The organism is Vibrio sp. 2092, from assembly GCF_033339635.1.
GTDB classification, from domain to species: domain Bacteria; phylum Pseudomonadota; class Gammaproteobacteria; order Enterobacterales; family Vibrionaceae; genus Vibrio; species Vibrio alginolyticus.
In genome coordinates, this window is sequence record NZ_JAWOUY010000003.1 from 288,356 (window position 1) to 344,477 (window position 56,122).

A 56,122-nucleotide genomic window follows, 5' to 3' on the forward strand; every position below is an offset into this window, starting at 1 on the left:
GATTTGATAGTTGCTTATTATTCGGGTTCTTGTTCAGAGGATTATAAAAACTATGCGCTATTTAGCTCTCTTACTGATAGGTTGGTTGTCCCTACCAGTATATGCATTAACTCAGGTGGATATCTATCGTGCCGAAGTGGTTATCGACAGTGAGCAGAACGACGGTGAGTCTTTGGCTCGTCAACAAGGTATGCAGGATGTGATTGTTCGAGCGACCGGTTCTCAATCCTCTTTAAGCAATCCAGTGATTAAAAAGGCACTTAGCTCAAGTGCGCGTTACATTTCTCAACTAAGCTATGGGCAGGTTGATGGAAAAGCGAGCTTAAAAATGTTGTTTAACAACGACCAAATCAGCTCTCTTTTAACACAAGCACAATTGCCATCTTGGTCGCCAAATCGTGCCAATATTTTAGTTTGGATGGTTGAAGAACAGGGTTACGATCGTAACATTGCGTGGGAACATTCTGAATCTTCAAATGTTGCAGCACTTCGTAGCGCAGCGAAATTAAGAGGCCTACCAATCACTATCCCGGTTGGGGATTTTGATGATGTGACCGGTGTTAATGTCTCTGATCTTTGGGGCGGCTTTATTGAGCCAATTGGTCAAGCCAGCCAGCGCTACCCAGCTGACGCCGTTTTGGTTGTACGAGCTCAAGGTGAACAAATTCGTTGGACACTCTACGACCAGTCGCCAACGAGAATTGTAGAAGCGCAACGTTCTCCGCGTAGCGGGTCTGCATCAGGTGCTAATGCTATTGCAGAAATGGTGGATGGCATCGCAGACTACTATGCAAGTAAGAGTGCAGTTGTGGTTTCAGGAAAGTCTTCAAAAGCGCTAGCAGTGAAAGTCCTTAATGTAACCTCTGCAACGGACTTCTTCCGTTTAGAGAATGCGTTAAAACAACTTAATTCGGTTGCGGGTACAGAGATTAAGCGTGTTCAAGGGGACGAGTTAACGCTCAACATCCACCTTTTGGCATCACAACAAGCTTTTGAGAAAGAAGCTTCTTCTATTTCTCAATTAATGGTTTTTGAAGATCCTTTAGGTGAAGTTGATGCCCCAGCTTCAACTCAAGAAGAAGAGCCATTGGTTCAGAGTAATGAAGCAAAAGACGCCGCGACGCCAAAAGAAGCGCAGCCTGAAGTACCAGTAAATGTTGTGGCAGAAGCAAGTGACGAAACACAACCAACTCAGCCGATGATTGTGGAGCCTGTCCGAGAACAGTATGACTTGATCTACGAGTGGCGCTCGGCATCGTAATCTCCTTGGTAGCGTTCCAGGCGTGAAACGCAAGGATCAAACACCAATGTGGTAAGCATAAAAAAGAGTCGCAATAGCGACTCTTTTTGTTTTCTAAATTCGTATTCGAACCAATGATCAGTGATTGACTGCGATTGGCGTTATTTATTGAATTTCGCTTTTTCTTCTTTTTCTACTTGAGAGAGGCGTTTCAACTTAAGGCCTAGCTCTTTGCCTCTCGCTCTAGCAAACAAAATATTGCCAGCGAAACCGAGTGAAGTCAGTATCAGTTCCACTGCCGCAAGCCAGCGTTCACCCCCATCCACATAGAGGATGGTCAGCGCATGCAAGAAATACAGCATAAGAACAAAGTTAGCCCAAGCATGAGTGTAAGGCTTACCAGCTAAAATACCAGGCAACGGAAGTAGTAGCGGAATACACCAAGCAATAGCAAGTGTTGTGCTGCTGAGGTGAGGGTGAGGGGATAACGCAAGCTGCCAAATAGCGACCCAGGCTAATAAGGCTAAGTTGCCAAATAAAGCCAGGTAACGATAGGTTTTAGCCTGTGTACCGAGTGGTGTTTGGTCTAAAGAGTCAGACATCGATTAACTATCCTTGATTTTACTAACAGACTTTTAGTTTTAACGCTGCAGTTGCCAGCCTTTTGCCTAATTGTTGTGCCAGGCGAATCTCTTCACTGCTTAGGGTTGCCTCATGGCCTACACTGCTGGCGCCATACGGAGTGCCTCCGGACTGCGTAGTGTGTAACTCTGGCTCGGAATAAGGAATGCCCAAAACCATCATCCCATGATGTAATAAAGGGGTCATCATGCTTTGTAACGTTGTTTCTTGACCACCATGCATTGAGGACGAAGAGGTAAAGACACAAGCAGGCTTATCGATTAAGTCACCACTGACCCATAAAGATGTAGTCTGATCCCAGAAGTGCTTTAAAGGCGCAGCCATGTTGCCAAACCAGACGGGACTGCCAAACGCTAGACCGTCGCACGTTTTTAGTTCCTCTAGAGTAACAATTGGATCAGAAGGGGAGTGTGAGTGAGGTGACAATTCTTCAACTGTACGCAAAATTGCTTGGCATTGAGGAGTCGATTCGACTCCTCTTGCTATTTGTCTTGCCAGTTGTTTTGTCGAGCCATGACGGCTGAAATACAAAATAAGGATCTGGCAATCCATTTATAAAATATCCAACACTTGCTCTGGTGGGCGACCAATTTTTGCTTTGCCGTTAGCAACGACAACCGGACGCTCAAACAACTTTGGATTCTTCGCCATTGCTTCGAATAATTGCTCATCGCTGACGGAGTCTTCGCCTAAGCCAAGCTCTTTATATTCACTTTCTTTAGTGCGCATCATTTCACGTACAGATGAAAAGCCAAGCTGGGCGTACAGCGCTTTTAGTTCATCCACGTTAAGTGGTGTGTCTAGGTATTTGACGACTTCCGGTGTAACACCATTTTGCTCAAGCAGTTCAAGTGTTTGACGGCTCTTTGAGCAACGAGGGTTGTGATAAATCACGACTGACATGGTTTTCTCCATTTCGTTATTGTAATGCCATGAATCGATCTCTTTGGATCATGAGTTGGTCGATACGGGCATCGTATCGTGCTTGCTCTAAGCTGCCCAACTTGGCCATTTTACTTGCTTCACTATAATATTGAATCGCTTTATTCCAATTTGCTCGCAATGCCAAAATTTCTGCTCGAGTAGCCAACTCTTCATCGCTACGCCCCAGCGCGTGGTAGCTCTTCGATATTAGGTGCCAGCCATTTGTATCTTCAGGATAGTCATGAGTGTATCTTTGAAGAACTCGCGTGGCTTGATCGTTTTTATTGTCCTCAAGTAGCGCATTGGCGTAGTTAATGGTCAATACTTTATTTTGAGGGTTACGAGATAACGCTTTGCGGAGCATCTCGGTTGCTTTTTCTGGCTGCTTCTTCTCGATGTATAAATCCGTCATAGCGTCCAAGTAAAACGGGTTACTTGGGTCTTGTTCCAGTAACTTTTTCAAAATTGGTTCCGCTTGAGATAAGCGTTTATTGTCTAAATGCACGAGTGCTCGACCATAATCAAAAGCAGGTGTAATGTCCGCAGAGGCTTTCTTTTGGGTTCTCTCAAACCAGCTCAGGGCGGCTTGTCCATCAATGCCAGCGTAACGAGCCACAATGCGCGCGCGAGCTAGATGATAGTCTATTGAAGGCACAACACGCATTGGAGGATAGGTTCTTGCTCGCGCACGGCTATCGGTAATTCGATCTTCAGGCAGAGGGTGAGTCAGGAGCATTGGTGGCGGTTTACTCGCGTAACGATACTCATCAGCAAGACGGCCAAAAAACCTTGGCATTGCTTGAACATCAAAACCGGCTTTTGCTAGTGTCGAAATACCAAAGCGATCCGCTTCTTTTTCGTTTGCACGAGTGTAGTTGATTTGACTTTGCATGTTGCCCGCGGTTGCTGCTGTAATTGCAGCCATCCCCGCTTCGGGTGAGGCAATTGAAAGCAGTAGTGCCCCCGCAAGTGCGGCTAATGTGGCCGGAGAGCGGCGTGCTTGTTCTTCCATACTCCGAGCAAGATGACGTTGTGTGACGTGCGCTATCTCGTGAGCGACAACAGAGGCCAGCTCACTTTCTGAACGAGCATGAAGAAACAACCCAGAATGCAGCGCTACATAGCCACCAAAAAACGCGAACGCGTTGATATTACGGTCGCGAATCATAAAGAAGTGGAACGGCGTTTTTACATCATTCGCATTGGCCACTAATTTGTGCCCAAGAGAGTCAATATATTCATTGATGACAGGGTCATTAACGATAGGTTTACTGGCTCTGAGCATACGCATATAGGCGTCGCCATAAATCAACTCTTGGTCTATTGAAAGCGTGCCACCAGCAGCTGTGCCAATGTCTGGCAAGTCAATGCTATTGGCATAAGTTGTCGGCGAACTGATGGCAGCAGCAAGACATAAGCAAACTAGCGAGCGAGTGCGTTTTAACATACGTTTAAAAGGTTCTCCAAAATACATAAGCATGTGGTTACAGGTCGAGAGCCTATTAACAGCGCCACATACGTTTTGGTTATCCGTGAGGATATAAGCTAACAGTAAGACCGGAAATAAATGAATTGGTTTCGTAAATTATTTTATATCCGAGCTATTTCAGCATGTGGTTAAATCATGTCAGAAGTGCTAGCACCAGCTCAAAAAGCCGTTACAATACAACCCTATCATAAGTGCAGAGCAATACAATGGAATCCATGTTACTTGATTTGCGTGAGCAACGTTGTCCTATGGCACTGTTACTTGCAAAGCGTCATGCTGCTGAGGTCTTTCAAGGAGAAGCAAAGCAGTATCATCAACTTGTCATTCAAGTGGTGGACAACAGCTCTAAACGAGACATTGTGAACTATCTTAGTGCCCAAGGGTACTCGGTTGATTGCCAATCTACATCAGAGCACTACACATTGACTGTCTTCAATAAGGAATCCGCATAAGATGTTTGAAATGGTTAGTCGTTGGTATAAACGACGTTTCTCTGACCCTCACGCAGTAAGTCTCGTCGCGATCTTGCTGTTTGGCTTTATCACCATTTACTTCTTTGGACACTTGATTGCGCCATTACTTGTCGCGATCGTTTTGGCTTATCTACTTGAATGGCCAGTTGTCAAAATGTGTCGTATAGGCGTGCCGCGCACCTTGTCGGTTATTATCGTGATCTTGGTCTTTGTCGGGTTGATGTTAATTGCTTTGTTTGGCTTGGTTCCGACGATTTGGACTCAGGTCGGTAATCTAATTAACGATATTCCGAACATGTACAACGGGCTACAAAAGTTTATTGTCACATTGCCAGAGCGCCACCCTGAACTAGCCAATTTAGAAATAGTAGAAACCGTGGTGACGAACGCCAAAAACCAAGCATTGGGGCTGGGTGAAAGTGTCGTCAAAGGGTCGCTTGCTTCATTAGTTAGCATTGCAACGCTAGCGGTATATTTGATCTTAGTGCCACTTCTGATCTTCTTTTTGCTTAAAGACAAAGAAGAAATGCTGCGAATCGCAAGCGGTATTCTGCCGAAAAACCGTAAATTGGCGAATAAAGTTTGGCATGAGATGAACGAGCAGATATCAAATTACATTCGCGGTAAAGTGTTAGAGATTTTAATCGTGGGCGGTGTGAGCTACGTGACTTTTGCCCTTCTAGACCTTCGTTACTCGGCGTTGCTTGCCGTAGCCGTTGGTCTGTCGGTTTTGATTCCTTATATCGGTGCGGCGGCTGTTACTGTACCTGTTGCTATCGTTGGTTTGTTCCAATGGGGTTTAACGCCTCCGTTTTATTGGTTGTTGCTTGCTTACGGTATTATCCAGGCGCTTGATGGTAATGTCTTGGTTCCTGTTCTGTTTTCCGAGGCAGTAAACTTACACCCAGTTGCTATCATTGTGGCTGTATTAGTCTTTGGTGGGCTGTGGGGTTTTTGGGGGGTGTTCTTCGCCATTCCTTTAGCGACATTAGTCAAAGCCGTATGGCATGCATTACCAAGCACGGAAGAAAACGAACCTGTCGAACAAGAGTAGTTGTTACCAAAGGTACGATGGTTAAAAGAAAGCCCAGCAGTTTGCTGGGCTTTTTGTTTGTAGAAAAACAATAGCGTTTAAGCGTTTTCGTTTAAGTAGTTTAATACGACTTCGTGGTGATCTTTGGTTTTGAACTTGTTAAACACGTGTTCGATCACGCCTTCTTCATTGATCAGAAAGCTAATGCGGTGAAGACCGTCGTATACTTTGCCCATGAATTTCTTTTCGCCCCAAACGCCGAACTGGTCTGCAACGGCATGATCTTCATCTGAAAGCAGAGTGAAGTTTAAATCATCGCGCTCGATGAACTTGCCTAGGCGCTTTACAGGGTCGATGCTTACGCCGAGTACTACCACGTTATGTGCATCGAGTTCAGCTTTGATGTCACGAAGGCCTTTTGCTTGTGTAGTACAACCCGGCGTCATCGCCTTAGGGTAAAAGTAGAAAAGTACTTTCTTGCCTTTAAAGTCTTCAAGAGAAACGGTATTTCCGTCTTGGTCGAGCAAAGAGAAGGCTGGCGCTGGCGAGCCTGCTGTCAGCGTATTCATTTTGATTTCCTTTACTTTATAGTGTGTTTTTAATGAAATTCAGAGAACCTTGTACGTTGAGCGACTTACAAAGTTCATCGAAGTCTTCTTGTAACTGCATCAAATTAAAATCCGCGCTTACAGATGCAGTAATCGCAATATGAAACTGGTCAGAATCGAGTTGAATTTTCGACTTGCTGATGGTTTGCGCGCTAAGAGAGTCTAAACCAATCTGCTGATCAGCGAAGAACTTAGTAAATTTTTCAGTTAGCCCAGGGCGGTCTTCAGACTCAATAAACACTTCCATGGTGTAGCTGTTATCGAGCAGTTCGTGCGCCGCTGTGCGTTTCATGATCGTAATAAGGTCATGTTCTTGGCCAAGCAGGGGCAATTGCGTTTCAACTCGAGTCACGCTGCTGGCGTTCCCAGTCAGGAGCATGATCAGCGTAAATTCGCTGCCAAAGATAGCGATACGGCTATCGACTATGTTACAACCAGCTTGAGTAACGAGCTGTACGACTTGGTTACAAATGCCTGGACGGTCCGTTCCAACTGCTGTAAGTACCAGATGTTGCTTCATAAATGAGCTTCTTGTCCTTTCTTCAATAGAGAGATGTTAGCACAGATATTGCGAAGAAATATCGAGCCAGTTCTTTTTTAGTCTATAAAAAGCAGGAGGATGTTGAGGGGAGCGGTGGGGAAATAAACAGTAAATGCAGGCTACAGGATAAACAAAACGTTTGCATGATGTGCTTGCCTATTGTCTGGCCGTTTTATTCACTTAGATCTGACTTGGCTAACAAGACCAAAGAGTATATTTTCCTTGCTTGTGCTCTTCAGTATTTTCCAAATCACTGATAGATTCTAAAGTCACTCGAAAGCCCAACACGATTATCAATATTGCCGTTAATCAAACCAAATAGAGCAATTAAGTTGCTAGACCTCTAACAACTGGTAATTATTCATTCATTTGTACTTTGTAAGCGAGTTTACGCTCTTGTGTTTTTCAATCGCATTACAGTACCATGCAGAAAGAGTTAAATGAGGGAGATAAACATGTTTTCAGGAAGTATCGTAGCGCTGATTACGCCATTCAAAGCAGATGGCGAAGTAGACTTTGACGGTCTGCAAAAGCTAGTAGAGTACCACGTTGAAGCGGGTACAGACGGTATTGTGGCAGTAGGCACAACAGGTGAGTCAGCGACACTGACCATTGAAGAGCATGTAAAGGTCGTTAATAAAACTGTTGAGTTTGCCGACGGTCGCATCCCTGTGATTGCTGGCACGGGTGCAAATGCAACCCATGAGGCAGTAACATTTAGCAAATTACTGGCTGATTCTGGTATTGCTGGCTTCCTGAGTGTGACACCGTATTACAACAAACCAACTCAAGAGGGTTTGTTTCTACATTACAAGGCAATTGCCGAAGCGAGTGATGTGCCTCTAATTTTGTACAACGTACCAGGCCGTACTGCTGTTGATATGCAGCCAGAAACAGTGGCACGCTTGTCAAAGCTTGATAATATCGTAGCTCTAAAAGATGCAACGGGCGATTTGGAACGAATTGCAATTCATCGTGAACTTTGTGGCGAAGATTTTATCTTACTAAGTGGCGATGATGCGACAGGGCTGGATTTTGTGAAACTTGGCGGCAATGGTGTTATCTCGGTAACGAACAATATTGCAGCTAAAGACATGGCAGACATGTTCCATTTGGCAAGTGAAGGTAAGTACGAAGAAGCAGAAGCGATTAACCAACGCTTGATGACTCTACACAAAAACCTTTTCATCGAAGCAAGCCCTATCCCAGTAAAATGGGCAGCGCAAAAGCTTGGTTTGATTGAAGAAGGTGGTTTGCGTCTTCCTTTAACTACGCTTTCTGAAAAATCGCAGCCGATCGTCGAGCAGGCGCTAACAGACGCCCATATTTATTAAGATTGAGCTATTAAGATTGAGTTACTAGGATTGAAGTTCATACTGGGGGCCAAAGCGCCCTCGGTGTTTTAGGAGTATAGATGAAGCTTTCAAGCCAGTTAGTGTTAAGTTCATTAGCTGTATTCGTATTGACTGCCTGTTCAGGTGGTGCCAATCAACGTCGTCAAGCAAAAGATGACTTCGAGTATTTGAACTCCCCAAATTTGGGTGAGTGGAATGTCCCACAGGGTGCACAGCCTCAGTTTTACCCTAACTACGAGATCCCTCAGGGTAACTACGCTGGTGGTGTCGGTAAAGATGTCGACATTCGTCCACCTCAACAAGTCCTAGAGCTTATTCCCGGTGCACGTCTAGACCGCAGTAGTGATGGTGAAGTGACACTTTGGCTACTTCGTAAAGATGAACTAGATAAAGTTTGGCAAACGGTGCAAAACATGGTCGCGGCTAACGAGATTCCAGTTGAAAGCCAAACAGACTCTCGCATCGAGACAGGATGGGTGACTTGGGATTCGCCAGATGAAGAGCTAGAAATTGGCAGCCGATATGAAATCGTACGCGCTGAAGCAAATGGTCGACACGGCTTTAAGGTGAGCCTTATTGACTGGCGTGAAGGCAATCAAGTGAAAGAAGTAACGGCGACCAACCGTGAGCGCTACAATGTGTTCATGACGAACTTGGTCACCGCTCGCTACGATCAAGAAGTGCGTGAAGAAGCACAGCGTAAAGCGCAAGAGTTGGTTAAACAGATCCCAATCACAATGGGTAAAGACCGCAGCGGACTTCCAGTGATTATCGCGCGTGCGCAATACAACATGCTTTGGCAACGTCTGCCTAATATTCTACCTAAGATGGGCTTTAAGATTGAAGAGCGTAGCCAGTCTCAGGGCACAATCACTGCGAAATATGCATCTCCGGATGATGAATTCTGGAACGATATCGGCGTTAAACCAGTGGAGTTAGCCGCTGGTAAGTACACATTCTTACTTGGTGATTTAGGCAACCGTACGTCTATCAATATCACCGACTCCTCTGGCAAGCCAGTAGAAGAAGAGTTTTTGAAATCACTAGCGCCTGTATTGGCTGCAACAGTGAAGCAGTAAACAAAGCGAGCTTAACGCGGCGTGTTTACTTAATGATAGAAAAGGGACCTAGTGGTCCCTTTTTTGATGTTTAGATTAAATGTGTCGAGATGAAGCTGGTGAGTAACTAACGAGGCTCGTTTTTGTTTTTATCTTCTTCAGCGTAGCGCTGTTTATCCAATGTGTTCAGCTTATCTAAATCGTTCTTACGGCTTTTATCCATCTGACCAAACTTCATTTTTGCGGTATATTTGAGTGCGGCAATATTACCAATGACCACGCTCAACACTACAATAATAATGACCCAAGGATTGGTTAGTATTTCTATCATAGAGCCTCCGGCGGCGTGATATTGTGAATAAATTTGGCAACGACGTTATCCAAATTATTCAGTATGACGTCAATCCCTGCAATGTTGTCGGTCTGATTTTGTTTAATCAACTGGCTTCTGAGTACATCAAGCGTCAACTGCTCGAGGCATTGCTGCCCGACAGCGCGGTGACTAATGTGCCAAGGCTCAATCGAAACGCCACCTAAATCATGCTGATAAGGAAAGAAGAAACCGAACCGACCAAGGTTGGCTTTTAACCATTGGTAGAACGCCTGCTGGTGGCCTTCAAGATACTCCCAAGGTTCCAACTTGAGTTTTGTGTCAGCAGGCAATAAATTGCGCGCATAGACATCAAAATCACAACCCCAATGATGACGACTTCCTCCGGGCAATGCCGACCAGCGCAAAATGGCCATCAATTTCTCTTTGTCATTTAACTCTGTTTTATTCAAAGGGCGGGAGTTGATGTCGAGAATTGGCAACTCACCAGAAAACTTCCCGTTCCAGATGGCTTTTTGGCGATTAAAGTCACGAAAACCACTGGCGATTTCCATTTTGAAACCTGCTTCTGTTGCCGCTTCAATCATCTTTAGCAGATCGTCAGCCACTTCAGGGTGGAGTAGAAACGCTTTTTGATCCACTAAAGTGGATTGAAGATGGGAATCAGTGATTCCGGTGAGTTGCTCTGGTGTCATTGTGTTCTCGCTGATTACTTCGCCAATAGGTGCTTCAACGTGTTTTCGTACATGTCCGTCAACTTTTCAAGATCGTCGACTTTCACACACTCGTTCACTTTATGAATCGTAGCGTTAACAGGGCCTAACTCTACGACTTGACCTCCCATTCGAGCAATAAAACGACCATCAGAAGTACCGCCAGTTGTAAGTAGCGCTGGCTTCGTATCATTGACTTCGGCCACAGCAGCTACAACTGCGTCTAGCAGTGCGCCCGTATCGGTCAGGAATGGGTCACCGTTGAATGTCCATTTTAGGTCGTAGTCCAGCTCATGCTTGTCCAATGTTTCGGTAACACGCTGAACAATTGCGTCATTGTTAAGCTCAGTACTAAAACGTAGGTTGAACTGAACATGGAACTCGCCAGGAATAACATTAGACGCACCAGTGCCAGCCGATACATTCGGGATCTGAAAACTAGTCGGTGGGAAGTAATCATTCCCTTTGTCCCATTCTGTCGTCGCGAGTTCATGAATCGCGAGTAGAGACTCGTGCACTGGATTGCTGGCTAGGTGAGGGTAGGCCACGTGACCTTGTGTTCCTTTTACCGTTAAATCACCAGTGATGGATCCACGGCGTCCATTTTTCACTACATCGCCAACCACGTCGGTGCTGGATGGTTCACCAACAATACACATATCGATGTTCTCACCACGTTCCATCAACGTTTCTACAACGCGAACGGTACCATTGATAAATGGCCCTTCTTCATCTGACGTAATCAAAAAGCCAATTGAGCCTTTGTGGTCTGGGTTTTCTTCAATGAAGCGTTCGACAGCAACGACCATAGCAGCTAGCGACCCTTTCATGTCAGCTGCGCCGCGGCCATGCAAGTAACCATCAATAATGGTCGGTTCAAACGGATGTGTATTCCAGTGTTCCAATTTGCCAGCTGGTACCACATCGGTGTGGCCAGCAAACGCAAATAGCGGCGCTTCTGAACCACGTCGAGCCCAGAAGTTCGTGGTGTCTTCAAATACCATCACTTCAATTTCAAACCCGAGTGCTTTTAAGCGCTCGATCATCAAATCCTGACAACCTGCGTCTTCCGGCGTTACGGACTGTCTACTGATCAGATCTTTAGCAAGTGCCAATACTGGACTGTCTGTCATCCTTGAGTATTCCTTTATTTAAGAGTTGAAAATGCTAGCGTATTGATCAGCTTTAAAACCGATATGAAGTTGATCATTCACTTTTAAAATTGGGCGTTTAATCATCGCAGGGTTTTCTACCAAAAGAGCGATGGCGTTTTCCTCGTTAAGTGTGTCTTTCTGCTCTTGCGCTAATTGGCGGTAGGTTGTGCCACGTTTATTGAGCACCTGTTCCCAACCTAAAGCGCGACAAAATTCACTTACCATTTCTGCATCAATGCCTTGCTTACGGTAGTCATGGAAGTCGTAAGCAATATCCTCGGCTTCTAACCATTTCTTGGCTTTTTTGATCGTATCGCAGTTGGGAATACCAAACATGGTAATCGACATAGTCTTTCCTTTTTCTTTGTTCTATTTTTCACTGGCGCGGTTAAGACGCACTTAAGTGATTTGGGCTGTTAAAGCATCCTATCAAGAAGCAATCAAACTGACAAAATGCGGTGGAAAATATTTTCAGATAGATTGAGATAACTAATGTCACGCAACTTATTTACGATGAATGCGCTATAAATCGAATAAAAATTCGTCTAAATCAAATGGAAAAGTCGAGTTATTGATCAAACGCAACACCTCGCTGAGCAAAAACGAAATAATGAATCAGCACAATTTTAGGAGGTGTCAATGGAATTGAGTCCTGTTTTTGCAAGGCGGCTATATTTGGCCTTGTTGGTGGAAAACCTAGAAAGGCCGAATGTGCCAAAGTTGATCGAAAAAACGGGGTGGCCTCGTCGTACTATTCAAGATGTACTCAAGGCGTTACCTGGGATCGGCATTGAACTCATATTCGTTCAAGATGGCCGACGTCATAATGACGGCTATTATCAACTTTCAGATTGGGGGCCTTTTGATAGCCAATGGGTTCTAGAGCGGGAGAGAGATATCGCTAGCAGTCTTGGATTTCGTGCATAAGCCAGCAATTGCTGGCTTTTTTCATATTCAGGCCTCATCCATTGCAGCGGTAGGCGGAACCCAGTACGCTAAATGAAGTGATAAAATCTTGTGGGGAAACCATAAAAACGGTGTCCGCATCGATAGCCGCTGCATTGTTTTTTAAATCGTTCATCGCGCCTTGCATCATCGCGTCATTAGTCATGAAAATGTAGTTATACCAATGGCCTTCACTTCCGGTGACTTCGCCTTTGTATTCGCATCGCTCAGGGTCGAATTGCGCGTCAATGCGAATATGAACATCTTGACTTTGAGCATGAGTAAGGTGAGAAGGCATCGTGCAACCCGTTAGAAGCACGACAAAAAGTCCAAGTAACAGGCGTTTCATTAGCTATTTCCCCAATACTATGTAAGCAGCAAAGCCAATCCAGCTCAGAACAAGTAGTGTCCAAGGCAGTTTGCTTGATGAATGGTTTGGCGCATCGTCGGTGATATTGTCTTGTTCGATAATCTCTTCATGCTGACGTTGTTTTTCACGTTGCTGTTTTTTCTTCGCTTTATCGGCTTGGCGGTTGCGCTCTTTTTGTTGTTTCTTATATTGCGCGATGCCTTTTTCGATACCTTGAGCGATGAGTTTGGTTTGCTCTTTGGTTTGCCCCGGTTTCTGCGTGGATTTGGCAATTCTCATCGCTTCGGCTTGAGTTTCTTGAGAAGGCACAGGGGTGGCAGGAGTTCTTTTTTTCATGTTTCTCATCAACGTCGCTGTAAATCTTTGTTTAGTTTACCTGTGTAAGGTGCTGAAATGAACTTCAGTTCTCATCTTTGTTGGCTTGCAACTCTGAAACGATAGGTTAAAGTGACGTTTTTATCACATAAAGAAGAAGATGTTGTGCGCTATTCGTTTGACCAATATGACGCCCATGGATTTTTAAAGGCGCCGATCATTTTATGGGTGGGATGGATGTTTCTTGTGCGTTCATGGGTGGTGTTTGCCATGGCTGGTGTAAGTCGTGATAGTGGCAGTAAGCTACTCGCTATTGTTTACCCATATTCAAGTACGTTGTATTTAGGTTTGGCGATGGGCATTCCAAGTTTGCTTCTTATGTGGTTAATGGGGCTTCGTCATCCCGACAGAGGATGGGTAAACAGAATTACTCGCTATGGTCGCGAGATCACTTTGATCTTGTGCGGTATTCAACTTGCTCAGACCATGTATCATGTGTACCTAGAACATGGAGTGTTTAATTGGGCAAACGCCCTTACCATTACCTTATTAGCTTGGTTTATGATCTATCTTCTAAATGGAAGATGGGTAAAAGACTGTTTTCAAGTGCCACAATTGGCGCACGATGAACAGCAGCATTCAAAGAATTAAAAACAATAACTTCCCACTCTGGGGCAAAGTAATAGAGGAAACCTCAATGTCACAAGCTCAAACGGCGATCGTGCCAGAAGCCGGGCCATTTGCACTGTACACTCAACTCAAAGTGAACCAAAACCGTGAAAACGTATTAGAAAAACTGAAAGCACTACCAAAGTTGGTGGAAGAGTTAAACATTACCCAGCCGGGTGCAGCGCTGACGCTTTCTATCGCATTCACAAAATCGTTTTGGGAACACCTTAATGTAGACGCGCCAGAAGAGCTTATTGATTTTACTCAACTTGGCGAAGGTGACATCGTTGCTCCAGCAACAGACGTAGATGTACTGATTCACTGTCACTCGACTCGTCACGACTTGCATTTTTACGTGTTGCGTAAGTTCCTAGAAGAGACGGCACAAGATGTCACCATTGTGGACGAAACATATGGGTACCGTTACCTTGATGCTCGTGATATGACAGACTTCATTGATGGCACAGAAAACCCGAAAGGGGAGGCTCGCGCTGATGTGGCTCTAGTAAAAGAGGGCCCATTTGCTGGAGGCAGTTATGTTATGGCTCAGCGCTTTGAACATAACCTTGCCGCTTGGAATCGATTGAATGTCAAAGCGCAAGAAAAAGTGATTGGTCGTACCAAGTCAGACTCTATCGAGCTAGAAGACGTTCCTGCTGCATCACACGTTGGTCGCGTTGATATCAAAGAAGAAGGTAAAGGTTTGAAGATTGTTCGCCACAGCTTACCATACGGGACGGTGACAGGGCCTCATGGCCTGCTGTTTATTTCTTACTGCAATACACTTCATAACATTAAAGTGATGCTAGAAAGTATGTACGGCGTGACAGATGGTAAAACAGACCAAATGCTTCGTTTCACAACAGCGGTAACTGGTGCGTACTTCTTCGCTCCTTCGCAAGAAATGCTCGCGGAGCTAGCCATCAAGTAAGTTCTCAGACTTCATTTCTTAAGCCCTCCAATGGAGGGCTTTTGTTTTCTATTTCTATTCCAATCTCTTTTCAAAAAACACTAAACTTTTCTGTTACTTGGTCGATAAGTACTCAAAGCCTTAATTTTAGGACTCTTTATTCGTGGCGATCACCGTTAATACCAATGTTGCAGCACTTGTCGCACAGCGTCACTTGACCAGTGCAACGGATATGCTGAATCAATCCATGGAGCGTTTGTCTTCAGGGAAGCGTATTAATAGCGCAAAGGATGACGCTGCGGGTCTGCAAATTTCCAACCGCTTGCAATCACAAATGCGTGGTTTAGATGTTGCGGTTCGCAACGCGAATGACGGCATTTCCATCATGCAAACTGCGGAAGGCGCGATGAATGAGGTGACCAATATCATGCAACGTATGCGTGATTTGTCGCTACAGTCAGCCAATGGTTCAAACAGCAAAGCGGAGCGCACTGCACTGCAAGAAGAAGTCTCTGCTTTAAATGATGAGTTAAGTCGTATTGCAGAAACCACATCTTTTGGTGGACGTAAATTGCTGAATGGCACATTCGGTACATCGTCTTTTCAAATCGGTGCAACGGCTGGTGAAGCGGTACAAATTGGCCTGCGGACCATGCAGCCGGAATCTTTAGGTAGCTTTTCAATGAGCTCATATCAAAGAGTCAGTTCAGATTGGACGGTTCAAAACGGAAATAATGAAATTGTTATCAGCTACCGTGATAACAATTTTGAAGAGCAGGAGATCCGTATTGAAGCTAAAGCTGGCGACGATATAGAAGAACTCGCGACTTACATTAACGGGCAGACCGATAAAGTGAAAGCGTCTGTTAATGAAGAGGGGCAACTGCAGTTACTCATGTCCCACAAGGACGCCATAAAATACCCTGGACCAACCTTCAGTGGTGGCCTGGCTGATGAGTTAGAACTTGGCAAGTATGTCACCGTAAATAGAACGGTAGATAGTATTGATATTAGCACGGTCGGTGGCGCTCAGATGGCGGTCGGCATTTTAGATGATGCTTTGAAAACGGTAGATGGCAGTCGTGCGGAGTTAGGCGCGTATCAAAACCGCTTTAATCATGCGATCAATAATCTCGATAATATCCACGAAAACTTAGCCGCTTCCAACAGTCGTATCCAAGACACTGACTATGCCAAAGAAACTACGCAAATGGTGAAGCAACAGATTTTACAACAGGTCAGTACCTCTATTCTGGCGCAAGCAAAACAAGCGCCAAACCTAGCATTGACCTTGCTTGGCTGATGAACGGCCTTGCCCGAATTTAACGTAAAACCTGCCTGTATCGACAATTCGAAAAGAAGCTTTAGCGAAAAATGAAAGTTTTTTTGCTTTTTTATCCGCTTTGTCACGATTACCCCTCCAAACGAATTATTTTCAAAAAAATCCAAAATTTTCTCTAAAGAAAACAGGGCATGCGCCGTTAATAAAAGTAACTTTGAGAGAACTACTTGGTTTTCCGAGACGTCGGAAACCGCTACACCGGAAAATCAATTGGAGAAATCACCATGGCAGTGAATGTAAACACTAACGTATCAGCGATGACCGCTCAGCGTTACCTAAACAACGCAAACTCAGCTCAACAAACTTCTATGGAGCGTTTGTCTTCGGGTTTCAAAATCAACAGCGCAAAAGATGACGCTGCGGGTCTACAAATCTCGAACCGTTTGAACGTACAAAGCCGTGGTTTGGATGTAGCGGTTCGCAACGCGAACGACGGTATCTCGATTGCACAAACTGCTGAAGGTGCAATGAACGAGACCACTAACATTCTTCAACGTATGCGTGATTTGTCTCTGCAATCAGCAAACGGTTCAAACTCGAAAGCAGAACGTGTTGCGATTCAAGAAGAAGTGACCGCACTCAACGACGAACTAAACCGCATCGCAGAAACAACCTCTTTCGGTGGTAACAAGCTGCTAAACGGTACCCACGGCGCGAAATCGTTCCAAATCGGTGCGGATAACGGCGAAGCGGTAATGCTTGAGCTAAAAGACATGCGCTCAGACAACAAAATGATGGGCGGTGTAAGCTACCAAGCAGAAAGCGGTAAAGGTAAAGATTGGAACGTTGCCCAAGGCAAGAATGACCTAAAAATCAACCTAACGGACAGCTACGGCCAAGAGCAAGAAATCAACATCAGCGCAAAAGCGGGTGACGATATCGAAGAGCTTGCGACTTACATTAACGGCCAAACTGACCTAGTGAAAGCCTCAGTAGACCAAGACGGTAAACTGCAAATCTTCGCTGGCAACAACAAAGTTGAGGGCGAGGTCGAGTTTTCAGGCGGTCTATCTGGTGAACTAGGTCTGGGCGAAGGCAAAAAAGTAACGGTAGATACTATCGACGTAACCTCAGTTGGTGGCGCACAAGAATCTGTTGCTATCATCGATGCGGCACTGAAATACGTAGATAGCCACCGCGCAGAGCTGGGTGCATTCCAGAACCGTTTCAACCACGCAATCAGCAATTTGGACAACATTAACGAGAACGTGAATGCGTCGAAGAGCCGTATCAAAGATACTGACTTCGCGAAAGAAACGACGGCAATGACCAAGTCACAAATTCTATCGCAAGCGTCAAGCTCAATCCTTGCGCAAGCGAAACAAGCGCCAAACTCAGCGCTAAGTCTGCTAGGTTAATTTCAAACCTAAGACGAGAACCTCATTGGCTCGTGGTGAGAGATGAGCGAGTAAACCCAGCTTCGGCTGGGTTTTTTTCTGTCTTTTGGGGCCCCAGGGTTTCTGCGAATCACGACATTAGAGCTTCATCACATTTCAGTAAGCCAAAGAAAATAATCGCAAAAAATTGAAAATTTCTTCTAAAGGATATTCATCGGTCGCCGTTAAAGGGACTGAGAGAAATGAGATGTACCTAAGTGAGGTGAGAGACACGACGGTACATTCACTAAAGCCTTAAGGAGATCAATTATGGCGATTAACGTTAATACTAACGTTTCTGCAATGACTGCACAGCGTTACCTAAACCAGGCAGCTGACGGTCAACAAAAATCAATGGAGCGTTTGTCTTCGGGTTATAAAATCAATAGCGCGAAAGACGATGCTGCAGGTCTACAGATTTCAAACCGCTTGAATGCACAGAGCCGTGGCCTAGACATGGCAGTGAAAAACGCAAACGACGGTATTTCTATTGCACAGGTTGCTGAAGGTGCAATGAATGAATCTACCAACATCCTACAACGTATGCGTGATCTTTCGCTTCAATCTGCGAACGGTTCTAACTCAAAAGCAGAACGTGTAGCGATCCAAGAAGAAGTAACAGCGCTAAACGACGAGCTAAACCGTATTGCTGAAACTACCTCTTTCGGTGGTAACAAGCTTCTAAACGGTACTTACGGTACTCAATCTTTCCAAATCGGTGCGGACTCAGGTGAAGCAGTGATGCTTTCTATGGGTAACCTACGCTCAGACACTTCAGCAATGGGTGGTAAGAGCTACGCAGCAGAAGAGGGTAAAGACGCATCTTGGACTGTTGGTGAGAAAACAGAGTTCAAAATGAGCTACACCAACAAGCAGGGTGAAGAGAAAGAGCTATCAATCAGCGCTAAGCAAGGCGATGATATTGAACAGCTAGCGACATACATCAACGGTCAAAACGATGATGTAAAAGCCTCTGTTGGCGAAGATGGCAAACTACAAGTATTTGCTTCTTCTCAAAAAGTTGAAGGTGATGTTGAGTTTTCTGGCAACCTAGCAGACGAGATCGGCTTTGGTGGTCCGAAAGACGTAACAGTGAAAGACATCGACGTAACCACAGTAGCTGGCTCTCAAGAAGCAGTAGCGGTTATCGACGGCGCTCTTAAGTCCGTAGACAGCCAACGAGCTTCACTCGGTGCTTTCCAAAACCGCTTCAACCACGCAATCAGCAACCTAGACAACATTAACGAGAACGTTAACGCGTCTAAAAGCCGTATTAAAGATACTGATTACGCGAAGGAAACCACTGCGATGACTAAGTCGCAAATTCTTCAGCAAGCAAGTACTTCAATCCTGGCTCAAGCGAAGCAGTCTCCATCTGCAGCGCTAAGCTTGTTGGGCTAAGTGGTAAACCCAGCCTGAGGTCAACACCTTAGTGGTGGGGCACCAAAGCGATAGATTCTATCGTTAGCCCATAAGGTGGAAGGGAGATTGTAATGGATATATCCTCCTACGCATCGAACATCCAGCCTTACGGCACGCCAAATGGCACAAAGTTTGCAAATAAAAATGGCAATGATATAGGCACGTCTAGCCCTGCAAATTCAAATGGTGAGATTTCGCCGCAAAAAGCGAAAAACACCGAATACGACTTCTCTGTTCAAGCTGCGATCGAGATGGCTGAAAGCCGTCAAGAACTGAACAAAGAAGAACGTGAAAAATTGGTCGCACAAATGAATGAATTTGTAACGTCCATAAACAAAGGAGTCGCATTTCGAGTGGATGAAGAATCCGGACGAGATGTGGTGACGATTTATGAAGCCAATACCGGTGACGTGATTCGTCAAATTCCTGATGAAGAAATGCTAGTGGTATTGCGTCGCCTAGCTGAGCACACAGCCAACAGCGGGTTGTTGACTGAAAAAGTGTAAGTCGTTTTTAGAGGTGATTTGATGAGTTTAGGCCCTTTGGGGATGTCTGGCGGCATGGATATTAATTCCATGGTCAGCAAAATTGTGGATGCCGAACGCGTACCAAAGCAGCAACGCATCGACAACGAACGCACGACAATTAATGCCAGTATCAGTGCTTACGGACGACTCAGAGAATCATTGGATACGATGAAAAATCTCATGGCGAACTTTCGTCAGGAGAAAGCATTTGCCGTTCGCACTGTCGAAACGACCGATGACAATATCGTATCTGCCACGGCAACCACAGATGCTATCGCTGGCAAATATGCTATCGATGTGTTGCAGCTTGCTCAGAGCCATAAAGTCGCTTCTGACGTATTGCCAGAAGACGCAAAATTTGGCCCTGGTAAGCTGCAGATTTCGCTTGGTGATGAGCGTTTTAATATCGATGTTCGTTCCCGATCTAAGCTCATCGATGTCGTACGTGGCATCAATGGCGCTAAAGATAACCCTGGCGTTCGTGCATCTCTTATTAACGACGTCGAAGGTCCACGCCTTATCCTTGCTTCTAACCTCTCTGGTAAGGATCATCAAATCAGAGTCAGTGTGGAGGCAGAAAAAGGCAACCCTCTTAAATATTTCGAATACCAAACACTTGAAGACCGCGTCAACGCGCTTGAAGAAGCTCGTTCAGCGGCGGAAGATGTCTTAGGTCCTCTTAAATTTCCGGAACAACCAGCAGAAGAGCTGGATGCAAACGGCAATCCTCTACCTCCAGAAGAGCAAAAAGCGGCAGACGATGTACAAGATGATGCATCGCAAGCGCCAATCTCTGCGGCGGGTGCAGAAGCAGCCAAAGCTGGTCAAGAAGCCATTGATGAAGCCAACCGACGCGCGAGTTTACGCCCTGAAGACAGAATTCCAGGGTGGACAGAAACTGCGTCAGGTACTTTGTTGGACTCTTATGAAGAACCAGAGCTCGAACTCGACGAAAAGGCAATAGAGAAGGCACCAGATGTACCAGGCTGGAATAATGCCGCATCGGGCACCCTAACCGATTCTTACGTTACGACGAAAGAGGCTAAGCAGCTTCTTGAGCAAGAAAAAGCGGAAATCGAGCAAAAAATTGCGAGTGAAAAGAAAGCGTTAGACGAAAAAGTGGCACGTGGTGAACTTTCCGAAGCGCAAGCTAAGCAAATTCATCGCGCTAAACTTGATCCTCAAGAACGTGAGCGTCTGGAAAAAATTGATGAAGCAGAAGCGAAAATCGCAAAGGCACAATCTGCTTTTGAAGAATACCTTGGAATGACAGAAGTACAAGCAGGGCAAGATTCAGAAGTTCTGCTTGATGGCGTGGCAAAGCTATCTAGCCACAACAATGTGATTGAAGATGCGATCGAAGGTGTTGATTTAACACTAAAAGGCAAATCAGAACCGAATAAACCGCCTGCTGAAATTGGTGTCGAGTACGACCGTCAAAGTGTACGCAACGATATCGAAAACTTTGTGGCAGCGTATAACTCGTTTTATCAAACCTCCCAAGCGTTGGCGAGTGTGGATCCGGTAACTGGTCAAAAAGGGCCGTTGTCAGGTGACAGCACCGTACGCAGTGCAGATTCACGATTAAAATCGGTTTTTTCTACTCGAATCGATAAAGCACCTGAAAACCTAAAGTCCTTAACAGAATTTGGCATTACGACCACACGTCAAGGCACACTAGAAATCAACTATGACATGCTAGACCGCCAGTTGAACAATAACTTCAACGAGTTAGAAAAGTTCTTCGGTGGCAACACAGGTTTTGCTAAACGAGTAGAAGATGCGATTCACGGTATCACAGGTATTACAGGCAGTATTCGTACTCGAGAAAAAAGTCTCACAGAACAAAATTACCGTTTGAGTGACGATCAAGCGGCATTAGATCGCCGCATGGAAAGCCTAGAGAAGCGTACTCATGCGAAGTTTACCGCGATGCAAGATGCGACCGGTAAAATGCAGGGCCAGTTGGGCGCTTTGATGAGTGCGTTGGGTTAATAAATGCAAAAAGAACTCATGGAAATTAGTGATATAGATCAACTAATTACGCAAGAATTAGAAAAAATTGATTTTAATGCTGAAGAAATTCTTCGCTTGGTCGATATCAGGGAACGGTTATTGCAAAACCTGTTACCAATTATTCATCAAAATCCTTTGGTTAAGCAGGATGCAGAGTGGCAAGCATTGCTAACTCGTACCAAAAGAATTGTCGAGCTGATGCAATCGGAAACGTCAAAGGTCGGAAAAGAGCTCCATAAGTTTCGTTATGGCCAGCGTTCACTTCAGCAGTACAAAAAATTTATTTAAAAGAGGATTACTATGCGCGGTTCTTTGCAAGCATACAAAAAGGTATCAGTCGACAGCCAGCTTAGCGCGGCTTCTCCGCACAAAGTCATTCAAATGCTTATGGCTGGTGCGATTGAGCGCCTTATTCAAGGTAAAGCAGCCATGCAAGCAGGCAATATTCCAGCAAAAGGTGAGCGCTTAGGTAAAGCGTTAGACATCATTATCGCGCTACGCAGCTGTCTATCTATGGATGACGGTGGTGATATTGCTTCAAACTTAGATTCACTGTATGAGTTTATGATCACGCAAATTTCTGCTGCTAACCATCAAAATGAGCCTCAGCTGATCGACGACGTTATCGATATTATCCGTGAGATCAAGTCCGCTTGGGACCAAATCCCAACAGAGTTTCATAATCTTACCGCTGCTGAAGTTGGTATTTAATAGTCAAAACAATGCGTTAAGATACTAGACGAATATATTTGTCAATTGCGCAACGAGTTGTGTAGCAAAGTTTCTATCAAGCTCACACCTCTCCATTGCTTGGTTGCCTTATTTTTATATTCAAATAAAATAGAAGCCATTAGTAGCCCTAATGGCTTTTTTGTTGCTGATTTTCCTATTTTGTCTATCGTAAATTGAGTGTGGTGGTTCTGCCTTCTTTAGCACCCAATTGCGCAAATCAAGGTTTGGCCGCAACGCACCTAAAATAAAGGCAATCATTCTTACTTATGCATGGTTTGGCAAAGCTGCTTGTAATTGATGATGACGCATCAAGTCGTTTAAATTTAAGCAATATATTGGAATTTGTTGGAGAAAATTGCGAAGCGGTCAGTTCTGATCAGCTCAGCGATGTTGATTGGTCTAGCGTATGGTCGTGCTGTATTGTTGGTAATATTCCAGCAGGTCAAGCGGCGAGTACGGTTATCTCTCATTTAAACAGCGCTTACCACATCCCTCTTCTAGTCATGGGCCGTTTTCCTTTGCCTGTTGATGATCTTCCAAATTTTGTTGGTGAACTAGAGCTGCCGCTTAATTACCCACAGCTTAGTGAAGCGTTACGCCACTGCAAAGATTTTCTGGGGCGAAAAGGAGTGAATGTTGTTGCTAGTGCACGCAAAAACACGCTTTTTCGCAGCTTAGTTGGTCAAAGTAGAGGTATTCAAGAAGTTCGACACCTGATTGAGCAAGTATCAAACACAGAAGCAAACGTGTTGATCTTAGGTGAGTCCGGTACGGGTAAAGAAGTTGTTGCGCGTAACATCCACTATCATTCTTCATACCGCGATGGCGCATTTGTACCTATTAACTGTGGTGCAATACCGCCTGAGCTCCTAGAAAGCGAATTGTTTGGTCACGAAAAAGGCGCGTTTACTGGTGCGTTAACTGCCCGTAAAGGTCGATTTGAGCTCGCAGACGGTGGCACGATCTTTCTTGATGAGATTGGCGATATGCCAATGTCGATGCAAGTAAAGTTGCTTCGTGTATTGCAAGAACGCTGCTTTGAACGTGTAGGTGGCAATAGTACCATCAAGGTAAATGTTCGAGTGGTGGCGGCGACACACCGTAATCTAGAAAATATGATTGAAGAAGGCACGTTCCGAGAAGACTTGTTCTATCGTCTGAACGTGTTTCCAATTGAGATGCCAGCGCTGAAAGAGCGCAAACAAGATATACCATTGCTGCTGCAAGAACTGATGACACGTTTAGAGGCGGAAGGCGGACAACCTATCTGCTTTACACCTCGTGCAATCAACTCACTGATGGAGCATAACTGGCCGGGCAACGTACGCGAGTTGGCTAATCTTGTTGAGCGAATGATTATTTTGTATCCAAATAGCTTGGTGGATGTAAACCATCTACCAACCAAATATCGCTACAGTGACATCCCAGAGTTCCAACCAGAGAGCAATCCATTTGTTTCGGTGGAAGAGCAAGAGCGTGATGTATTCCAAGATATCTTCTCTGAAGATTTTAGCTTTGAAGATCAAGACGACCTTGATCACAGCATGAACGCCCCGCAAGCGCTGCCACCGGAAGGGGTTAATTTGAAAGAGCTGCTGGCTGATTTAGAAGTTAATATGATCAGCCAAGCATTAGAAGCGCAGGGTGGTGTTGTAGCAAGAGCGGCCGACATGCTGGGTATGCGACGTACTACGCTGGTGGAAAAAATGCGTAAGTACAACTTACAGCGCTAGGTAAAGTGAAGTTTTAAGACGATATCTGAATTATCACTTGTGCTAGTTAACATCGTTTTTCTGGCATCCAAAACCGTCACCTCTGAGTGTCAACTTATTGTCGATAGCTTAACGTCCTGATAAATATATAAAATAGCTTGGTACGCTAATTGCTTACCAAGCTATTTTAGTTTTAGCGGCGATATTTCGACAGGCAGTAATGGATAACAACACCAATCAATCCCATTTAGATTCCGTAGAGAATCAGGTTGAGCGCTACAAACAGGTGCTCGATGTGATGCCTGCTGGAGTGATTTTGCTCGATACGTACGGAGTAGTGCGTGAAGCAAATCCAGAAGCGCACCGAATTCTTGAGATTCCACTGGTTAACGAAAAATGGTTCAACGTTATCCAGGCGGTGTTTGACCCACGTGAAGATGATGGCCACGAAGTTTCATTACGTAATGGCCGTAAAGTTCGACTCGCCATCTCGGCGTCCACAACAGGTCAATTGATCCTGATTACCGATTTAACCGAAACCCGTTTACTTCAAGCTCGTGTCAGTGATTTACAGCGCTTATCGTCGTTAGGACGTATGGTTGCGTCGCTTGCTCACCAAGTAAGAACGCCGCTGTCGAGCGCTATGTTATATGCATCCAATTTGGGAGCGCCAAATCTTCCTCCAGCGACAAAAGATCGCTTCCAAACCAAATTAATGGATCGACTGCACGATTTGGAAAAGCAGGTTAATGATATGCTGCTTTTTGCTAAAGGTGGTGATAATAAGGTCATTAAGCCATTTACGATTGCCCAGTTGGTAGCGGAATATCAGCCGATGGTCGAAACCGCGCTAAAAAACAACAGTATTGATTACTGCCTAGAAGTGGAAGAAGAACAAACTGAGCTACTAGGCAATGCGAACGCCATTGCATCCGCATTAAGTAATCTGGTCATGAATGCGATTCAAATGTCTGGTAAAGAATCGCAAGTCGATATTTTTTTCCGCCCGGTAAATGGTGAGTTACGCATTTCTGTGCAAGACAGCGGACCGGGAGTGCCCGAAGAACTGCAAGCCAAAATTATGGAGCCATTTTTTACCACACGTTCTCAAGGAACTGGATTAGGGTTGGCAGTTGTTCAAATGGTTTGCCGTGCCCATGACGGTCGATTGGAACTTATTTCAGAGCAGGGTGATGGAGCCTGCTTCACCATGTGCATTCCGCTAGAGCGAGTGCAAACAGAAGCGCAATAAGCGGCTTTTGGTAATAACAATTTCTGGAGAATCATAATGGCGCAAAGCAAAGTGCTGATCGTAGAAGACGATGAAGGTCTTCGTGAAGCCCTAGTCGATACTCTGGCTCTGGCAGGGTATGAGTGGTTGGAAGCGGACTGTGCTGAAGATGCACTGTTAAAGCTGAAATCGAATACGGTTGATATCGTCGTTTCTGATGTGCAAATGGCGGGTATGGGTGGCTTAGCTCTGCTCAAAAGCATCAAGCAGAATTGGCCTAACTTACCAGTATTGCTAATGACGGCGTACGCCAACATTGAAGATGCCGTGTCTGCAATGAAAGATGGCGCGATTGACTACATGGCGAAACCATTTGCACCAGAAGTATTGCTGAACATGGTCAGTCGATATGCACCGATCAAAAGCGATGACAATGGTGACGCGGTCGTGGCAGATGAAAAAAGTCTGCGTCTACTTGCGTTGGCCGATAAAGTGGCACGTACAGATGCGAATGTTATGGTGCTAGGTCCTAGTGGCTCAGGTAAAGAAGTCATGTCGCGCTATATTCACAACGCGTCAAATCGTAAAAATGGTCCTTTTGTCGCAATTAACTGTGCCGCGATTCCTGACAATATGCTCGAAGCAACACTGTTTGGCTATGAAAAGGGCGCATTTACTGGTGCTGTTCAGGCATGCCCAGGAAAGTTTGAACAAGCACAAGGTGGCACAATCTTACTTGATGAAATCAGTGAGATGGACTTGAACCTGCAAGCGAAGTTGTTGCGTGTTTTGCAAGAGCGAGAAGTAGAGCGCCTAGGTAGTCGCAAAAGCATCAAGTTAGATGTTCGTGTGTTAGCGACGAGTAACCGTGATCTTAAGCAATACGTGTCAGAAGGAAACTTCAGAGAGGACTTATATTACCGCCTGAATGTATTCCCAATTGCGTGGCCTGCACTTAAAGAACGTAAAGGCGATATTGCACCGCTTGCCAAGCATCTTGCTGAGCGTCATTGCAGCAAAATGGGCATGCCAGTGCCTCAATTCTCGACCGTTGCGTTAGAAAAACTATTGCAATACCCTTGGCCGGGTAATGTTCGTGAATTGGATAACGTGGTTCAACGAGCGCTGATATTAAGTGAAAATGGCGACATCGATGCTGAGCACATTTTGCTTGAGGGCGTAGATTGGCAAGATGCCAATAGCTTACAACACGTGGTGCAAAATGCAGATATGGTCGTGCCCAATGTTAAGCCAGTTGCGCAAGCTGAGAATGTCAGCCGCCCCGTAACTGGTGGAGAAGGCTTAGGCAGCGAGCTGCGCGATCAAGAATACGCCATTATTTTAGAGACTTTGGTTGAGTGTAATGGTCGACGCAAAGAAATGGCGGAGAAACTGGGTATAAGCCCTCGAACCTTGCGCTATAAGCTTGCCAAAATGCGTGATGCTGGTATAGATATCCCGAATTAACACAGACAACGGCCATAAGACAAAAAGTGTAAGTAAATTGATTGCTAATGTCTTATGGCACGTTAATTGCTGTGTCAATAATCAGTTTTGTTAATAGTCAATCTTTTGGCTTAGAGGTGCTAATGAAAATTGATGGTATTCAGGCAGAAATGCGCGCCATGATGGTAGAAGCAACCAATACGGCTCCTACTGCAAGTGGGGCGAAAGTTGGAGCGGATTTTAACGATCTCCTAACTAAAGCCATCAATAACGTGAACACACTTCAAAAAGCATCTGGTGATTTACAAACCCGTTTTGATCGTGGTGATGCCGATGTATCCCTTTCTGACGTTATGATCGCTCGTAACAAGTCTAGTGTCGCTTTTGATGCGACGGTTCAAATTCGCAATAAACTCGTTGAGGCATATAAAGACCTCATGAACATGCCAGTGTAATTTAGGTAATAAGTGTGGCAGACAAGTCTACAGATTTAACCGTCACTGAAGGCGGCTCAGATGGTGCACTGGTAGCAAGTTCCGATGTGGATGTGGAGAGTCAAAATCCAGATCTAGAGGAGCGCAGTGCGTCAAAATTCGATATGGCAGTGGGCGACCTCGATTTACTTCGTCAGGTTGTGCTTGTGCTGTCGATATCCATCTGTGTTGCATTGATCGTGATGCTGTTCTTTTGGGTCAAAGAACCGGAGATGCGCCCACTTGGTGCGTATGAGACCGAAGAATTGATCCCCGTTCTGGATTATCTGGACCAGCAGAAAATCAATTATAAGCTTGATGGCAATACTGTTTCTGTTGAATCGAGTGAGTACAACTCGATCAAACTTGGCATGGTTCGTTCCGGCGTTAACCAAGCTACAGAAGCAGGCGATGATATTTTGCTGCAAGACATGGGTTTTGGTGTTTCACAACGTCTCGAGCAAGAGCGTCTCAAACTCAGTCGAGAGCGCCAATTGGCTCAAGCAATTGAAGAAATGAAGCAAGTTCGCAAAGCACGAGTGTTATTGGCACTGCCAAAGCACAGCGTATTTGTGCGTCATAACCAAGAAGCGTCTGCGTCGGTATTTTTGACATTGTCGACAGGCACGAACCTTAAGCAGCAAGAAGTGGATTCTATTGTCGACATGGTAGCGAGTGCCGTGCCGGGAATGAAAACTTCTCGAATTACCGTCACAGATCAGCATGGCCGCTTACTCAGCTCAGGCTCCCAAGATCCTGCTTCTGCGGCGCGACGCAAAGAACAAGAATTAGAACGCAACCAAGAACAAGCGCTGCGCGAAAAAATTGATTCCGTACTATTACCGATTTTAGGTTATGGCAACTATACGGCGCAGGTTGACATCCAAATGGATTTCAGTGCGGTTGAACAAACTCGCAAACGCTTTGATCCGAACACCCCTGCGACCCGCAGTGAGTACGCACTCGAAGATTACAATAACGGTAACATGGTAGCGGGTATTCCGGGTGCGTTGAGTAATCAGCCTCCAGCGGATGCCTCAATTCCGCAAGATGTGGCTCAAATGAAAGATGGTTCTGTCATGGGGCAGGGGTCAGTTCGTAAAGAGTCCACGCGTAACTTTGAGCTAGATACCACCATCAGCCACGAGCGAAAGCAGACCGGGACGGTGGCTCGTCAGACCGTTTCTGTTGCGATTAAAGACCGTCGTCAAGTTAACCCTGATACGGGTGAAGTGACTTATACCCCAATGTCCGAATCTGAAATCAATGCCATTCGCCAAGTATTAATTGGCACTGTTGGCTTTGATCAAGGCCGTGGCGATTTGCTGAATGTATTGAGTGTAAAGTTTGCTGAGCCAGAGGCTGAGCAGCTAGAAGAACCACCAATTTGGGAGCACCCTAACTTCAGTGATTGGGTTCGTTGGTTCGCAAGTGCATTAGTGATTATTGTGGTTGTGTTGGTTCTGGTTCGCCCAGCAATGAAGAAATTGCTTAACCCTACCAGCGATGATGAAGACGAAATGTACGGACCAGACGGCTTGCCGATTGGTGCGGATGGTGAAACTAGCTTGATTGGCAGTGACATCGAAAGCAGCGAACTGTTCGAGTTTGGCTCAAGTATTGATTTGCCAAACCTTCATAAAGATGAAGATGTATTGAAAGCGGTTCGCGCTCTGGTTGCGAATGAACCTGAACTGGCTGCTCAAGTAGTGAAAAACTGGATGAATGACAATGGCTAACGATATCGTACCTCAAGATGACAACGCCGCGGGAATGCCAGTAGAGCTGGATGTTTCAACCATTACTGGCGAAGAAAAAGCGGCAATTTTGCTACTGAGCCTTAATGAACAAGATGCAGCTGGCATTATCCGTCACCTAGAACCAAAACAGGTTCAGCGTGTTGGTAGTGCGATGGCTCGCGCGAAGGATCTCAGCCAAGACAAGGTATCTGCTGTTCATCGTGCGTTTTTGGAGGATATCCAGAAATACACCAACATTGGTATGGGCAGCGAAGACTTTATGCGTAATGCACTGGTTGCCGCTCTTGGTGAAGACAAAGCCAACAACTTAGTTGACCAGATCCTACTTGGTACGGGCTCAAAAGGTTTGGATTCTTTGAAATGGATGGACCCACGCCAAGTGGCGAGCATTATTGTCAATGAACACCCACAGATTCAAACTATCGTATTGTCTTATTTAGAAGCAGACCAATCTGCAGAGATTTTGTCTCAGTTCCCTGAGCGCGTGCGTTTGGATCTGATGATGCGTATTGCCAACCTTGAAGAAGTTCAGCCATCAGCATTGGCAGAGCTGAACGAAATCATGGAGAAACAGTTCGCGGGTCAAGCGGGTGCACAAGCAGCCAAAATTGGCGGCCTGAAAGCAGCAGCGGAGATCATGAACTACCTAGACAACAACGTCGAAGGTTTGTTGATGGAACAAATTCGCGATCAGGACGAAGACATGGCGACGCAAATCCAAGACCTAATGTTTGTCTTCGAAAACTTAGTCGAAGTGGACGACCAAGGTATTCAGAAGTTGCTGCGTGACGTACCACAAGACGTGTTGCAAAAAGCACTCAAAGGTGCAGATGACTCGTTACGTGAGAAAGTCTTCAAGAACATGTCTAAACGTGCTGCTGATATGATGCGTGATGACATAGAAGCGATGCCGCCAGTACGAGTGGCAGATGTAGAAGCCGCTCAGAAAGAAATCTTAGCAATTGCCCGTCGAATGGCGGATGCTGGTGAGCTCATGTTGTCTGGCGGTGCTGACGAATTCTTATAATTTCTATTGCTTCGCAATTATCCTATTGCGGAGCACCCTCACTTCTTAATCGAACACACAATAGGTAACCCATGGCTGGCGATAGAAAACGTGGATTTATCCGTCCTGATGAAGATGATTCGATGATCGAACCTCAACGTTGGGGGCTGCCTGATTATGGCGAGCCTAAAGCCAAACAAGCAAAACAAACCGCGTTCAACTATGACCCGGGATGGGTGCCGAATTTTGATGAGCCTGAAGAAGAGCAGCCACTTGCGCTAACCGAAGAGCAAATTGAACTGATTAAGCAAGGTGCTTATCAAGAAGGCTTACATCAAGGTCAGGAAGCTGGCTTTAAGCAAGGTTACGACAAAGGTAAAGAAGAAGGGTTGCAAGCCGGCCATGCTGAAGGTCTCGAGCTCGGAAAAGCTGAAGGGGTAACTGCAGGGCAAGAATACATTCAGCAGCAAGTTGAAACTTTTATGAACTTGGCCAATCAGTTTGCTCAACCTTTGGAGTTGATGAATGCTCAGGTTGAAAAGCAGCTGGTGGATATGGTGCTCTGCTTAGTTAAAGAAGTGGTGCACGTTGAAGTACAAACCAACCCTCAAATTATTTTAGATACAGTGAAGCAGTCGGTTGAAGTGCTACCAATATCAGGCCACCCTATTACCTTGCACCTGAATCCAGAAGATGTCGCGATTATTCGTTCAGCTTATGGTGAAGAAGACCTTGATTGTCGCAACTGGACGTTAGTTGCTGAACCATCGCTCAATCGAGGTGACGTCCAGATTGAAGCCGGTGAATCAAGCATTAATTATCGCATGGAAGAACGCGTCAAAAGCGTATTGCACAGCTTTTGTGGCGCAAACCGTCATCAAGAGGGTGAGTAATCCATGCAAGCACTCGCTGACCGCTTAAAAAGCTACAAAGTTGAAGGCCTTACGACGCGCCCTGTCGCCTCTGGCAAACTGGTGCGTGTGGTTGGGTTAACGTTGGAAGCGACTGGCTGTCGCGCACCAATTGGCAGTTTATGCTTAGTGGAAACCATGTCAGGTCAGATGGAAGCCGAGGTTGTCGGCTTTTCAGGTGACAACCTATTTTTAATGCCAAGCGAACAAATTACGGGCATTTTACCTGGCGCGAGAGTCACCCCTTTAACCAGTGACGCTGGTTTACCCGTCGGCATGGAGTTACTTGGGCGCGTGATAGACGGGGTTGGGAATCCACTTGATGGACTTGGCCCTTTGTATACCGATCACCGTGCCTCTTTTAATGCCGAACCAATCAACCCGTTGGCTCGAAAGCCAATTTCTGAACCGCTCGATGTTGGCCTAAAAGCCATCAATGGTTTGTTGACGGTTGGTAAAGGTCAGCGTATCGGTCTGTTTGCAGGTTCTGGTGTGGGTAAATCGGTCACGCTTGGCATGATGACGCGAGGCACCACCGCACAGGTTGTGGTCGTCGGCCTGATAGGTGAGCGTGGACGTGAAGTTAAAGAGTTCATCGAAGAGATCTTGGGTGAGGACGGTCGTCGCCGCTCAGTGGTGGTCGCGGCGCCTGCCGATGCTTCACCTCTAATGCGCTTAAAGGGGTGCCAAACGGCATTAACGATTGCTGAATACTTCAGGGACCAAGGGTTAGATGTTCTGCTATTGATGGACTCGTTGACTCGTTTTGCACAAGCACAGCGTGAAATCGCACTTTCTGTTGGTGAGCCGCCAGCGACGAAAGGTTACCCGCCTTCTGTATTTGCCAAGCTGCCAGCGCTGGTCGAGCGAGCGGGTAATGGAAGTGCCGAACAAGGCTCGATTACGGCGTTCTTTACCGTGTTGACCGAAGGGGATGATTTGCAAGATCCGATAGCGGATGCATCGCGAGCCATTCTTGATGGCCATATTGTACTTTCTCGTGAAATGGCGGATGCAGGCCATTATCCGGCGATTGATGTCGAGAAGTCGGTGAGCCGTGTTATGCCGCAAATCACGACTGAAGAGCACGTTTTGATGTCAAAAGCGGTGCGACAGGTCTTGTCTATTTGTCGCAAGAATCAAGATTTGGTCTCGATTGGAGCGTACAAACCGGGTACCGATCCTGCTATTGATGGCGCATTTACTTTGAAACCGAAGTTAGATGAATACTTGCAGCAGAGCATGAAAGAATCGGTGCCATACGATATGTGCGTCAATATGCTTAGAAACATTTTGGGTGGGTGATAGCGCATGAATAATGCGATGGAGTTTCTACTTGAGCAAACTAAGGATCGTGAAGACCAAGCTGTGCTTGCACTGAACAAAGCGCGTTCTGAACTCGAAGATTATTACCGTCAGGTTGAACAAATTGAAAAGTATCGGCTTGATTATTGCCAGCAACTCGTCGACCGTGGTCAGGCGGGCCTAACGGCAAGTCAATATGGACACTTAAATCGATTCCTTACCCAGCTAGATGAAACTTTATCTAAGCAAAAGCAAGCAGAAAGTCATTTCAAAGAGCAGGTTGAAAACTGTAAAGAATATTGGTTAACCGTGCGTAAAGAACGCAAATCCTATGAGTGGATGATAGACAAACGCGAAAAAGAGAAACAACTTGCTGAAGCTAAGCGCGAACAAAAGCAAATGGACGAGTTTTCCACCTTACTTTACAGTCGAAAACCACATCGTTTCTAAACGTTATCGGTTCGATATTGCATTACGGTGTTGCAGCTGACTACATCTCTACCGATTCAAGTAAGGTAACTTTGATTGAGTCTTGTTCAATTAACTCAAACACCTTCGGTCGAATCTCGCGAACCCACCACTCGTTGTATGTTTTTTCGTAGAGAGCCTGGCGTGCTTGTTCATTGTCGAACTCTCTAAGCCAAACAAAATAGTCATGTCCATCATCACCAGTGTGGACGTAAGTATTCAGTACACGCATGCCTTGTGAACGTTGATAGGGCAACAGTTCTTCCTTCATCCAACTTAGCCACTGTTCTGTTTTGCCTGCTCTGATTCTATATTGGCGTAATTCTGTGATCTTCAAAGTGATTCCTTAATTGTTAAGTCAAATGTCTGTTTACGCTTATCGTTTTTCAAAGTCAATCAAGTAGCTGTACATCATGTTAGGAACCAGGTTCTCGGATAGTACTGTTGATGTTTGTTCCATAAACATGCCATCTATTAGCTTACCGAGAATTGGCTCAATATTGTGGTGTGATTTTTGCATTTTAGCTGTCAGTGTCGGGTCTTTTTGACCTTTGTTTGCCGCCAGTATTGCTGTCTGTCAGCGATACGCTCAGAGCCACGAGAACGAGAGTTTCTAAATGAGTGTGAATTTGTCCCATGTATCTGCGACTACCAAGACGCCAGTTTCTGATGTGTCCGCTAAAGCGTCCGCAGAGAGCACTGAAAGCAAGGGATTTTTAGAAACGTTAACCGATGCGTTTGCTGGTAAACAAAAGCCCGAAAAAGTAGCAACAGAATCGACAGTGGTTGAAGAAAAAGAAAGAGCGGATGTAGGCAGTACTTCTTCTGCTAACGTCTCGGACGAATTGTTGGCGCAAGAAAGCCAAGGATCCGTCAGTGACGGGACCCATGATTTTGATGAAATATCAGCAAACAAACCGAATGCAACCTTAAGTGAAGAAGTAAGTTTACAAAAGGCGAGTAACAGCACACCTTTGGAGCATGATGTTGAAGCTATTGAAAAAGTGAAATCAACATCAATTGATACGAGTAACCCATCAAATACAATGGACGTAAAAAGCACGATGGGCGAAGGACAACAGCTTCTTGGTCGAATTGAACAAGCGAATCAAACCCTGAATGCGAGTAATGCATCCATCGATAGTGGCAAAGTTTTGCCTCAGAGCGCGAATTTAGTGCATTCGTTCCACGAGCAAGCAACCGTTTCGACACACCTTGATGAGCTTGCTTTGAATGAAACGCCATCAGTTCATTCGCTTGAACAAGCACAGATGATCCCAGGACAAGACTTAGAGCCAATTTTAGATAAGAATGGTCAACCTATCGATGTCGACAAACTTTCGCCTGAGTTTGCTGCTTGGCAAGAGCTAGCGAAACAAGCCAGCCATCCGACGGCTAAGAGCGCAGTCAGTGGTGAAGTAGCTAATGATCTGTCGCCGTTGTTAACAGACGTTGATGGTTCCAACATCGACGCGCTTCCACGAGTATCCTTGGATGAACTTGAAGTTATAGATACTAAGTTGGCGCAAGGAAAACCACTGACTCAGCAAGAAGCTCAGATCATTGAAGGGTTGAAACAAGGAAGGATCACGGCGGATATTCCTGATCAAGACCTTGCCCAATTTGTTGCGCTCCCTAATGACATTAAACAGATTCTCGCAGAGCAACAAGTACAACATAATTTAACTCGCCAGGCTGGACCTATGGCAGTGTCTCAGCAAATCCAGCATACAGCGGCTCAAGTACCCCAGCCACAAACTGCTCATAGTGGAGAAAAAGTCGCATTATCTCCAACGCCTGATACGTTGATAGCCGCGCAAGTGCCGACGTCGCTTCAAGGTGTGAAAGACGGAGAGATTAGCCAGAAAGTGATGAACGCAGCATTGGAGACTGGTGCGCTAAAGGCGACTGCGGATAAACAAGATAAGCCGGACCTCCAACATGGCTTCGCTGGACAACTTCAGGCTATGGCAGGTCAGCAAGGAATTAATGTGCAGCAACAAGCGCGTATTGATGCTGCACAACAAGCTCAGCTTCCGTTGCAACTAACTAAAGAGCTAGCCAACGAGCAAGTTGCGGAAAAAGTGCAAATGATGATGTCGAAGAATCTGAAAAATCTCGATATTCGTCTTGATCCACCAGAGTTAGGTCGTATGCAAATTCGTATGACCATGAATAACGACGTTGCCAATGTACATTTTACAGTGAACAACCCGCAAGCTCGTGACATTATTGAACAGACGCTCCCTCGTTTGAGAGAAATGCTAGCGCAACAAGGTATGCAGCTGGCTGATTCTTCCGTCCAGCAACAAAACAGCGGGCAACAGCAAGGTAGGTATACTGCTGAACAACATGGTCAAAGCGCGCAAAGTGGCGGTTTTTCTGGACAGTCCGAAGAGGGTTTTGAATCTGATGTCAATCTGGATTTGAATGTCGCTTCAAAGCGTGATGGAATTAGTTTTTACGCATAAAAGGCCGTTTAACGGCAATGGCATACGGTTACCAAGCAACTCACTAAAACGTCTTGGTAACTCAAAAGAACAATAAGAGACAAGAATGGCAGAAGAACAGTTACAAGGGGCCGATGCGCCGAAAGGAAAAAGCAAGTTACTTATCATCATCATCGCTGTTGTAGTATTACTACTTGGTGGCGGGGCAGCGGCATTTTTTCTAATGGGCTCTGATGAACCTGCTCAGGCTGAATCGTCTCAACAGGCTCAAGTGAAGGCATCGGATGCTGCGCCCATCGCGTATGTGAATCTTCCTCAGGCATTTGTATTTAACGTTACTGGGGATAGCCGCGATAGGTTGGTTCAAATTAAAGCGCAGTTAATGGTTCGCGGTGCAGAAAATGAAGAGTTGGCGCGGTATCATTCGCCACTGATTGAAAGCTCTATGCTATCAACGTTTGCTTCCGCGACGGTTGATCAATTGCGCTCTCCTACAGGACGAGTGGAATTGCGCGATCGTGCTTCCGAAGATATCAAAGCAGCGCTGAATGCTGCGGTCGGTAAGCCAGTGATTGAAAAAGTACTGTTTACAGATTTTGTTATTCAATAGGTAAAACGTGACCGATCTATTAAGCCAAGACGAAATTGATGCGCTATTGCATGGGGTTGACGATGTTGATGACGTCGATGAACCGATAGAAAACGACACTGAGGGCGCCGTCAATTTTGATTTCTCGTCGCAAGACAGAATCGTACGTGGTCGAATGCCGACGCTCGAACTTATCAACGAGCGCTTCGCACGGCACATGCGTATTAGTCTGTTTAATATGCTGCGTAAAACGGCAGAGGTGTCGATCAATGGCGTGCAGATGATGAAGTTTGGTGAATACCAGAACACATTGTACGTGCCAACCAGTTTGAACATGGTGCGTTTTCGTCCGTTAAAAGGCACTGCGTTGATCACCATGGAGGCTCGTTTAGTCTTTATTCTGGTAGAAAACTTCTTTGGCGGTGATGGTCGATTCCACGCCAAAATAGAAGGCCGTGAATTTACCCCAACGGAACGCCGCATCATTCAGTTGTTACTGAAAATTGTATTTGAAGATTATAAAGAAGCGTGGTCGCCAGTGATGGGGGTAGAGTTCGAATATCTCGACTCTGAAGTAAACCCAAGTATGGCAAACATTGTCAGCCCGACAGAAGTGATTGTCGTGAGTTCCTTCCATATAGAAGTTGACGGCGGTGGCGGCGATTTTCATGTCGTTATGCCTTACTCCATGGTTGAGCCTATCCGTGAACTATTGGATGCAGGTGTTCAGTCCGACAAGATGGAAACGGACGTTCGCTGGAGCTCAGCACTACGTGAAGAGATCATGGATTGTCCGGTTAACTTCCGCGTGAACTTGCTCGAAAAAGACATTTCTTTGCGTGATCTCATGGAGCTGCAACCGGGCGATATCATCCCGATTGAAATGCCAGAACATGCGACGATGTTTGTAGAAGACCTACCGACCTATCGCGTAAAAATGGGTCGTTCGGAAGACAAATTAGCGGTGCAAATTTCTGAGGAAATTGAGCGCCCACATGTCGTCAAAACAGATTTAGCTTTCTTAGGTAAAGACATCATGTCCGAGCTTGAGAGTGAAGACGATATAGACCATTAAGATACCTTATTAAACAGACATGCTATGGCATGAGTTAGGCGTAACACAGGATAGAAAAATGGAACCAAGTGACGATCAAAAGCTAGCAGACGAATGGGCAGCCGCTCTTGGCGAAGACCCGTCTGCCCCTTCTGTAGACGTAGATGAAGTATTGGCTGCGCCACTGGAAGAGCTAAAAGACACTTCAAGCCCAATTAGCGAAGATGAGCGTCGTAAACTCGACACTATTATGGATATCCCGGTGACGATTTCGATGGAAGTCGGTCGTTCTCAAATTAGCATTCGGAACCTGTTGCAGCTTAACCAAGGTTCGGTTGTTGAGTTGGATCGTCTAGCCGGTGAGTCGCTCGACGTATTGGTTAACGGTACTTTGATTGCTCACGGCGAAGTCGTGGTCGTCAACGATAAGTTTGGTATCCGTTTGACGGATGTGATCAGCCAAACTGAACGAATTAAGAAGCTGCGTTAAGATGAGTCGTTCAATCAAAATGCGATTGAAGCAAATCACTGGAGCACTGAGCTTAATGCTAAGTGCTCCTTATGCATTCGCTGCCGCACCAAATAATCTGGATCTTGCGACGACACTTGGCTCGCTTGTGCTTGTAATCGGCGTGATTCTTTTGCTGGCTTGGTTGCTGAAACGTATGCAAGTGCCAGCGATGGGACAACAAAAGGGCTTGCGTATAGTGAGTCAGTTGCCAGTGGGTACAAAAGAAAGAATCGCAGTAGTTCAAGTGGGTGAAGAACAGTTTTTGGTTGGGATTACTAGCCAATCGATCCAAACTTTAGCCAAGTTAGATAAGCCACTGAAAGAGGAAGAGTTGGCGACCAATGCTTTTGCGACTCAATTTAGCCAGCTGATCAAAAAACATGACAAAGGGTAATCCAATTCGTTTGCTCCTGAGTACGTCGTTACTTTTTGTCGGCGTGCTGTTTTCTTCATTTACCTTTGCTGAAGCAGAGGAGTCAGCGCTGCCAGATAACTTAGCCGATGGAAGTGGTGTTACAGTTCAGGCTATGCAAAGTGATACTGGTGCTAGCCGTGCTATGTCCGTTTCTAGTGGCGGTGGTATTCCAGCATTCACCATGACCACGAACCCTGATGGCAGTGAAGACTACTCGGTTACACTACAAATTTTAGCGTTAATGACCATGCTTGGCTTCTTGCCTGCCATGGTGATTCTGATGACCTCGTTCACTCGAATTGTGGTGGTGATGTCGATATTGCGTCAGGCAATGGGTTTGCAACAAACGCCTTCTAATCAGGTCATTATTGGTATTGCGCTGTTTTTGACCTTTTTTGTTATGTCTCCTGTCCTGAACGAAATCAACGACAAAGCTGTTCAGCCTTATTTGAACGAGCAAGTTACGGCGCGAGAAGCGTTTGATGCTGCACAAGCGCCAATGAAAGCATTTATGCTTAAGCAGACCCGAATCAAAGATTTGGAGACGTTCGTAACCATGTCAGGAGAGCAAGTCGAGAATCCAGAAGATGTGTCGATGGCGGTGTTGATTCCGGCTTTTATCACCTCAGAGCTAAAAACTGCATTCCAAATTGGCTTTATGCTCTTCTTGCCGTTTTTGATTATTGACCTTGTAGTCGCTTCGGTACTGATGGCAATGGGTATGATGATGTTGTCACCAATGATTGTTTCGTTGCCGTTCAAGTTGATGTTGTTCGTATTGGTCGATGGTTGGAACTTGATACTCTCGACACTTGCGGGCAGCTTTGCCCTTTAGATAAGCGCAGATAGAGGATAAGACATGACACCAGAAATGTTTGTCGAGCTTTTCCGTGAAGCACTTTGGATGGTGCTTATCATGGTCTGCGCTATTATCATCCCAAGCTTGCTGATCGGCCTTGTAGTTGCGATTTTTCAAGCTGCGACATCCATCAACGAACAAACATTGAGCTTCTTACCGCGTTTGATTGTCACGCTTTTGGCCCTGATGCTGTTTGGGCATTGGATGACGCAAATGTTGATGGAATATTTCTATGGCTTGATTGAACGCTTACCTCAGGTGCTTTATTAGAGGCGCCTATGGAGTACCCCACTAGCGTTGTCTTAGATTGGATCGCAAACTACTTCTGGCCCTATGTTCGTATCTCATCCATGTTGATGGTGATGACAGTAACCGGGGCCCGATTTGTTTCGCCAAGAATCCGCCTTTACCTCGGTTTAGCCATCACTTTCGCTGTCATGCCAGCTATCCCCGCCGTACCTCAAGACATTGAGCTACTCTCGTTTCGTGGCTTCATGACCATTGCCGAGCAAATGATCATCGGCATAGCGATGGGTATGGTTACTCAATTTATGATTCAAACCTTTGTCCTGCTGGGTCAAATATTGGGTATGCAATCAAGTTTGGGCTTTGCTTCTATGGTCGATCCCGCAAATGGTCAGAACACGCCATTGCTTGGTCAGTTATTCATGTTCTTAACGACAATGTTTTTCCTTGCCACCGATGGACACTTAAAAATGCTGCAATTGGTGGTGTTCAGTTTTAAAACTTTGCCGATTGGCTCCGGCTCGCTCAACGCGGTTGATTTCCGTGAAATGGCAGGCTGGCTTGGTATTATGTTCCAAACTGCATTGAGTATGTCTCTATCCGGCATTATTGCACTACTGACCATTAACTTGTCGTTTGGTGTAATGACCCGTGCCGCACCACAGCTGAATATCTTCTCGCTTGGTTTTGCTTTTGCTTTGATGGTGGGTCTATTACTTTGTTGGTACATACTGGCTGGTCTATACAGTCATTATGAAATGTTCTGGACAGTGGGTGAGGCGCAGATTTGTCGGCTCATTCGCTTGGAGTGCTAAGATTTGGCAGAATCAGACGGTCAGGAACGCACCGAAGAAGCCACGCCCCGACGGTTACAACAAGCCAGAGAAAAGGGGCAGGTCGCTCGATCTAAAGAGCTTGCATCAGCATCTGTGCTGATCGTTGGCGCCATTTCATTGATGTGGTTTGGCGAGGCGTTAGCACGTTCATTGTTTTCCATCATGAGCCGTTTATTTGATCTTCAACGAGAAGAGATTTTCGATACTGCAAAACTGTTTGATATCGCTTTGGGCGCGATGAGTGATTTGTTGTTCCCACTATTTTTGGTGTTAGCGACATTGTTTACCGCCGCCATGATTGGAGCAGCAGGTGTGGGAGGAATCAGTTTTTCTGCCCAAGCGGCCATGCCCAAGCTGTCGAAAATGAATCCGCTTAGCGGCTTAAAGCGAATGGTTGGCATGCAAAGCTGGGTAGAGTTGATCAAATCAATCCTTAAAGTGGTTCTGGTCACTGGTGTCGCCATCTATTTGATCCAAGCATCGCAGGCCGATCTGATTCAATTGAGCATGGATGTGTATCCGCAAAACATCTTCCATGCTTTAGATATTTTGCTGAACTTTATTTTGCTGATCAGTTGCTCGCTATTGATTGTGGTTGCCATCGATATTCCATTTCAAATTTGGCAGCACGCCGATCAGTTAAAAATGACCAAGCAAGAAGTCAAAGACGAATACAAAGAGACTGAAGGTAAGCCGGAAGTGAAAGGCCGTATTCGTATGTTGCAAAGGGAAGCGGCTCAACGTCGAATGATGGCGGATGTTCCTCAAGCTGATGTTATTGTTACTAACCCTGAGCACTTCTCGGTAGCGCTTCGTTATAAGCAGAAGACAGACCGTGCGCCAGTCGTGATCGCTAAAGGTACTGACCACATGGCGATGAAGATTCGAGAAGTCGCCCGCGAACATGACATTACGATTGTGCCCGCACCACCTTTGGCTCGTGCGTTGTACCACACGACAGAGCTCGAGCAAGAGATCCCCGATGGGTTATTTACTGCCGTCGCTCAGGTTTTGGCATTTGTATTCCAATTGAAGCAATACCGAAAACGAGGTGGACAGCGCCCGAAAATTCAAGATTATGATTTGCCAATCCCGCCCGAGCACCGCCATTGATACGAAAAGCGGTAAAGCCTTAAAAAAGCTCGTTTGATCAAAAGCTAAGCTCTATTTGAGTGTTTAGTCATTATTTTGGCGCTAATTATGGTACATAGATTGCTTAAAACGCTTTAATTATCAACCCTACCTAAACTTTTAGGCTAAAGCGGTCGCGTATTAATAGTAAGAGCTTACGTGACGCTTCAATCGATTGAGATCTCTCGCAGTATGAAGTTAAGCCTGCCGTTTGCAGATAAATTGCCACGAATCCCTCAACGTGAAATGCCAGCTATTGGTGCTCCGGTGATGGTTTTGGCCACCCTAGCGATGGTGGTACTGCCGATTCCAGCATTTTTGCTGGATATGTTCTTCACCTTTAACATCGCGCTGTCGATGGTGGTGTTGTTAGTGACCGTTTACACACGTCGCCCTTTGGACTTCGCTGCTTTTCCAACGGTATTGCTGATCGCCACGTTGCTCCGCTTGGCTTTGAACGTTGCCTCGACTCGTGTCGTCTTACTGCATGGTCATGAAGGCGGTAATGCGGCAGGTAACGTAATTGAGGCGTTCGGTAACGTCGTTATTGGTGGTAACTACGCGGTCGGCCTAGTGGTTTTCCTCATCTTAATGATCATCAACTTTATGGTGGTGACCAAAGGTGCGGGTCGTATCTCTGAGGTAAGTGCTCGCTTTACGCTTGATGCGTTGCCGGGTAAGCAAATGGCGATTGATGCCGACTTGAATGCCGGATTGATAGACCAAGAGCAGGCAAGAGTTCGTCGTTTTGAAGTGACCAAAGAAGCGGATTTCTATGGCTCGATGGATGGTGCCTCGAAGTTCGTAAAAGGTGACGCGATTGCCGGTATTTTGATTCTGTTTATCAACATCGTCGGCGGTCTGTCTATCGGTATGGCGCAGTATGGATTGGGTTTCGGTGAAGCGATTGAAATCTATACCTTACTGACAATCGGTGATGGTTTGGTCGCACAAATCCCATCGCTATTGCTGTCGATTGCAGCGGCAATGATGGTGACGCGCCAAAACACCGATGAAGACATGGGGGAACAACTGGTCTTCCAGATGTTCGACAACCCAAAAGCGCTGATGATTACTGCGGCTATTCTTGGTGTGATGGGCATCGTACCGGGCATGCCACACTTTGCGTTTTTGAGCCTTGCAGTCGCGGCCGGTGCAGCGGCATATTTCATCGACAAACGGCAGAAGCAGAAAGCGAAAGAGCCCGCTTTACCAGCAACAGCAGACGAAGGTGCAGAACCTTCCTCACAGCGCGAACTGTCTTGGGATGACGTCCAGCCAGTCGATATTATTGGCTTGGAAGTCGGTTATCGCTTAATCCCTTTGGTGGACAGAGACCAAGGTGGGGAACTGTTAGAGCGCGTAAAAGGCGTGCGTAAAAAGTTATCGCAAGATTTTGGGTTCCTAATTCCAGCGGTTCATATTCGTGACAATCTTGAGCTGACCCCAAACAGTTACCGAATTACATTGATGGGAGTTGCGGTGGGCGAAGCAGAGATTCGTCCGGATCAAGAGCTAGCGATTAACCCAGGTCAGGTGTATGGCATGATTGATGGTGAGCCAACCATTGACCCTGCTTTTGGACTGGAAGCCGTATGGATCCGAGAAGATCAGCGAGAGCACGCGCAGGCTCTGGGTTATACGGTTGTTGATTCATCAACGGTATTAGCGACGCACCTAAGCCAGCTATTGACCAACAACGCATCACAGCTAATTGGCCATGAAGAAGTAGAGAATTTATTAGAAATGTTGGGACGCAGCGCGCCTAAGTTGGTCGAGAACTTTGTTCCTGACCAATTACCATTAGGTGTGGTGGTGAAAGTCCTACAAAACTTGTTAAACGAGGCCATTCCAATCCGCGATATTCGCACGATTGTTCAAACTTTGGCTGAGTACTCAAGTAAGAGTCAAGAAGCTGACATATTGACGGCAGCAGTTCGAATTAGTCTTAAACGCCTAATTGTTCAAGAAATCAATGGTATAGAGCCTGAGCTACCAGTGATTACTTTGATACCCGAACTGGAACAAATATTGCATCAAACTATGCAAGCATCAGGAGGCGAATCCGCGGGGATTGAACCGGGACTCGCTGAGCGATTGCAATCTTCACTAAGCCAAGCGACACAGGAACAAGAACTGAAAGGCGAACCTGCCGTTCTGCTTACTTCCGGTGTATTACGCTCGACATTGGCAAAATTTGTGAAGAACACAATACCTAATCTCCGGGTACTGTCTTACCAAGAAATACCGGATGAAAAACAGATCAGAATTGTGCAAGCCGTGGGTAACTGATCTCACGCATCATTAATGGATTCATAGTTTGAAAATAAAGCGATTTTTTGCCAAAGACATGAGAACGGCGCTGCTCCAAGTGAAAGAGGAGTTAGGCGCGGAAGCGGTGATCATGTCAAACAAGAAAGTGGCTGGTGGAGTAGCGATTGTTGCGGCGATAGATAGTGAATCTAATCCGCCTCAAGCAAGCGCAGCGTCACAGCAAAATCGCGGTGCTTCTCAATCGAATCGCTATAACGAACATCGTCAAATGTCATCGTCTTCTGCTGATCGTTACCAAGATCGTCATTTAGATGAAGATAAAATTAGCCTGAACAGTAATAACAGTAACAATGAAAAAACAGGCTCAATGACGCAGCGATTCGCTAATATGCTTAAGCAATATAGCGGTGGTGCAGCAGATGCTGACGACCACGTAGCGGAAAATGAAGATTCGCTCTCTGCTTTGCTGCAACGCCAAAATAAGCATCGCGACGGCTACAACCAAGAAAAGCCAGCGCCATATCAACCAGATTCACCTTTGGCGAAGCTAATCGCACAGGACAATCGATTTGAACGTCCGACGCCCAAGCTGGACCCGACGCGCTATGACCGACGTCGCCCAAGTGATGAGCGTGACGAATCGGCCGATGAGCTAGAAAGCATGCGCGAAGAGATGACGTCAATTCGTCGTCTGTTGGAGCACCAAGTTTCTGGCCTGATGTGGCAAGAAGTAGAACGCCGTGAGCCGCTAAGAGCAATGCTGATTAAGCGCTTAGAGCGAATGGGCGTTTCTCCGGAGTTAGCAGACCAGATGGCCTGTTATATTCCGGAAGATACAAAGCCAGCGCGAGCGTGGAAAGCGTTATTGTCGCTGGTGGCGGATCAAATCAATATTCCTAAACAGGACATTTTAAAACGTGGTGGCGTAGTCGCATTGTTGGGTCCGACTGGGGTTGGGAAAACAACAACCGTAGCGAAACTCGCAGCACGCGCAGCCATGGAATACGGTGCCGACAATGTGGCCCTTGTGACAACAGATACATATCGCATAGGTGCACATGAGCAACTCTCAATTTACGGAAGAATCATGGGTTGTCCCGTAAGAGTTGCTAAAGATTCTAACGAGTTAGCCGATGTTATATATCAGCTAAGAAACAGAAGACTGATTTTGGTCGATACGGCAGGGATGGGGCAACGAGATGTGAGGCTTTCCGAGCAGCTCGACACTCTAATGCAAGAGAGCGGAGAAGTGATTCACAGCTACCTTGTTTTGCCGGCTACCGCACAACGTCGTGTTCTACAAGAAACGCTGGATCACTTCCGACGTATACCACTTTCGGGTTGTATTATGACGAAGCTTGATGAGTCATTAAGCCTAGGCGAATTCATCAGTGTAGTGATTCAAAACGCAATGCCAGTAGCTTACATCGCTAATGGTCAGCGCGTACCAGAAGACATTGTGATAGCGCAACCAAAATATATGCTTGCGAAAGCAAATGAACTGTTAGAGAAGTCGACAGAGAACGAACCTCACTTTTGGAACAGTGACAGTGAAGGACTCTAAGGCGGCGGACTACTATGACTGAGAATATGATACACGATCAAGCAAGCGGCCTCCGTCGCTTAACACAACCATCGTTGACCAAAGTGATTGCTGTTACTGGCGGCAAAGGTGGTGTGGGGAAATCAAACGTAACACTGGGTCTGGCGATTTGTATGGCTCGCCAAGGCAAGAAGGTGATGGTTCTCGACGCTGATTTAGGTCTGGCCAATGTGGACGTGATGCTCGGAATTCGTGCAAAACGTAATCTAGGACATGTCTTAGCGGGTGAATGTGAGCTAAAAGATGCGATTGTCGAAGGGCCTTATGGTATAAAGATAATTCCTGCAACTTCTGGCACACAGAGCATGACAGAGCTTTCTCACGCTCAGCATGCCGGACTCATCCGAGCATTTGGTAGTCTTGAAGACGAAATGGATGTCCTGCTGATTGATACCGCTGCTGGTATCTCTGACATGGTAATCAGTTTTTCGCGAGCAGCTCAAGATGTGGTTGTAGTTGTGTGTGATGAACCGACGTCAATCACAGATGCCTATGCATTAATCAAGCTGTTGAGTAAAGAACACCAAGTTCAACGCTTTAAAGTTGTAGCAAATATGGTCAGAAGCTACCGTGAAGGGCGAGAATTGTTTGCAAAGTTGACACTAGTCACAGAGCGATTCTTGAATGTTAGCCTTGAACTCGTAGCATGTATTCCATTAGATGATAAAGTACGACAGGCTGTAAAAAGACAAAAAATTGTCGTTGATGCGTTCCCACGCTCGCCTGCCGCTTTAGCTATCAGCTCACTAGCAAACAAAGCGTTGACGTGGCCACTACCGAAAACACCAAGTGGACACTTGGAATTTTTTGTGGAAAGGTTGCTAAATCGTACCGAATTCGCAGAGGACCCTTTTGGTGAATAAAGCGATAACCTATGACCAACATGGCAAATTTAATAGCCAGCAGGCGTTCATTGAACGTTATTCAGTGTTGGTTAAGCGCATTGCCCACCACCTACTAGGCCGTTTACCGCCGAGTGTTCAGGTAGAGGATTTAATTCAGGCCGGCATGATCGGTCTTATCGAAGCTCAGCAGAATTATGATGGTTCTAAAGGTGCGAGCTTTGAAACTTATGCAGGTATCCGTATTCGTGGCGCAATGTTAGATGACATGCGTAAAGGCGATTGGGTACCGCGTTCTGTTCATAAAAATAATCGAGAGATTAACCAAGCGATTGCGGAGCTGGAAGGCGAATTAAATCGAGATCCTACTGATTCTGAAGTAGCCACGCATCTCGGTATGACACTGGATCAATATCATAGTGCTCTTACCGATATCAACTGCTCAAAATTAGTCGGTATTGAAGATTTAGGCGTTTCTGATGATGTGATTTCACCGGCGGATGAAACCGATGACAGCAACCCATTCAAAGGGGTAGTTGATGAATCATTTCGAAAAGCACTGGTTGAATCAATAAAACAGCTTCCAGAGCGTGAAGCTTTGGTTCTTTCGCTTTATTATGATGAAGAACTCAATTTGAAAGAAATTGGCGATGTGTTAGGCGTAAGCGAATCTCGCGTAAGTCAAATACTGAGTCAAGCGATGCAACGTTTACGTACCAAGCTCAGTGCGTGGACACAAAATGACTAAAAACACTGATTTTACGATTCAGTGGAGGCAATTTTGAATAAAAACATGAAGATCCTTATTGTTGATGATTTCTCAACAATGCGCCGTATTGTTAAAAACCTGCTTCGTGACTTGGGTTTCAATAACACTCAAGAAGCGGACGATGGTTTAACCGCATTACCAATGCTGAAAAAAGGTGACTTCGATTTTGTTGTAACTGACTGGAACATGCCAGGTATGCAAGGCATCGATTTGCTTAAACACATCCGCGCGGATGCAGAACTTAAGCATCTGCCAGTTCTAATGATCACGGCTGAAGCGAAGCGTGAGCAGATCATTGAAGCTGCTCAAGCAGGTGTAAACGGCTACATTGTTAAGCCATTTACTGCTGCAACATTAAAAGAAAAATTAGATAAAATTTTCGAGCGTTTATAACTCTCTCTTTCTCTTTGTTATTCGAGTCATTCATACCAATTATTAAATACCTATTAAATGACTCGTTTAGCGTTTTCAAAGTGATAAGAAGAACTAAACGTAAAAGGGTCTATTCAGAATGATCTCACTAGAGCAGGCGAAGTCACTCGTTCAAATGCTAGAAAACGGGGAACAAGACCAAGCCAATATGCTTGTTGCCTCGATCTACGAAGGTGCCGATAACCCAATGCTGCAAGAAATTGGAGCGTTAACTCGAGACCTTCACGAATCACTCAAGCAGTTCAGTCTCGATCAGCGCATGACCGAAATTGCGAAAGACGAAATCCCTAATGCTAGGGATCGTCTCAATTATGTGATCGAGAAGACAGAGCTTGCAGCCAACAAAACAATGGATGCGGTCGACTGCTGCCTTCCTATCGCTGACAACCTGCATGATTGCCTTCTAAAAGTTCGTCCTCAATGGAATGAACTCATGCACGGGCGCATAGAATTAAGCGAATTTAAAGCACTGTGTCACCGAATCGACGGGCTATTAGTGCAAGTCGAAGGTGACAGCACTGAATTGCGCGGCCAATTGACCGAAATTCTCATGGCGCAAGACTTCCAAGACCTAACTGGCCAAATCATTCGCCGCGTAATTACGTTGGTTAATGAAGTTGAAGGCCGCTTAGTGGAAATCCTAACCGTATTCTCTGGAAATAAACTTGAAGAACATATTCAAGTTTTGTCAGAACCGGCAGATAAAAAGAATACACAAACAAGCGAAGCCGAAGGCCCGATTCTTCATCCAGAACTGAGAGAAGATGCGGTTTCATCGCAGGACGAAGTCGATGACTTGTTGTCCAGTCTTGGATTTTAAAGGTAACGTATGAGCTACGATTTAGACGAAGATATTCTTCAGGACTTTCTCATTGAGGCTGGGGAAATTCTCGAGCTGCTTTCTGAGCAGTTGGTTGAATTGGAAAATAACCCAGAAGACAAAGACTTACTTAATGCTATTTTCCGCGGGTTTCATACCGTAAAAGGCGGTGCCGGCTTCCTTTCATTGGCAGAGCTAGTCGATACTTGTCATGGTGCGGAGAACGTGTTCGACGTTTTACGAAACGGTCAACGCACGGTAACGCAAAACTTAATGGATACGATGCTAAAAGCCTTGGATACGGTTAATACCCAGTTCCAGGCTGTTCAAGATCGTGAGCCGTTAGAAGCTGCGGACCCTGAGCTTCTTGAAGAACTTCATCGTCTATGCAAACCTGAGTCAGAAGATGAAGTAGCGGCAACCGTAGTTGAAGAACCAGTGGCTACTCCAGAGCCTATTATTCCCGAGCCTATCATCGAAGAACCTGCTGCGCCGTCAGCACCATCAAGTGTCGGCTCTGTTGATGAAATTACCCAAGACGAATTCGAAAAGCTACTTGATGAGCTTCATGGTAAAGGTTCAGCGCCAGGCGCCTCAATGTCTGCGACATCTACAACGCCATCTGAACCGCCTCAATCGAGTGCACCATCAGTTGAAAGTGGTGATATCACTGATGATGAGTTTGAACGTTTACTCGATGAACTGCACGGTGTAGGAAAAAGCCCTTCTACGGCAGAGGCTGCTGCATCTGCATCTGCATCCGTACCAGTAGAGCCACCTAAAGCGGCAGAGCCTTCCGCTCCAGTGTCATCTTCATCAAATCAAGACAGTGACTTAATGACGGACGAAGAGTTCGAAAAGTTACTCGATGAGCTACATGGTTCAGGTAAAGGTCCAACGCTAGAAGAATTGGATATGGCAACGAAGCCAGCGTCAGCAAACGTAGAGCAAAGCCCTGCGAAACCTGAGCCTGTTGCTAAGCCAGCACCCGTTCAAGCAGCGCCAGCACCAAAGCCAGAATCTAAACCAGTCGCGGTAAAAGAAGAAGCCAAAACACCAGCGGTTAAAAAACCTCAGGCTGAAGCAACCGTTCGTGTTGATACCTCGACGCTTGATACCATCATGAACATGGTGGGTGAGCTCGTATTGGTGCGTAACCGTCTACTAAGCCTTGGTTTGAATAGCGACAACGAAGAGATGTCCAAAGCGGTCGCTAACCTTGATGTGGTAACTGCGGATCTACAAGGCGCGGTAATGAAAACGCGTATGCAGCCAATTAAGAAAGTGTTTGGCCGTTTCCCACGCGTTGTCCGTGACTTGGCTCGTAACCTAAATAAAGACATCGTGCTAGAAATGCGCGGTGAAGAAACCGATCTCGATAAAAACCTTGTAGAAGCATTGGCCGATCCGTTGATTCACTTGGTGCGTAACTCGGTTGATCACGGTATTGAAATGCCAGACGCACGCGCGAAGGCAGGCAAATCACGCACAGGTAAAGTGATTTTGTCAGCATCGCAAGAAGGGGACCATATTGAACTATCCATCGTAGATGATGGTGGCGGTATGGACCCGAACAAACTGCGTGGCATCGCGGTGAAGCGTGGCATGATGGATGAAGATGCGGCGGCACGTTTAACGGACAAAGAGTGCTTCAACCTTATCTTCGCACCTGGTTTCTCAAGTAAAGATAAAATTTCTGACATCTCTGGTCGTGGTGTGGGTATGGACGTGGTTAAGACGGCGATCAATACCTTAAACGGTTCAATCGATATCGATTCTGAGCTAGGCAAGGGCACTAAGATTACGATCAAAGTACCACTAACGTTAGCGATTTTACCGACTCTGATGGTTGGTGTTGGCGGTCATCCTTTTGCTCTACCACTGGCTTCGGTGAGTGAAATTTTCCACTTGGATCTTAGTCGTACAAACGTGGTAGATGGTCAACTGACGATCATTGTGCGTGAGAAATCTATCCCACTATTTTACTTACAAAACTGGTTGGCATCCAAATCGCAAAACGTCCAAGAGCGTACTGGTCACGGTCACGTGGTGATTGTACAGATTGGTAACCAGCGCGTTGGTTTTGTTGTGGATACGCTTATTGGTCAAGAAGAAGTGGTTATTAAGCCACTCGATAATCTATTACAGGGCACTCCAGGTATGGCTGGTGCGACAATTACTAGCGATGGCCATATTGCATTAATTCTAGATGTGCCTGATTTACTTAAGCGATATGCTGCGGCTTCACGCCTTTAAGCAAAGCTGACGTTATTAAAAGGAATAAGATGGCGATTAAAGTACTAGTCGTTGATGATTCGAGTTTTTTCCGACGTCGCGTGAGCGAAATCATCAACTCAGAATCGCGCCTAGAAGTGATTGACGTTGCGGTAAATGGTAGAGAGGCGGTTGAGAAAGCCAAATCTCTCAAACCTGACGTCATCACGATGGATATTGAAATGCCAGTGATGGATGGCATTACAGCTGTACGTGAAATTATGGCCGCTGCTCCAACGCCAATTCTAATGTTTTCGTCCCTGACCCACGACGGGGCGAAAGCTACGCTTGATGCGCTAGATGCAGGCGCATTGGACTTCTTACCGAAAAAGTTTGAGGACATTGCGCGTAACCGTGAAGAAGCGGTGTCATTACTTCAACAGCGTGTGATTCAGATTGCCTCGAAGCGCGCTTTCATGCGTCGACCTATCGCTCGCCCAACAGCGAGTACCAGCACGACTACTCGATCATTAGGTTCAAGAACGGCTTCACCTGTGACTCCAACACCAACTCGACCTGCTGCGACAAAGTACCGTGCTTCTGGTAAGAAGTATCAACTGACGGCAATTGGCACATCAACAGGTGGCCCCGTTGCTCTACAAAAAATTCTGACGCGTTTGCCGATGAACTATCCGCATCCGATTGTATTGATTCAACACATGCCAGCAACGTTTACTGCTGCGTTTGCCAGTCGTTTGAACACCTTGTGTAAGATTCAAGTGAAAGAAGCACAAGATGGCGATGTGTTACAGCCCGGTGTGGCATACCTTGCACCAGGTGGGAAACAAATGATGGTGGATGGACGAGCGGGCGCTGCTCGTCTTCGCATTATTGATGGCGGCGACCGCATGAACTACAAACCATGTGTGGATGTGACTTTTGGTTCTGCCGCAAAAGTATATGGCGACAAAGTGCTCTCTTTAGTGTTGACAGGCATGGGTGCAGACGGTCGTGAGGGCGCTCGCATGTTGAAGTCTTCAGGCTCAACTATTTGGGCACAAGATGAAGAAAGTTGTGTTGTTTATGGCATGCCCCAAGCGGTTGCTAAAGCAGGCATTTCTTCAGAAGATTTACCGCTTGACCGCATTGCTGAACGCATGTTGGTGGAAGTTGGCCTAGCTTAGGATTCATCATGATTGTTTGGAGTGTAGCTAACCAGAAAGGAGGCGTGGGTAAAACCACCTCAACAGTGACATTAGCGGGCTTATTGAGCCAGAAAGGCCATCGAGTATTGATGGTTGATACTGATCCTCACGCCTCACTGACTACTTATCTCGGTTATGATCCTGATGCAGTAACTTCGAGCCTATTTGATTTATTCCAGTTGAAGACGTTTTCTCGTGAGACGGTTAAGCCGTTGATTTTAGAAACAGAGCTGGAAGGAATGGATATCATTCCCGCGCATATGTCCCTTGCCACGCTTGATCGCGTAATGGGTAATCGCAGTGGTATGGGATTAATCTTAAAACGGGCGCTGCAAACTGTCTCACAAGACTATGACTATGTGTTGATTGACTGTCCGCCAATCCTTGGCGTGATGATGGTGAACGCGTTGGCAGCCAGTGACCGAATTTTGATTCCTGTTCAAACAGAGTTTTTGGCGATGAAAGGTCTAGAGCGCATGATGCGTACGCTAACCATTATGCAAAAATCTCGCCCGGGCGGTTTCAAAGTGACTATCGTCCCAACCATGTACGATAAGCGCACGAAAGCGTCATTGCAGACATTGATGCAACTGAAAAAAGATTACCCAAATCAAGTGTGGACCTCAGCGGTGCCTATTGATACCAAGTTCCGCGATGCCAGTTTAAAGCACTTGCCAGCTTCGCATTTTGCATCTGGTAGCCGTGGTGTGTTTGCCTATAAACAGCTACTGATTTACCTGGAGAGGTTGGCGTTCGATGAGCAGTAATGATGTGCTGTCCAGTGAACAAGCACTTGATGACTACTTTAATGCATTACTGGATGATGAAACTGAAATAACGACTCTTGAGGAAGACCTTGACCTGTTGGCTCAAGAGGTATCATCTGCAGAGCCAGAGCCAGAGCCAGAGCCAGAGCCAGAGCCAGAGCCAGAGCCAGAGCCAGAATTACAGCTACAATACTCGGAGCCAGAAACGTACCAGTTTCAAGAAACATATCCGCCAGAGTTGGAAGCTCCAAACCTGGAAGATGTTCAAAGGCTATTAAGTCAGCTTGAAGCAAGCAACCCAGTGGCTGAGTTGGATATTGATAGTATTCTTGAACAAAATACGATTGATATTGCAGCAGAGATAAAAGCGGCTGAGCCTGAGGTACAAACCTTTAGTGAGGTGCCTGAGCTTCAGGGTGTTGAGGAAATACAGGACTGGGTGATTGATGAGCCAGTTTTTGAGGAAGCGCAACCAGAGGTGGATGAACCTCACGCAGTGATCGAACAAAGTATCAATATAGAATCGAACGTCGATACTGAACTCGAAACACAAGCAGATTCCGATATACCAACGGCCTGGGAGAGTACGAAGCGAAGTGAGGACTTCCAAGTTCTTTACTTTGATGTGAATGGTGTCACGTTTGCTGTACCTCTTGATGAGTTAGGTGGTATTCATCGCATTAGCGAGCTTAACCATTTGATAGGAAAACCCGCCTGGTATTTGGGGCTACAAACAAATCGCGAGCAACAGTTTGATGTCGTCGATACCGCGAAATGGGTGATGGCAGATAAGCTTCGTGATGATAGCTATAAAGATAACTACCAATATGTCGTCATGCTTGGTGAGAGCATGTGGGGGTTGGCCAGTAACCAATTAATGGGGACTGAAACGCTTAATATCGACAAGGTTCGCTGGCGTGAGCAGGCGGGTAAACGCCCTTGGCTAGCGGGCATGGTAAAAGAAAAAATGTGTGCCTTAATTCATGTCCAGGCGCTCATTGACATGCTAAACGCCGGTTTAGATGTCAAATCACTGAATTAGATTTAAGTCGGGAACGACATTAACGAGGATTAACTATGTCTCAAGCTTTTGAAGTAGAAGTGAAGAAAGATGCATCGAATGACGAAGTTCTTCAGTGGGTGACGTTCCAGCTAGAAGAAGAAACGTACGGCATCAACGTAATGCAAGTTCGTGAAGTACTTCGTTATACTGAAATTGCCCCTGTTCCAGGTGCACCAGATTATGTACTTGGTATCATCAACCTACGCGGTAATGTAGTTACTGTTATCGATACACGTTCACGTTTTGGCCTGATGGAAGGCGAAGTCACCGACAACACTCGTATTATTGTGATCGAGTCTGAGCGTCAAGTGATTGGTATCTTAGTAGATAGCGTGGCAGAAGTCGTTTATCTGCGTTCTTCTGAAATTGATACGACGCCTTCAGTTGGTACCGACGAGAGTGCGAAGTTCATCCAGGGTGTGAGCAACCGTGACGGCAAGCTTCTTATCCTTGTGGATTTGAACAAGCTGCTAACAGATGACGAGTGGGACGAGATGGCTCACCTTTAATGGCTGAATGATGATGGCTGAAGAGACTCTTTTATCTGCTCCATTCCTTGCGGGTGGCGTCGCTTTTATCGTGTTAGTATTGGTTGTTTTGCAACTGCGGATTCGCTCGGGGTTACAAAAGCAGTTAGACCAACAACGAGCTCAATCTCGACACGCAGATAAAGAAGTGCAAAAGTTGAGTAAGCAGTTACTCGAAGTGCGCTCGGTTGTCGTTGGTCTTGGACAAAAAGTGACGGAGCAACAAGACATTATTCAGCACTTAAACGAGAGAATTCGCGAACTCGAACACGCTGATACTGATGGTCGCTTGTACAGTCGCGCTTCTAAAATGGTACAGCTTGGCGCTGATATCAACGAGCTGATTGAAGAGTGCGAACTACCAAAAGCCGAAGCTGAGTTGATGCTTTCACTGCAGAAGAAACTGGCGGGGAAAGAGAAGATTCCACCATTAAGTGGTCAGCCATCAGATGATGCAGAATATCCAACGCGTGGACGTCGTCGACGCTAAAGGTTATCAAGCGATAAAAAAGAGGCGTTATTACGCCTCTTTTTTTGTTTTTAGCCGTTAATGCTCTTCTTAAATACACCCCTAGATAACCTTCAGTCGATCTTGCTCTTAGCTCTGGCCTCTCAAATTCAAAATGAGCGCTTATAACTACTTATAGTTAATTTTATTAAAGTGTGATGATTAATTAACAAAAATACATGAACTTACATGTAACCTAGCCCTCTTATCCTGTTTTGTCATAACTAAGCTGTGCTAATATAGCGGCTCGTTCATTTTTTAGTTGAAGCTCTATGTTAGAAGTGTCTAACCTGACAGCAATCCGTGATGAAAGGGTTCTGTTTGAAAACCTGCAGTTTGAAATTAAGCCTGGTGAATTGGTCCAGATCGAAGGGCGTAATGGTACTGGTAAAACTACATTGCTACGGATTGTGACAGGGTTAGGTGATAGAGAAGAAGGTGTCATTAAATGGAAAGGCGAAGAGGTTGAAAAATCTCGTGATGTTTTCCATCAAGATCTGCTTTTCTTAGGACATCAAACAGGAGTGAAACGAGAGCTTACCGCATTAGAAAACTTACGTTTTTATCAATCTATTCAAAATAATCGCTCTTCAGACGAAGAAATCTTTATCGCTTTGACTCAAGTAGGATTAGCTGGTCGAGAAGATGTGCCTGTAGCACAACTTTCCGCAGGTCAGCAACGACGAGTCGCATTGGCAAGGTTATGGCTCAGTAAGCAAATTTTATGGATTTTAGATGAGCCGTTGACTGCCATTGATAAGCAAGGTGTCAAGGTGCTTGAATCTTTGTTCGCAAGTCATGCTGATAATGGCGGTATTGTTGTGTTGACGACGCATCAAGATATGTTTGCGGACAGCCCGAAACTTAGAAAAATAAAGCTGGGTGACTGATATGATTTCCTCGATGACCACCATCATTCGTCGTGAGCTCCTAATCGCATTTCGCCGTCAGGCAGACATTCTGAACCCGCTGTGGTTCTTTATTATTGTCATTACTCTCTTTCCTCTGAGTATTGGACCAGAACCTAATTTGTTAGCACGTATTGCAGCGGGCATCGTTTGGGTTGCCGCATTGCTGTCCGCCTTATTATCATTAGAGCGTCTATTTCGTGATGATTTTCAAGACGGTGCACTAGAACAAATGATGCTAATGCCGATTCCATTGCAACTTGTAGTGGTTTCAAAGGTCATAGCACATTGGTTGTTAACAGGGTTACCTCTGATTTTAATTAGCCCATTATTGGCGGTTTTACTTTCGCTCGACTTCAATACTTGGCTATCGGTTGTATTAACCTTAATGATCGGTACACCAACACTAAGTTTTATTGGCGCCATTGGTGTGGCGTTGACTGTTGGGTTGCAAAAGGGTGGCGTTCTTTTGAGTTTGCTTATTCTTCCGCTCTACATCCCAATTTTGATTTTCGCAACATCGGCAATTGATGCCGCCGCACTCGGTATGGCGTATAACGGTCAACTAGCGATTTTAGGTGCGATGCTAATGGGGGCGATGACATTAACGCCTTTTGCCATTAGTGCCGCATTGCGAGTTAGTGTTAACTAACTCAATAAAGTGCCAATGAAGCGGCGCTTGATCAAAGAATTATTATTAAAGCACTGCTACGGTCTCAACCCTTTAGACAGTGTCCCTGAAGTAAGAGTGAGAACAAAACATGTGGAAATGGCTACATCCTTATGCCAAGCCAGAAGCAGCTTATCGTTTGAGTGGTAAGTTTCTGCCTTGGTTTTCTGTATTGGCCCTCGTATGCTTATCGGTTGGTACGGTTTGGGGGCTTGCATTTGCGCCTTCAGATTACCAACAAGGTGATAGTTTCCGAATCATCTACATTCATGTCCCATCAGCTATTTGGTCTATGGGAGTTTATATGTCGATGGCGATCGCTGCATTTATTGGCCTAGTGTGGCAAGTTCGCCTATCTGATATGGCGGCACTTGCGATGGCTCCGATTGGTGCAGTATTTACTTTTATTGCTCTACTTACAGGTGCTGTTTGGGGCAAGCCTATGTGGGGCACTTGGTGGGTATGGGATGCCCGTCTTACATCTGAATTGATTCTTCTATTTCTCTACCTTGGTGTGATTGCGCTTTACCATGCGTTTGACGATCAAAAAACCGCCGCAAAAGCTGCTGGTATTTTAGCGATCGTAGGCGTAGTAAACCTACCTATCATTCACTTTTCAGTGGAATGGTGGAACACGCTTCATCAAGGTGCGACGATCACGAAATTTGAACAACCTTCTATTTCATCCGACATGCTTTGGCCGTTATTGCTGAACATCTTTGGCTTTGCGTTTTTCTTTGGTGCCGTGACGATGGTCCGTTTTCGTAACGAAATCATCAGTAAAGAAAGTCACCGCCCCTGGGTGCGCAAACTCGCAACAGAACAAACTCAGTGAGGTAACTGATTATGCATTTTGAATCTCTGAGCGACTTTTTTGCCATGGGTGGCTACGCATCATACGTATGGAGTGCGTTTGGTATTACTTTCTTATC

63 protein-coding genes (1 of these 63 only partly in view) are annotated in these 56,122 nt (G+C 45.8%); 49 read left to right on the forward strand and 14 right to left on the reverse strand.

What is annotated here, in order from left to right:
* The first annotated feature begins 52 nt into the window (after positions 1–52).
* On the forward strand, positions 53–1,261 hold the full coding sequence (locus R7P80_RS07730) for a DUF2066 domain-containing protein (protein WP_033907510.1): 1,209 nt from the start codon (positions 53–55) through the stop codon (positions 1,259–1,261).
* Between the two features lie 140 nt (positions 1,262–1,401).
* Here R7P80_RS07730 and R7P80_RS07735 read toward each other — a convergent pair whose 3' ends face one another.
* From R7P80_RS07735 to R7P80_RS07750, 4 genes are read right to left on the reverse strand one after another with little or no spacing between them, the layout of a single operon-like run.
* On the reverse strand, positions 1,402–1,842 hold the full coding sequence (locus R7P80_RS07735; RefSeq protein ID WP_005380407.1) for a DUF2069 domain-containing protein: 441 nt from the start codon (positions 1,840–1,842) through the stop codon (positions 1,402–1,404).
* Positions 1,843–1,864: 22 nt separating this feature from the next.
* The gene (gene wrbA / locus R7P80_RS07740) at positions 1,865–2,434 is read right to left on the reverse strand and encodes an NAD(P)H:quinone oxidoreductase (protein ID WP_005380409.1); all 570 of its coding nucleotides are present in this window, start codon (positions 2,432–2,434) and stop codon (positions 1,865–1,867) included.
* A complete protein-coding gene (gene arsC, locus R7P80_RS07745; RefSeq protein WP_005380410.1) occupies positions 2,435–2,785 on the reverse strand; it encodes an arsenate reductase (glutaredoxin) in 351 nt (116 codons plus the stop codon).
* A gap of 16 nt (positions 2,786–2,801) precedes the next feature.
* Entirely contained in the window at positions 2,802–4,253 is a 1,452-nt protein-coding gene (locus tag R7P80_RS07750) for a tetratricopeptide repeat protein (protein ID WP_225491506.1), read from the reverse strand.
* A 257-nt stretch (positions 4,254–4,510) separates the two neighbouring features.
* On the opposite strand from R7P80_RS07750, the gene R7P80_RS07755 reads away from it, so the two are divergent.
* Together R7P80_RS07755 and R7P80_RS07760 are read left to right on the forward strand one after the other, a co-directional pair.
* Positions 4,511–4,747 (forward strand): sulfurtransferase TusA family protein, encoded by a 237-nt coding sequence (locus tag R7P80_RS07755; RefSeq protein ID WP_005380414.1) that lies wholly within the window; start codon positions 4,511–4,513, stop codon positions 4,745–4,747.
* A gap of 1 nt (position 4,748) precedes the next feature.
* Positions 4,749–5,822 carry an AI-2E family transporter gene (locus R7P80_RS07760; protein WP_005380416.1) on the forward strand — a complete coding sequence of 358 codons (1,074 nt, stop codon included), beginning with the start codon at positions 4,749–4,751 and terminating at the stop codon, positions 5,820–5,822.
* Between the two features lie 77 nt (positions 5,823–5,899).
* On the opposite strand, the gene bcp is transcribed toward R7P80_RS07760, so the two are convergent.
* Both bcp and R7P80_RS07770 read right to left on the reverse strand, forming a co-directional pair.
* Positions 5,900–6,370 (reverse strand): thioredoxin-dependent thiol peroxidase, encoded by a 471-nt coding sequence (gene bcp / locus R7P80_RS07765; RefSeq protein ID WP_005380418.1) that lies wholly within the window; start codon positions 6,368–6,370, stop codon positions 5,900–5,902.
* A gap of 16 nt (positions 6,371–6,386) precedes the next feature.
* Positions 6,387–6,929 (reverse strand): glycine cleavage system protein R, encoded by a 543-nt coding sequence (locus tag R7P80_RS07770; protein ID WP_005380420.1) that lies wholly within the window; start codon positions 6,927–6,929, stop codon positions 6,387–6,389.
* 476 nt (positions 6,930–7,405) lie between these two features.
* On the opposite strand from R7P80_RS07770, the gene dapA reads away from it, so the two are divergent.
* Positions 7,406–8,284 (forward strand): 4-hydroxy-tetrahydrodipicolinate synthase, encoded by an 879-nt coding sequence (dapA, locus tag R7P80_RS07775; protein WP_005380422.1) that lies wholly within the window; start codon positions 7,406–7,408, stop codon positions 8,282–8,284.
* A gap of 80 nt (positions 8,285–8,364) precedes the next feature.
* Complete coding sequence (bamC, locus tag R7P80_RS07780) at positions 8,365–9,384, forward strand: outer membrane protein assembly factor BamC (RefSeq protein ID WP_005380424.1); 1,020 nt, start codon at positions 8,365–8,367, stop codon at positions 9,382–9,384.
* 106 nt (positions 9,385–9,490) lie between these two features.
* Here the strand turns inward: bamC and R7P80_RS07785 are convergent, their stop codons facing one another.
* Genes R7P80_RS07785 through R7P80_RS07800 form a run of 4 tightly spaced genes read right to left on the reverse strand, consistent with a single transcriptional unit; the run spans position 9,491 to position 11,909 of the window.
* On the reverse strand, positions 9,491–9,694 hold the full coding sequence (locus R7P80_RS07785) for a DUF2897 family protein (protein ID WP_005380425.1): 204 nt from the start codon (positions 9,692–9,694) through the stop codon (positions 9,491–9,493).
* A complete protein-coding gene (locus tag R7P80_RS07790; protein WP_042521432.1) occupies positions 9,691–10,389 on the reverse strand; it encodes a M15 family metallopeptidase in 699 nt (232 codons plus the stop codon). The genes R7P80_RS07785 and R7P80_RS07790 overlap by 4 nt, the downstream gene beginning before the upstream one ends.
* A 14-nt stretch (positions 10,390–10,403) precedes the next feature.
* The gene (dapE, locus tag R7P80_RS07795; RefSeq protein ID WP_005380429.1) at positions 10,404–11,540 is read right to left on the reverse strand and encodes a succinyl-diaminopimelate desuccinylase; all 1,137 of its coding nucleotides are present in this window, start codon (positions 11,538–11,540) and stop codon (positions 10,404–10,406) included.
* An 18-nt stretch (positions 11,541–11,558) separates the two neighbouring features.
* Positions 11,559–11,909 (reverse strand): ArsC family reductase, encoded by a 351-nt coding sequence (locus R7P80_RS07800; RefSeq protein WP_005380431.1) that lies wholly within the window; start codon positions 11,907–11,909, stop codon positions 11,559–11,561.
* Positions 11,910–12,200: 291 nt separating this feature from the next.
* On the opposite strand from R7P80_RS07800, the gene R7P80_RS07805 reads away from it, so the two are divergent.
* A complete protein-coding gene (locus tag R7P80_RS07805) occupies positions 12,201–12,488 on the forward strand; it encodes a winged helix-turn-helix domain-containing protein (protein ID WP_005380433.1) in 288 nt (95 codons plus the stop codon).
* Between the two features lie 34 nt (positions 12,489–12,522).
* On the opposite strand, the gene R7P80_RS07810 is transcribed toward R7P80_RS07805, so the two are convergent.
* A complete protein-coding gene (locus R7P80_RS07810) occupies positions 12,523–12,855 on the reverse strand; it encodes a DUF4156 domain-containing protein (protein WP_005380435.1) in 333 nt (110 codons plus the stop codon).
* Positions 12,856–12,858: 3 nt separating this feature from the next.
* The gene (locus R7P80_RS07815) at positions 12,859–13,212 is read right to left on the reverse strand and encodes a DUF2956 domain-containing protein (protein WP_005380437.1); all 354 of its coding nucleotides are present in this window, start codon (positions 13,210–13,212) and stop codon (positions 12,859–12,861) included.
* Positions 13,213–13,356: 144 nt separating this feature from the next.
* On the opposite strand from R7P80_RS07815, the gene R7P80_RS07820 reads away from it, so the two are divergent.
* The 18 genes from R7P80_RS07820 to fliJ all read left to right on the forward strand — a co-directional run bounded on the left by R7P80_RS07820 (position 13,357) and on the right by fliJ (position 32,479).
* Positions 13,357–13,842: a DUF2919 domain-containing protein gene (locus R7P80_RS07820; RefSeq protein ID WP_054702723.1), complete on the forward strand. Its 486-nt coding sequence runs from the start codon at positions 13,357–13,359 to the stop codon at positions 13,840–13,842.
* A gap of 46 nt (positions 13,843–13,888) precedes the next feature.
* Complete coding sequence (locus tag R7P80_RS07825) at positions 13,889–14,791, forward strand: Dyp-type peroxidase (protein ID WP_213891844.1); 903 nt, start codon at positions 13,889–13,891, stop codon at positions 14,789–14,791.
* A gap of 142 nt (positions 14,792–14,933) precedes the next feature.
* Positions 14,934–16,073: a flagellin gene (locus R7P80_RS07830; RefSeq protein ID WP_005380443.1), complete on the forward strand. Its 1,140-nt coding sequence runs from the start codon at positions 14,934–14,936 to the stop codon at positions 16,071–16,073.
* Positions 16,074–16,336: 263 nt separating this feature from the next.
* Complete coding sequence (locus tag R7P80_RS07835) at positions 16,337–17,470, forward strand: flagellin (protein ID WP_005382039.1); 1,134 nt, start codon at positions 16,337–16,339, stop codon at positions 17,468–17,470.
* Positions 17,471–17,758: 288 nt separating this feature from the next.
* The gene (locus R7P80_RS07840; RefSeq protein WP_005380449.1) at positions 17,759–18,889 is read left to right on the forward strand and encodes a flagellin; all 1,131 of its coding nucleotides are present in this window, start codon (positions 17,759–17,761) and stop codon (positions 18,887–18,889) included.
* Between the two features lie 92 nt (positions 18,890–18,981).
* Entirely contained in the window at positions 18,982–19,416 is a 435-nt protein-coding gene (gene flaG / locus R7P80_RS07845; protein WP_005384493.1) for a flagellar protein FlaG, read from the forward strand.
* Positions 19,417–19,437: 21 nt separating this feature from the next.
* Positions 19,438–21,432: a flagellar filament capping protein FliD gene (fliD, locus tag R7P80_RS07850; protein WP_225491505.1), complete on the forward strand. Its 1,995-nt coding sequence runs from the start codon at positions 19,438–19,440 to the stop codon at positions 21,430–21,432.
* 3 nt (positions 21,433–21,435) lie between these two features.
* Positions 21,436–21,741 carry a flagellar protein FliT gene (locus tag R7P80_RS07855; RefSeq protein WP_005380456.1) on the forward strand — a complete coding sequence of 102 codons (306 nt, stop codon included), beginning with the start codon at positions 21,436–21,438 and terminating at the stop codon, positions 21,739–21,741.
* Between the two features lie 12 nt (positions 21,742–21,753).
* Positions 21,754–22,164 carry a flagellar export chaperone FliS gene (fliS, locus tag R7P80_RS07860; protein WP_005380457.1) on the forward strand — a complete coding sequence of 137 codons (411 nt, stop codon included), beginning with the start codon at positions 21,754–21,756 and terminating at the stop codon, positions 22,162–22,164.
* 287 nt (positions 22,165–22,451) lie between these two features.
* Entirely contained in the window at positions 22,452–23,918 is a 1,467-nt protein-coding gene (locus R7P80_RS07865) for a sigma-54 dependent transcriptional regulator (protein WP_005384490.1), read from the forward strand.
* A 199-nt stretch (positions 23,919–24,117) separates the two neighbouring features.
* Entirely contained in the window at positions 24,118–25,149 is a 1,032-nt protein-coding gene (locus tag R7P80_RS07870) for a sensor histidine kinase (RefSeq protein WP_005380459.1), read from the forward strand.
* A gap of 36 nt (positions 25,150–25,185) precedes the next feature.
* On the forward strand, positions 25,186–26,595 hold the full coding sequence (locus R7P80_RS07875) for a sigma-54-dependent transcriptional regulator (protein WP_213886952.1): 1,410 nt from the start codon (positions 25,186–25,188) through the stop codon (positions 26,593–26,595).
* Positions 26,596–26,717: 122 nt separating this feature from the next.
* Positions 26,718–27,029: a flagellar hook-basal body complex protein FliE gene (gene fliE, locus R7P80_RS07880; RefSeq protein WP_005384482.1), complete on the forward strand. Its 312-nt coding sequence runs from the start codon at positions 26,718–26,720 to the stop codon at positions 27,027–27,029.
* Positions 27,030–27,043: 14 nt separating this feature from the next.
* Positions 27,044–28,786: a flagellar basal-body MS-ring/collar protein FliF gene (fliF, locus tag R7P80_RS07885; protein ID WP_053306693.1), complete on the forward strand. Its 1,743-nt coding sequence runs from the start codon at positions 27,044–27,046 to the stop codon at positions 28,784–28,786.
* The gene (gene fliG, locus R7P80_RS07890) at positions 28,779–29,834 is read left to right on the forward strand and encodes a flagellar motor switch protein FliG (protein ID WP_005380470.1); all 1,056 of its coding nucleotides are present in this window, start codon (positions 28,779–28,781) and stop codon (positions 29,832–29,834) included. The genes fliF and fliG overlap by 8 nt, the downstream gene beginning before the upstream one ends.
* A gap of 71 nt (positions 29,835–29,905) precedes the next feature.
* Positions 29,906–30,706 (forward strand): flagellar assembly protein FliH, encoded by an 801-nt coding sequence (gene fliH / locus R7P80_RS07895; protein WP_225491504.1) that lies wholly within the window; start codon positions 29,906–29,908, stop codon positions 30,704–30,706.
* A 3-nt stretch (positions 30,707–30,709) separates the two neighbouring features.
* On the forward strand, positions 30,710–32,029 hold the full coding sequence (gene fliI, locus R7P80_RS07900) for a flagellar protein export ATPase FliI (RefSeq protein ID WP_005384474.1): 1,320 nt from the start codon (positions 30,710–30,712) through the stop codon (positions 32,027–32,029).
* 6 nt (positions 32,030–32,035) lie between these two features.
* Entirely contained in the window at positions 32,036–32,479 is a 444-nt protein-coding gene (fliJ, locus tag R7P80_RS07905) for a flagellar export protein FliJ (RefSeq protein WP_005380474.1), read from the forward strand.
* A gap of 40 nt (positions 32,480–32,519) precedes the next feature.
* Here fliJ and R7P80_RS07910 read toward each other — a convergent pair whose 3' ends face one another.
* Together R7P80_RS07910 and R7P80_RS07915 are read right to left on the reverse strand one after the other, a co-directional pair.
* Positions 32,520–32,834: an NIPSNAP family protein gene (locus R7P80_RS07910; protein ID WP_005380475.1), complete on the reverse strand. Its 315-nt coding sequence runs from the start codon at positions 32,832–32,834 to the stop codon at positions 32,520–32,522.
* A 39-nt stretch (positions 32,835–32,873) separates the two neighbouring features.
* On the reverse strand, positions 32,874–33,017 hold the full coding sequence (locus R7P80_RS07915; protein WP_005394314.1) for a hypothetical protein: 144 nt from the start codon (positions 33,015–33,017) through the stop codon (positions 32,874–32,876).
* Positions 33,018–33,114: 97 nt separating this feature from the next.
* On the opposite strand from R7P80_RS07915, the gene R7P80_RS07920 reads away from it, so the two are divergent.
* The 25 genes from R7P80_RS07920 to ccmD all read left to right on the forward strand — a co-directional run.
* Positions 33,115–34,968, forward strand: coding sequence for a flagellar hook-length control protein FliK (locus tag R7P80_RS07920; RefSeq protein ID WP_225491503.1), 1,854 nt, complete (start codon positions 33,115–33,117; stop codon positions 34,966–34,968).
* 85 nt (positions 34,969–35,053) lie between these two features.
* Complete coding sequence (gene fliL, locus R7P80_RS07925; RefSeq protein ID WP_005380477.1) at positions 35,054–35,557, forward strand: flagellar basal body-associated protein FliL; 504 nt, start codon at positions 35,054–35,056, stop codon at positions 35,555–35,557.
* A gap of 7 nt (positions 35,558–35,564) precedes the next feature.
* A complete protein-coding gene (gene fliM / locus R7P80_RS07930) occupies positions 35,565–36,611 on the forward strand; it encodes a flagellar motor switch protein FliM (protein ID WP_005380478.1) in 1,047 nt (348 codons plus the stop codon).
* Positions 36,612–36,669: 58 nt separating this feature from the next.
* Positions 36,670–37,080: a flagellar motor switch protein FliN gene (fliN, locus tag R7P80_RS07935; protein ID WP_005380479.1), complete on the forward strand. Its 411-nt coding sequence runs from the start codon at positions 36,670–36,672 to the stop codon at positions 37,078–37,080.
* 1 nt (position 37,081) lies between these two features.
* The gene (fliO, locus tag R7P80_RS07940) at positions 37,082–37,495 is read left to right on the forward strand and encodes a flagellar biosynthetic protein FliO (protein ID WP_005380480.1); all 414 of its coding nucleotides are present in this window, start codon (positions 37,082–37,084) and stop codon (positions 37,493–37,495) included.
* Positions 37,482–38,351: a flagellar type III secretion system pore protein FliP gene (gene fliP / locus R7P80_RS07945; RefSeq protein WP_104979599.1), complete on the forward strand. Its 870-nt coding sequence runs from the start codon at positions 37,482–37,484 to the stop codon at positions 38,349–38,351. The genes fliO and fliP overlap by 14 nt, the downstream gene beginning before the upstream one ends.
* Positions 38,352–38,375: 24 nt before the next feature.
* Complete coding sequence (gene fliQ, locus R7P80_RS07950) at positions 38,376–38,645, forward strand: flagellar biosynthesis protein FliQ (RefSeq protein ID WP_005380488.1); 270 nt, start codon at positions 38,376–38,378, stop codon at positions 38,643–38,645.
* An 8-nt stretch (positions 38,646–38,653) separates the two neighbouring features.
* Positions 38,654–39,436 carry a flagellar biosynthetic protein FliR gene (gene fliR, locus R7P80_RS07955; RefSeq protein WP_005384463.1) on the forward strand — a complete coding sequence of 261 codons (783 nt, stop codon included), beginning with the start codon at positions 38,654–38,656 and terminating at the stop codon, positions 39,434–39,436.
* 3 nt (positions 39,437–39,439) lie between these two features.
* Positions 39,440–40,570 (forward strand): flagellar biosynthesis protein FlhB, encoded by a 1,131-nt coding sequence (gene flhB, locus R7P80_RS07960; RefSeq protein ID WP_005380490.1) that lies wholly within the window; start codon positions 39,440–39,442, stop codon positions 40,568–40,570.
* A gap of 210 nt (positions 40,571–40,780) precedes the next feature.
* Positions 40,781–42,880 (forward strand): flagellar biosynthesis protein FlhA, encoded by a 2,100-nt coding sequence (gene flhA, locus R7P80_RS07965; protein ID WP_054576339.1) that lies wholly within the window; start codon positions 40,781–40,783, stop codon positions 42,878–42,880.
* Between the two features lie 28 nt (positions 42,881–42,908).
* Positions 42,909–44,426 carry a flagellar biosynthesis protein FlhF gene (gene flhF / locus R7P80_RS07970; protein ID WP_017635950.1) on the forward strand — a complete coding sequence of 506 codons (1,518 nt, stop codon included), beginning with the start codon at positions 42,909–42,911 and terminating at the stop codon, positions 44,424–44,426.
* A gap of 14 nt (positions 44,427–44,440) precedes the next feature.
* Positions 44,441–45,328, forward strand: coding sequence for a MinD/ParA family protein (locus tag R7P80_RS07975; RefSeq protein WP_005380498.1), 888 nt, complete (start codon positions 44,441–44,443; stop codon positions 45,326–45,328).
* The gene (locus R7P80_RS07980) at positions 45,321–46,055 is read left to right on the forward strand and encodes an RNA polymerase sigma factor FliA (protein WP_005380499.1); all 735 of its coding nucleotides are present in this window, start codon (positions 45,321–45,323) and stop codon (positions 46,053–46,055) included. Before R7P80_RS07975 ends, R7P80_RS07980 begins: the two co-directional genes overlap by 8 nt.
* A 45-nt stretch (positions 46,056–46,100) precedes the next feature.
* The gene (cheY, locus tag R7P80_RS07985) at positions 46,101–46,469 is read left to right on the forward strand and encodes a chemotaxis response regulator CheY (RefSeq protein ID WP_017635949.1); all 369 of its coding nucleotides are present in this window, start codon (positions 46,101–46,103) and stop codon (positions 46,467–46,469) included.
* Positions 46,470–46,587: 118 nt separating this feature from the next.
* Complete coding sequence (locus R7P80_RS07990; protein ID WP_005380502.1) at positions 46,588–47,328, forward strand: protein phosphatase CheZ; 741 nt, start codon at positions 46,588–46,590, stop codon at positions 47,326–47,328.
* A gap of 9 nt (positions 47,329–47,337) precedes the next feature.
* Complete coding sequence (locus R7P80_RS07995) at positions 47,338–49,584, forward strand: chemotaxis protein CheA (protein ID WP_225491502.1); 2,247 nt, start codon at positions 47,338–47,340, stop codon at positions 49,582–49,584.
* 29 nt (positions 49,585–49,613) lie between these two features.
* Positions 49,614–50,726 (forward strand): protein-glutamate methylesterase/protein-glutamine glutaminase, encoded by a 1,113-nt coding sequence (locus R7P80_RS08000; protein WP_005380504.1) that lies wholly within the window; start codon positions 49,614–49,616, stop codon positions 50,724–50,726.
* An 8-nt stretch (positions 50,727–50,734) separates the two neighbouring features.
* Positions 50,735–51,514 (forward strand): ParA family protein, encoded by a 780-nt coding sequence (locus tag R7P80_RS08005; RefSeq protein ID WP_005380505.1) that lies wholly within the window; start codon positions 50,735–50,737, stop codon positions 51,512–51,514.
* Entirely contained in the window at positions 51,504–52,556 is a 1,053-nt protein-coding gene (locus R7P80_RS08010; RefSeq protein WP_225491501.1) for a chemotaxis protein CheW, read from the forward strand. Before R7P80_RS08005 ends, R7P80_RS08010 begins: the two co-directional genes overlap by 11 nt.
* Before the next feature lie 35 nt (positions 52,557–52,591).
* On the forward strand, positions 52,592–53,086 hold the full coding sequence (locus R7P80_RS08015; RefSeq protein WP_005380507.1) for a chemotaxis protein CheW: 495 nt from the start codon (positions 52,592–52,594) through the stop codon (positions 53,084–53,086).
* Positions 53,087–53,099: 13 nt separating this feature from the next.
* Complete coding sequence (locus R7P80_RS08020) at positions 53,100–53,594, forward strand: DUF2802 domain-containing protein (protein WP_031777229.1); 495 nt, start codon at positions 53,100–53,102, stop codon at positions 53,592–53,594.
* A gap of 290 nt (positions 53,595–53,884) precedes the next feature.
* Positions 53,885–54,502: a cytochrome c biogenesis heme-transporting ATPase CcmA gene (gene ccmA / locus R7P80_RS08025; RefSeq protein WP_005380511.1), complete on the forward strand. Its 618-nt coding sequence runs from the start codon at positions 53,885–53,887 to the stop codon at positions 54,500–54,502.
* A 1-nt stretch (position 54,503) separates the two neighbouring features.
* Positions 54,504–55,172: a heme exporter protein CcmB gene (gene ccmB, locus R7P80_RS08030; protein WP_005380512.1), complete on the forward strand. Its 669-nt coding sequence runs from the start codon at positions 54,504–54,506 to the stop codon at positions 55,170–55,172.
* A gap of 109 nt (positions 55,173–55,281) precedes the next feature.
* On the forward strand, positions 55,282–56,025 hold the full coding sequence (locus R7P80_RS08035) for a heme ABC transporter permease (protein ID WP_005380513.1): 744 nt from the start codon (positions 55,282–55,284) through the stop codon (positions 56,023–56,025).
* 11 nt (positions 56,026–56,036) lie between these two features.
* Positions 56,037–56,122 carry the 5' portion of a heme exporter protein CcmD gene (ccmD, locus tag R7P80_RS08040; protein WP_005380515.1) on the forward strand. The gene runs 121 nt beyond the window's last position, so 86 of the gene's 207 nt are visible here — the first part of the coding sequence; its start codon is at positions 56,037–56,039; the stop codon falls past the right edge of the window.

Bases quoted from the DNA above. Each gene is read 5' to 3' on its own strand.
- R7P80_RS07730 (WP_033907510.1), top strand. From the start codon at position 53: ATGCGCTATTTAGCTCTCTTACTGATAGGTTGGTTGTCCCTACCAGTA.
- R7P80_RS07735 (WP_005380407.1), bottom strand. From the start codon at position 1,842: ATGTCTGACTCTTTAGACCAAACACCACTCGGTACACAGGCTAAAACC.
- wrbA (WP_005380409.1), bottom strand. From the start codon at position 2,434: ATGGATTGCCAGATCCTTATTTTGTATTTCAGCCGTCATGGCTCGACA.
- arsC (WP_005380410.1), bottom strand. From the start codon at position 2,785: ATGTCAGTCGTGATTTATCACAACCCTCGTTGCTCAAAGAGCCGTCAA.
- R7P80_RS07750 (WP_225491506.1), bottom strand. From the start codon at position 4,253: ATGTTAAAACGCACTCGCTCGCTAGTTTGCTTATGTCTTGCTGCTGCC.
- R7P80_RS07755 (WP_005380414.1), top strand. From the start codon at position 4,511: ATGTTACTTGATTTGCGTGAGCAACGTTGTCCTATGGCACTGTTACTT.
- R7P80_RS07760 (WP_005380416.1), top strand. From the start codon at position 4,749: ATGTTTGAAATGGTTAGTCGTTGGTATAAACGACGTTTCTCTGACCCT.
- bcp (WP_005380418.1), bottom strand. From the start codon at position 6,370: ATGAATACGCTGACAGCAGGCTCGCCAGCGCCAGCCTTCTCTTTGCTC.
- R7P80_RS07770 (WP_005380420.1), bottom strand. From the start codon at position 6,929: ATGAAGCAACATCTGGTACTTACAGCAGTTGGAACGGACCGTCCAGGC.
- dapA (WP_005380422.1), top strand. From the start codon at position 7,406: ATGTTTTCAGGAAGTATCGTAGCGCTGATTACGCCATTCAAAGCAGAT.
- bamC (WP_005380424.1), top strand. From the start codon at position 8,365: ATGAAGCTTTCAAGCCAGTTAGTGTTAAGTTCATTAGCTGTATTCGTA.
- R7P80_RS07785 (WP_005380425.1), bottom strand. From the start codon at position 9,694: ATGATAGAAATACTAACCAATCCTTGGGTCATTATTATTGTAGTGTTG.
- R7P80_RS07790 (WP_042521432.1), bottom strand. From the start codon at position 10,389: ATGACACCAGAGCAACTCACCGGAATCACTGATTCCCATCTTCAATCC.
- dapE (WP_005380429.1), bottom strand. From the start codon at position 11,540: ATGACAGACAGTCCAGTATTGGCACTTGCTAAAGATCTGATCAGTAGA.
- R7P80_RS07800 (WP_005380431.1), bottom strand. From the start codon at position 11,909: ATGTCGATTACCATGTTTGGTATTCCCAACTGCGATACGATCAAAAAA.
- R7P80_RS07805 (WP_005380433.1), top strand. From the start codon at position 12,201: ATGGAATTGAGTCCTGTTTTTGCAAGGCGGCTATATTTGGCCTTGTTG.
- R7P80_RS07810 (WP_005380435.1), bottom strand. From the start codon at position 12,855: ATGAAACGCCTGTTACTTGGACTTTTTGTCGTGCTTCTAACGGGTTGC.
- R7P80_RS07815 (WP_005380437.1), bottom strand. From the start codon at position 13,212: ATGAAAAAAAGAACTCCTGCCACCCCTGTGCCTTCTCAAGAAACTCAA.
- R7P80_RS07825 (WP_213891844.1), top strand. From the start codon at position 13,889: ATGTCACAAGCTCAAACGGCGATCGTGCCAGAAGCCGGGCCATTTGCA.
- R7P80_RS07835 (WP_005382039.1), top strand. From the start codon at position 16,337: ATGGCAGTGAATGTAAACACTAACGTATCAGCGATGACCGCTCAGCGT.
- R7P80_RS07840 (WP_005380449.1), top strand. From the start codon at position 17,759: ATGGCGATTAACGTTAATACTAACGTTTCTGCAATGACTGCACAGCGT.
- flaG (WP_005384493.1), top strand. From the start codon at position 18,982: ATGGATATATCCTCCTACGCATCGAACATCCAGCCTTACGGCACGCCA.
- fliD (WP_225491505.1), top strand. From the start codon at position 19,438: ATGAGTTTAGGCCCTTTGGGGATGTCTGGCGGCATGGATATTAATTCC.
- R7P80_RS07855 (WP_005380456.1), top strand. From the start codon at position 21,436: ATGCAAAAAGAACTCATGGAAATTAGTGATATAGATCAACTAATTACG.
- fliS (WP_005380457.1), top strand. From the start codon at position 21,754: ATGCGCGGTTCTTTGCAAGCATACAAAAAGGTATCAGTCGACAGCCAG.
- R7P80_RS07865 (WP_005384490.1), top strand. From the start codon at position 22,452: ATGCATGGTTTGGCAAAGCTGCTTGTAATTGATGATGACGCATCAAGT.
- R7P80_RS07870 (WP_005380459.1), top strand. From the start codon at position 24,118: ATGGATAACAACACCAATCAATCCCATTTAGATTCCGTAGAGAATCAG.
- R7P80_RS07875 (WP_213886952.1), top strand. From the start codon at position 25,186: ATGGCGCAAAGCAAAGTGCTGATCGTAGAAGACGATGAAGGTCTTCGT.
- fliE (WP_005384482.1), top strand. From the start codon at position 26,718: ATGAAAATTGATGGTATTCAGGCAGAAATGCGCGCCATGATGGTAGAA.
- fliG (WP_005380470.1), top strand. From the start codon at position 28,779: ATGGCTAACGATATCGTACCTCAAGATGACAACGCCGCGGGAATGCCA.
- fliH (WP_225491504.1), top strand. From the start codon at position 29,906: ATGGCTGGCGATAGAAAACGTGGATTTATCCGTCCTGATGAAGATGAT.
- fliI (WP_005384474.1), top strand. From the start codon at position 30,710: ATGCAAGCACTCGCTGACCGCTTAAAAAGCTACAAAGTTGAAGGCCTT.
- fliJ (WP_005380474.1), top strand. From the start codon at position 32,036: ATGAATAATGCGATGGAGTTTCTACTTGAGCAAACTAAGGATCGTGAA.
- R7P80_RS07915 (WP_005394314.1), bottom strand. From the start codon at position 33,017: ATGCAAAAATCACACCACAATATTGAGCCAATTCTCGGTAAGCTAATA.
- R7P80_RS07920 (WP_225491503.1), top strand. From the start codon at position 33,115: ATGAGTGTGAATTTGTCCCATGTATCTGCGACTACCAAGACGCCAGTT.
- fliL (WP_005380477.1), top strand. From the start codon at position 35,054: ATGGCAGAAGAACAGTTACAAGGGGCCGATGCGCCGAAAGGAAAAAGC.
- fliN (WP_005380479.1), top strand. From the start codon at position 36,670: ATGGAACCAAGTGACGATCAAAAGCTAGCAGACGAATGGGCAGCCGCT.
- fliO (WP_005380480.1), top strand. From the start codon at position 37,082: ATGAGTCGTTCAATCAAAATGCGATTGAAGCAAATCACTGGAGCACTG.
- fliP (WP_104979599.1), top strand. From the start codon at position 37,482: ATGACAAAGGGTAATCCAATTCGTTTGCTCCTGAGTACGTCGTTACTT.
- fliQ (WP_005380488.1), top strand. From the start codon at position 38,376: ATGACACCAGAAATGTTTGTCGAGCTTTTCCGTGAAGCACTTTGGATG.
- fliR (WP_005384463.1), top strand. From the start codon at position 38,654: ATGGAGTACCCCACTAGCGTTGTCTTAGATTGGATCGCAAACTACTTC.
- flhA (WP_054576339.1), top strand. From the start codon at position 40,781: ATGAAGTTAAGCCTGCCGTTTGCAGATAAATTGCCACGAATCCCTCAA.
- R7P80_RS07975 (WP_005380498.1), top strand. From the start codon at position 44,441: ATGACTGAGAATATGATACACGATCAAGCAAGCGGCCTCCGTCGCTTA.
- cheY (WP_017635949.1), top strand. From the start codon at position 46,101: ATGAAGATCCTTATTGTTGATGATTTCTCAACAATGCGCCGTATTGTT.
- R7P80_RS07990 (WP_005380502.1), top strand. From the start codon at position 46,588: ATGATCTCACTAGAGCAGGCGAAGTCACTCGTTCAAATGCTAGAAAAC.
- R7P80_RS07995 (WP_225491502.1), top strand. From the start codon at position 47,338: ATGAGCTACGATTTAGACGAAGATATTCTTCAGGACTTTCTCATTGAG.
- R7P80_RS08000 (WP_005380504.1), top strand. From the start codon at position 49,614: ATGGCGATTAAAGTACTAGTCGTTGATGATTCGAGTTTTTTCCGACGT.
- R7P80_RS08005 (WP_005380505.1), top strand. From the start codon at position 50,735: ATGATTGTTTGGAGTGTAGCTAACCAGAAAGGAGGCGTGGGTAAAACC.
- R7P80_RS08010 (WP_225491501.1), top strand. From the start codon at position 51,504: ATGAGCAGTAATGATGTGCTGTCCAGTGAACAAGCACTTGATGACTAC.
- R7P80_RS08015 (WP_005380507.1), top strand. From the start codon at position 52,592: ATGTCTCAAGCTTTTGAAGTAGAAGTGAAGAAAGATGCATCGAATGAC.
- R7P80_RS08020 (WP_031777229.1), top strand. From the start codon at position 53,100: ATGGCTGAAGAGACTCTTTTATCTGCTCCATTCCTTGCGGGTGGCGTC.
- ccmA (WP_005380511.1), top strand. From the start codon at position 53,885: ATGTTAGAAGTGTCTAACCTGACAGCAATCCGTGATGAAAGGGTTCTG.
- ccmB (WP_005380512.1), top strand. From the start codon at position 54,504: ATGATTTCCTCGATGACCACCATCATTCGTCGTGAGCTCCTAATCGCA.
- R7P80_RS08035 (WP_005380513.1), top strand. From the start codon at position 55,282: ATGTGGAAATGGCTACATCCTTATGCCAAGCCAGAAGCAGCTTATCGT.